This window comes from Ignavibacteriota bacterium, from assembly GCA_016218045.1.
GTDB lineage: Bacteria > Bacteroidota > Ignavibacteria > SZUA-365 > SZUA-365 > JACRFB01.
The window spans coordinates 1-40,976 of the sequence record JACRFB010000037.1; the positions used below are offsets into that span (position 1 = coordinate 1).

Genomic DNA, 40,976 nt, shown 5'->3' on the forward strand with positions numbered 1-40,976 from the left:
GGCGTGTACGTCTGGCAGCCGTCGCTCTAGCCCATTTGCACCAACCCGCCGCGTTTGCTACATTGCGTCTTCGCCATTCGCGATTCGACACCCGGAGGGGTGGGTGAGTGGCTGAAACCAACGGTTTGCTAAACCGTCGTAGGGTGTTAAGCTCTACCGAGGGTTCGAATCCCTCCCCCTCCGCTCCAAGGTCAAACCTCGTTTGACCTTTTTTATTGTGGCTGAAACCAATCTGCCTTTGGCGGACTAAACCGTCGTAGGGTGTTAAGCTCTACCGAGGGTTCTCCGCCGACGGCGGACTCCCCCTCCGCTCCAAAGGTCAAACATCGTTTGACCTTTTTTATTGTGGCTGAAACCAATCTGCCTCTGGCGGACTAAACCGTCGTAGGGTGTTAAGCTCTACCGAGGGTTCTCCGCCAAAGGCGGATTCCTCCACCGCACTCAACGCCAGATCGCAAGGTCTGGCGTTGCTGTTTGCAGCATCGGAGGAGAAACTCTACGTTGGGGAATAATTCTCGCCTCCATGTGCCTGGGTCACAACTGACAGAGGACGCCATGTGTAATACAACGCCACGTTTCAGCATGATGATGCTCGTCGTGCTGATCTGCACTTGCCATGCCCAGCAGATGCTGCCTGGATCAGCCGAGGTACTGCTGTCGGATACTCCCGCCATGCGGTTCACCCGTCCGTGGATTTCCGTGAATGGCCGCGGCGAGGCGCTTGTGCTGTGGGATGGCGGGCGCGCATGGGTCGATGCGAATCTGGACAGGCGGCAACGCGCACTTCCTGGTCCCGAAATCCAAGCACTCTTCGGACTCCAGGACACCATGTGGTTCGGGATGATCTCGCGCACCACCGTGTACGACGGCGGGTGGCTGGGGAACGAATCCGATTATCGTCTCGTTCGCGGCGCAGGGTCGTCCATTCTGGATTCGACGATCATTGTGCTCACTTCGGCTGGTCTGTTATCTCGGGCGGAGCCTGGAGAATTCCGCAGCGAACGAATCTCGGTGCTCGACGGCTTTCTGCATGATTCCAAAGTGTTCCTTACCTCGCATGTGCGGCTCGCTTCCTCTTCCACAGGCCTAAGCTTCAATGGGACTCAGCACAAAGTGCGGCAGTGGGATCCGGTCCTCCACAGGATACGTGACGTGCACACCTACACGTTTCCCAATTGGTCAGACCTGGGCTGGGTGACGGGCGATACGCTCCCTACGCTCGCGCACGTGTCCCGCCCGGCGAACAATGCACTCACCTTGTACTGGCGAACTCGCGCCGAATCGTTCAGGCAAGGCATCAACTACTACCATCGTTTCCTCTGCATTCTCGATCTTCCGTCTGTCACACAGCAGCCACAGTTTCTGATCGATTCCGTGCGCAGCGACTCACTCGACCTGTCGGATCAGGCGCTGGCACCGGAGGGTGCAACGGTTGATATCGTCCGGCGGGACACGAAGTCGTCCCAGCTCTTTGTAGATCGATTCAACATGGTCGACAGCTCGCTGCAACGCTCCACCCTCACGGGAGCCGTCCGTGCGCATGACGTCATGTACGCGGGAAACGAACTTCCGCCCGCTCAGCCTGCACACTACAATGCACAGGCGGATTACGTCGTCCGCCGACTTGACGACGGCAGGCGGCTGCTCGTCTGGTCCTCTCCCGATCCTGACGGGGAGCATGACATCCTCGCCTGTGTCTACGACAAGGACTGGCGGGTGCTGGGTGCGGTCAAGCGTGTCAACCTCGATACCACAGGTCAGAAGGTGTTTCCGTCGGTCGCCGTCGCCGGTTCCCGGGTGTATGTCACATGGCAGGATACGCGTCGTCGTGTGATCGACACATATGTGCGCAGCTTCGAACTGGATCAGTTGACATCGACAGATCCTATGCCGGCTCCTTCTGTCCTGCGTCTCGACGGACCCTGGCCGCAGCCTGCTTCGTCGTTGCTCCGGTTCAACGTTCATGCGCCCGTCGGGGCTGCCTCGATGCATATCGGGCTGTACGACGTCCTTGGTCGCATTGTCGTTTCAGAACAACAGGATCTTAAGAATATCTACCACCATTCCCTTGATCTTCGACACCTGCGCACCGGGCACTACACGCTCGTGCTCACAGCGGGAACGTCACGCCTCTCCCGTTCGATTCTTGTCGCCCGTTGAGAGTGTGATGCAACTGTAAGATGGAGATGGCAAGACCGTCGTACTGCGCAAGCTGTACCGAGGGTTCTCCGCCGACGGCGGACTCCCCCTACGCTCCAAAGGTCAAACATTGTTTGACCTTTTTCTTGTGGCTGAAACCAATCCGCCTTTGGCGGACTAAACCGTCGTAGGGTGTTAAGCTCTACCGAGGGTTCTCCGCCGAGGGCGGACTCCCCCTCCGCACTGATTGCCCTTGTTGCCATTTGTCGATATGGCTCCAGGGGCAATCGTCGTTTGTGACCCTCCTTTGCCAGTAACCGATTCATCCTTTAGTTTCCGCTAAATGGCAACTTGGTGGCAACCCGACCTGCCATTACCACTGCGTTCCGCAGTCCGATCAACGCTAGTTCAGGTCGTTGCCATATGTCGTTGCCGTGAGTCATCTGAACTCAATCTAACAACCGGACGGATGCTGGTAAATAGAGGACAAGACCATCTGGAATGATGATCACGGGCGGAGCGATGGATTCCATCGGACGGATTGACCGGACGGTGCCAGAGGGCATCGCTGGGTCTCCGAGAGGCTTGTCTGTGACAGGACTACTATTGATAGCGATGAAATGTGGTGACCGAAATCTTCCGGATGGCCCGACAATAAACTTGTCTATGCCCAACTTTATCCACCATCATGCGCGTGATGATCGAGCCCAGCTAGTAGGTACGATTGTTCATCTTCACGTTGAAGAGCGGCATCCTCCGGCTCGTCGGCGAGGAAATTTCTCATTCCATGATCAGGCGATGAGTGACCTGACGTGTCCTGACAATCATCTCATCTAGCGGTACCGCTTTAACACAGACGACATGAAAGCACGCATGCTTGAAAAGTGGTGGCAACGTGTGGCGAGTTTCGGATTTGTGTATTCGGTATTGGGGATCAGCTCGGCAATTATCTCCAATGATCTAGAGACCGCGCTGGTCCAGGCATCCATCAGAGTTGGATTCTTCCTGCTTGCCATTGCGGTCTTTTATTACCATTTCCGTGTCGAACTCCACCGATCTACGGAGAGGTTGCTGGCATCCGCCTGTATCACGTCCGGGGCTGTAGCATTTGGAAGCTTCCTGCTCGCCGCCTATGCCGTCGGCATAGCATTACTGGAGACCTCACATGTGCCAGCGTCCTTGCTCTCGGCGCTGCTTGTCTGGCCGGCGGCGACGGGCCTTCCCGCGCTCGTCGCGGCGCTGGTACTGGGAAAGTCGATCATTTTGTTCCTTAGACGGACGAAAGACCAGTGACCAACATCGACCCGCCCTGATATTAGCGGGCAATGGACTTCACTTTTAACCAATTACGTCAGAAGTACGAAGAAACTCGGATGTAAGCACGTACACTTGGTTCGGACGGTGTCAACCGGTGATTCGAGGTAACGGACAGGTAATGGACTACGCTCCGTCAACCTCCACACGACCCGATAAACAAAACTTGTCCGTGCCCTGCCCGATCCTCAAATTGCCATTACCTGATATGGTCGAATGCAGGACAAGCCGGTCCGGTACGCTCAAGGAGAGATGGGTGAGTGGCTGAAACCAATCCGCCTTTGGTGGACTAAACCGTCGTAGGGTGTTACGCCCTACCGAGGGTTCTCCGCCGACGGCGGACTCCCCCTCCGCCCAACGAAGCACGCCTTCAACCGACTTCGTCGCTTGAAGGCGTGCTTCGTTGGGCGGGCCCCTGTCTTTCAACGCGAGCCGTCTGCAACCCACAAATGGGCCTGTCCGACGAAGTCCCGCGCAGGCGAACGCAGTCGGACCTGCCCGACGAAGTCCCGCATTGCGCTCAACCCGGTCTAAATTTTCCCACTTTCCGTATGACAGGTGCGGTGGAAGGGGAGCCGTTGTTCCGTGTGTTTCCCGCGTGTTCAGCGAATATTTTGTTCGCTCTGTGCAGTATAGTCAGGGTCCGTGTGATGCGGGCGGTCCCGGCATTGGAATTCGACCGGCAATAATCGGATATTGCAATCTGGAACAACAACAAGGAGGGTCCCGTGAGTGGCTGTACGATGGACGTCCTTCTCGAGGCGGAAAATGCCGAGTATCTGTGCGGGGACACTGTCCGCGGAATCGTTGCGATCCGCGCGCTCGAGCCCGTGCTGGTGCTCAATATTTCGCTCGACGCGCGGTGGGAGACAAGCGGACAGGGCATTGCGCAGAATGGAGGGACGGAGCAACTGCACCTCGACGAGGAATGCAGGCTCGCCGCGAACGAAGAACGGCAGTGGCCCTTTGAATTGCAGCTTCCTCCATCACCGGCAGGATATGAAGGCGAGCTGTTCTCCGTACGCTGGGAACTTCACGCCGTCGCGGATACATCGCCCGGCAGCGATCCCGAGATCACTATCCCCATCAGAGTTCATGCTCCGCCTGGTGCTGGCGATACGGTCCTCGGACCGGCGTATGATCCCGAGAGTGTCATGGATGAGCAGCCGCTCTCTCCCGCCGCGAATACCTCGCGGCTCATCATTGCGGGATGCCTCGTCGGAGGATTTCTCATCTTTGTGGGATATATGACGGGTGATTGGAGGTACGCGGAACTCAGCAGGCTCATCGGACCGATCGCCTTGATTTCTGTCGGTGTACTCGTGGCCGTGGGATTCACCGCAGGTGCCATAAGCGCGATGAAGCGCGGCCGCCTGGAGGCCGCGATCGAAAATCCCTTCGTGCAACGCGGCGATGCGCTGCATGCGACCGTTCGTTATACGGCAGGCAGAACGCAACACGTCGAAGAACTCGTGCTGCGTGTCGAGGCGCGCGAGTCGGTGACTGTAAGAACAGGCAGTCTCAGCAACCTCTGTCATCATACACTTTTCGAGTTGGAACGGATGAAGAAGCTTCCCGAGATTTTGAGCGCGGGGAGTTCGCAGGAAATGCGGGCATCGATTTCCATACCGAGTGATATCAAGCACACGTACGCAGTTTCGTACAACATCGTGGAATGGCGGCTCGTTGCACGCCTCGTTCCTTCGCGCGGTGCGCCCGTTGAGCGTGTCTATCCCTTCGTTGTCCTGCCATGATTGTGCTCCCTTTGCCGACACCCCTTTCCTTCGTACGTTGCATACACGGAGGTGAGGCATGAAACTGGCAGTTGCTCTCTTGCTCGCTGTGTGTTGCTTGGATGCTGCCGCGTTTGCGCAGGCGCGCTCGCCGTTCCCGTTGCGTTATGGGAATGTGTTCACATACTGGAGAACATCCAGAGCGGGACCCGAACTGTTGCTTGTCATGAACGAGCCGGGAAATCCCGGACGCAATGATGTCCGCGATACGGTTCGTATACAAGAGTGGACAAGATTCAAGTACTGGTATCAACCGCGGGAAGCCAGGATCGTGAAACTCACCGTGAACGCGAAGGGCAATGTCATGAAAATCTCCGCGGACGGTAATCGTGAACTGTTCCCGGCTTCAGCGCCCGCGGTGGACACCTTTCACCTCATGTCGCAGCGGGGACGGGACGACACGCTCCGGCATGTGGTGACACGACGCTTCGATACGACGCTCTTCGACCGCTCCGTTCATGCGTACTCGTTTGTCTCGCCGCCCAGCTCCGAGGAATCCGCCCACACCGAGACCACTGTGGCCGACAGTTTCGGGCTCGTCCGGACTGTGTATATCGGCTACGCCGATACCATATCACTCCGTAGCTGCGTCATCGACGGACGCATGTACAACTGGGAACACACCACGCGGCGGTACATGGAACTGTGCGATGGGAATGTCTACCAGTGGCACGCCTACGGAAGGAACTGGCTTGGTCAGACGTACGATTATCACCAGAAGGTCACGCTGCGTGCCGACACCATCATCGATGGCAGACAGTATTTTTCAGGATCGCTGTTCGGAACTATCCACCAGGGCGACAGCGGGCTGTACCAGCTCCCGCTTGCGTCGGGTGCTGTGCCATTGCTCCTGCCGGGCAATGCGACAATCGGGACACCGACAGGTGCGCTCGGCCCTGATGCCCGCCCTGGCATCGTTGTGGATACCGCAACGCGGTGGTACGAGGGAAGGGAACGTCATTTCCTGAATATATCGCTGTGGCCGACTATGGGGGAAGGGGCCGGGTATACGCAGTTATGGGCGGAAGGGATCGGTCTGGTTTCCCTTACGAACTTCGACAGCCCATGGGGTGGACGGTATGCACTCAACTATGCGAACATCTGCGGAACGAAGCTCGGGACATATGTCGGGCCGACATCGATGGAGTCCGCAACGGCTGAGCCATCGATGCAACAGCTCATTCATCCGAATCCCTTCGCCGCGACAGTGGGCACAAACATCCGCTTCACACTTGATGGCACCGCTCCGCGGCATGTCATTCTTTCATTGCACGATGCACTCGGCCGGCATGTCGCCACGCTGCTGGATCAGGACCTCATGCCCGGCGAGCATCATGTTCCGTTCAAGCCAGTGTCGATCGCTCCCGGCTTCTACCTCTCCACGCTGTGTATAGGAGGCCGCACGGTGACAACAACGCTGGTTGCGGTGAGATAGTCCGATGACCTGTGTTCGCGGTGAGATGCTGACGATCAGGCGCGACGCATTTTTTTCGATGCAGGAACAACACGTCCGTTTGGAGGTCTCATGAAAACATGTTCCCTTTTTTGTTGCGCGGTGTTGTTGTGCATCACATCCGCATTGTTCGCTCAGGGCCGGACGGGCATGGCCCTGCGTTTCGATGGAGTCGATGATTACCTGATCATTCCCGACGCGCTTTCGCTGCACTGCGCGGCGGAGATCACCATCGAGGCACGCGTGAGTGCGGCGACCTTCGCGCGGAAGGATGGCGGTCGCGGAACACCGTTTTACAACAAGTGGAAGACGAGTTATCCGACACAGGGCGCGTGGTCGCTCGCCATCGATACCGGCGGCTGCCCCGCGCTCGTCGTCAGTGCGGACGGGAAGGACGGGGCGTACCGCGCGACATCGGCGACGCAGGTGCCGCGCCGCATGTGGAGTCATGTCGCCGCCACGTACAGTGTGGCGACGAACATCATGGAGGTGTTCGTCGATGGTGAACTTCAGGCGCGCATCTCCGGCCCCGCCGGACTGTTCGGGTCCGACTCCCCGATCCTCGTCGGCGCAGCGATCTACGACCTCCCCTGGACGCGCAGCATGTTCAACGGAGCGGTGGACGAACTGCGCCTGTGGAACGTGGTCCGTACACAGGAACACATCCGCGCGCTCATGGAAGTACCGCTGCCGGCTGCATACTATACAACCACCGACAGCGGCCTCGTCGGCTACTGGCCCTGCGATGTGATAGAGGACCTTGGTGTCTTCAACGATGGAGAGGACGACATCCGCGATCTGTCCGTGTACCGCAATCACGGCGACCTGGTCGGCGGTCCGCGTCTCGTGTCGGCGGACACACCGCTCGCCGCGGATATCCCGCCCGGACCTGCAGTGCTGTCGCTCGCATGTGTCCCGCAGCCGGTGTCCGGACAGGCGGTGATCCACTACGCTCTCGAGAAGCCGGGCACAGTGAGTCTTCGCGTCTTTGATCAGCTCGGGCGCTTTGTACAATCGATCGATGCGCCATCGGCAGCGGCCGGAGCCAACACCGCCGCGTGGGATACACACGCGCTGCCGCAGGGAGTATACAATCTTGTGTTTCACACACGTGAAAGTGCCCGTGCCATACGGGTGATGGTTGTGCGATGAGACACCAGTTCGAGTAGATATTTTCACCGTATCAGGAGGATGGTATGATACACCGTGTGGTGTTGCTTTCAATACCGTTGTTCATCTGCGCCATGAATGGAGCTGCTGCCCAGAGTGTTCAACGCTGGCCACTGCCATTTCCATCTCACCGCGTGGTCTACCTGAACCTCGACGGTGACGACAGGGGTGTTTTGGTGCACGGGGCCGCCGATACGACCTTCGCCACTCCACCTCCACCAGACGATTTCGTATACCGTGGCATCCGTTTCCCGTTCGTGCTGGAAGCAGATGCAGGGGGCATAAAACGAGTGTATCCGCTTCCGGATACAGCCCGCACCACGTGGTTCGATTATGGCCACACGACAGCCGACATGTACACCGCGGCGGTGCGTGACGCTGACGACAGCATCTTCGTGGCGTGGAGTTCGCAGCCGCAACGTCACAATTGCGCGAGCGTCTCCCTGCAGGAGCCTGCGCTCTCAGTCGGGAGGATCGAACACGGGCGCTTCTCACTCTTGATGCACTATCCCGGAGCGTCCGAGCCGAAGGTGTTCCGCGGAGCGGATGGCACCGTGCATCTGCTGTGGACTCATCAAACACCAGTCCCCGTCGGTCGCGGCCCCGAGTACTTCGATTACCTCGGCGAGGTGATATACTCCGCGTGGCGCGCGGGCGCGCAGATCGTCGCACCGCGCCGTATCATTCCCGGTCTCTGCGCCGCTGCGTCGCTCGACGGTGCGGGAAGATTGCATGTCTTCACGATGGAGTACGACAGTCTGCCGCGTCCGCACGGTCGTCTCCTCCATGTGTCGGGTTCGGGTACACGCTGGGATCAGCCGCGTGCGCTTGCGGAAATTCCCACCGAGGCGCTCAATCAATACAAGCCCACGAAGGATGTGTTCCCGACAATAGTAGCATGCGGGGCTGTGACCGACGGCAGCGCGCGTCTCGTCCTGCAGCGGAGCGTTCCCACTCTCTCCGTAGAGGTACTGCGCGCATACAGTTCCGACGGCGGCAGCGTGCTCATCGACTCCGTACCAGGGCGCCGGTACTCCCAGTCTCTCCGTACACTGGCCTCTGCCGTGGACGCGGATGGCCGCATCATATGCGCCTTTGCATTCCGGACACCGCCACTACCGCCCTCGAGAGACACCGTTCTGCTTGTCGAGGTCGACGCGGCAATGACCGTGGCGACTTCGCGTGTCCTTGCATCCAGCCCGAATACTCTGTCAAACATGTGCCTGTTGCAGCCGAAATCCGAAAACACATGCCTGTTTTACTCAGAGAATTTGTCGGCTTCTCTCATCAGTGGGCTGGGATCGGGTACGCAGCACTCGCAACCCATCATCGACTCCTGTTCCAGCATTCTCTTCGGGAACATATCGGCATGTGATTCCACCGGCGCGATGTGGCTGGCCTATCAGCCGAGGGGAACGAGTGCGGGCAACGCGCCGGGCTGGCTCCTGCGATTACCGCCGGGAACCGTGGCAGTCGATGCCACGCAACAAGTGGATCGGATCACGCCGTACTGCGCGCCGAATCCCGCACGGAACACAGCGACGATGTATGTGACACTCGAGACCGAGGAGACCGTGTCGGTGACCGTTCACGACATGCTCGGCAGGGAAGTGTCCGTCGCAGTCCGCGGGCGGCGTGTCCCAGCAGGACCGCATGCCTTTACCCTGCCGCTCGTGGGTCTCCCTGCCGGCATGTATTTCGTACGGCTGAGCACGGAGAGCCGCACGATGACGCGCCCGCTTGTGCTGCGATGACGGCGCATCTAACGTGAGTACATCGTCGATACAATGGAACAAGGAACAGCCCGCGTTATTCCGTTCGATGAGCGGCATATGCCGCAAATTCACGGCAACGCGGCATGCATGGAGAAATGTATGGATGGATCAATGAAGCGCTGCGTGCGCGGAGTGTTGTTGATTTTGGCGCTGCTCTCTCTTGCCGCCGCGGAGGGCCGTTCACAGGAATGGGTAGTCGCGATCAATCCCGGACTCAAGGTGGGATGGGTGCTTGGCGAGGGAGGCGGACCCTTCTACGGCGTGGAAATTTCACTCAGTGCCATGCTGAACTCGTACGATGCGGGAAAGTCCGGTGGATATGGATTCGGACTCGTGTTCAACCGTTACTCGGTAAACGGCCGCCGTGTGACACATGTCGGAGTGGAGGCCATGTACAGGGGACTTGGCCTGCAGGCAGGGCCAACCTTCGTACGCGAACAGGATGGTGGCTCGAACACCGGCATCTCGGTGGAGGGATTCTTCGGGGCCGTCGTGTTTGCGCACGCGGAACGCACCTTCATGTTCGATGGGACAAGCTGGTGGCATGCGGGTTTCTACGGAAAGCTGCCCATACCGATTGCAGGACGGCTGAAGGGACTCGGACCCGGCTGAAACACGTCCACATACCCCGGGCTTCAAACGCGATCATTCGGCAGATAGTCAGAGAGTGTGCGGCACGGCTGCAACCAAAGACGCACGGTCCCGTATTGCAGGGACTGGTCACGGGTTGTGTTCCTGCAGAGAAAGTGCCGCACATGAGAGCGATAGAGTACAAAAAATACGGGCCGCCGGAAGTGCTGCACATGGTGGAGCGCGTGAAGCCCGTGCCCGGTGACAACGACGTTCTGATCCGGGTTCATGCTACAACAGTGACCTCGGGCGATTGCAGATTGAGGAGCTTGAGGGTGCCGCTGGGATTCGGTCTGCTTTCCCGCCTGGCCTTGGGTGTGACAGGACCGCGGAACAGAGTACTCGGAGTTGAATTCGCCGGCGTTGTTGAGGCGCCGGGCAGCGCGGTTGATCTATTCAAGGCCGGAGATGAGGTGTTCGGATTGAGCGGAAGCCGCATGGGCGGGTATGCGGAATACGTCTGTCTTCCACAGGACGCACCGCTCGCTCTCAAGCCGCCGGCGCTGTCGTTTGTGGAAGCCGCGGCGTTGTCCTTCGGCGGCACAACGGCGCTGGATTTTTTTCGCAGGGCAGGGCTGCACAGTGGAGAATCGGTGCTCGTGAATGGAGCGTCCGGAGCCGTGGGCACCGCTGCCGTGCAACTCGCCCGGCACTTCGGCGCGGAGGTCACCGCCGTGTGCAGCGCGGCCAATGCGGAGCTGCTTCACACACTCGGCGCCGCGGAGGTGATCGACTACTCGCGGACAGATTTCAGCTCGAACGGAAAAAAATACGATGTGATTGTTGATGCGGTAGGCAACGCGCCGTTCTCGCGCAGCGCTTCGTCCCTCGCTGAAAACGGCCGTCTGCTCTTGCTCGTTGCCGATTTGCCAGCAATGCTGTCGATACCGGTTGTGTCACTTCTGGGAAGAAAAAAAGTCATTGCCGGATCGGCGCGTGAGAGAGCCGAAGATCTGCGCTTCCTTGCGGAGCTGGCGCAGGCGGGTGTCTTCACACCCGTGCTCGACAGATGTTACTCCCTCGAACAGATTGTGGAAGCGCATCGCTACGTCGACACGGGACGCAAGGCCGGGAATGTGGCAATCACCGTCGCCGTGTAATACCGCATCGTGAAGCCGCCGCGTCATCTCGTGTGGGGTGTTGAATCCAGGAGCCGGCTTTGCGCGTGAATGGGCATTATGATATCATGTGACAGTGTACACCGATCATCACATGCCAGGAAACGCCCACACTCTTGCAGGCCGCGTTGTCGCCGTCACGGGCGCCAGCCGCGGCATCGGGCGCGCGATCGCCGAATTGCTGCACACGTCGGGCGCGACGGTCGTCGCAGGCGCGCGGACTCCTTCGGACGACTTCCCGCGGGGAATCACCATGCTCCGGCTCGACGTGACTGACGAAGACAGCGTCCGTGCCTTTGCGGATGTGGCTATCGCCGCGGGTGTCGACTCGCTCGTAAACAATGCGGGCGTCGGAGTGTTCGGGTCTATCGAGGAGGCCACTGTCGAAGAGTACCACAGGATTTTCGATACGAACGTGTTGGGTATGTTGCTTGTGACAAAGCACTTCATCCCCGCGTTCAAGACGCGCCATGCGCAGGGTCTGACGAGTTCGCTCGTCAACATCACCAGCGATGTGAGCGCGCGCACGTTCGCGGGAGGCGCCATCTATACAGCCAGCAAACACGCGCAGCGGGCGCTGACACAGTCGGCTGCACGCGAAGGGGCCGGGTATGGATTGCGCGTCACGGAGATACGACCCGGCATGACCGACACATATTTCAACGGGGGAGTTCCGGGCAGTGCCGAACATGCCACCTTGCTTCAGGCGAGCGACGTGGCTCGCGCCGTACACTATGCGCTGGCCGCGCCACAACACGTGCGTGTCGACGAGGTGGTTGTGCATCCGGTCGTGCAGTCCGTCGAGTTCTGAGCCCTGTGGTCCTGTACCGCGAGAGAACGATGCGAGGTAATCGGCGGCGAAACCTTCCCTGAGTTGAAAGGGTGCTGTGCTCGCCAGGAACAAATACTCTCCATGTCAGGGGCAAAAATTAATATTGGGAATATCTTGACACGGGTGAAACGAGTCGTGTATATTTAGGACGTTATTTCTCCCAATTCTTACGAAATCAGAAACCCGGATCTCCGGTCGTCCTTGCGGCGTGAGCGGATCTTCTGCCGCTTCACGCACCGATCGCAGTTCCGGGAATCGGACGCGTCATCCCCGTATCGGAAACACCGATACCCCCTTTCAACGCTCCATTCTCACAGTAGAGTAAGTCCATGAAAACCATACATCGTTTCTCTTCCACGGCGCTCACCGTGCTCGGCCTCGCCGCCTTGTTTCTCGTCCTCGTCCCCGGTTCCGCCTTCGCGCAGAAACCCACAAAAGACCGCATGGTGTACGAGGACCATTGGATGATGATGAATCCCTGCAATAACGAGATGATTCACATAACTGATCGCTACCAGGTGATCACCGCCTACCATCCCGACAAGGACGGTTGTGACCGTTACAAATTCCACGTGAACGACATGGGAACGAAGGGTGTCAGCGAGTCGGGCGCGAAGTACCAGTTCCCCTATGCATACATGTCACATGCGTCTACGTCCTGCGATGGATGTATATACTCCGAAACGTATACAGTGGCATGGCAGCTCGTCGGCCAGGGTAAGGCACCGAATTTCAAGGTCCATGCCACGGTCCGCCTCACGTACAATGCCTGCACCGACGAATTGACCATCGTGCGCGAGAATGTGTCCATCACCTGCGATGGCGAACCGTTGAACTGACGCTGAGCTGCACCCCGCATTGAGTAGTCCGCCCGCGTGGCGGACTTTTTTTTACCTCGAAACATCTCCTGTCGCTGTTCCACCTGCGTACGCGTCACCCCTCCCGCAGCGACTCTGGATACTGCGGCACCGATCGCACTGCCGCGAGTCTCCGCGATGTGTCCAATTCCGAAATGACGTGGTGATGGAAGGCCGAATTGGTGCCGTGGAATATCGTCATGAGGGTGAGCGCGGTTCCGATTCAGCGCGGCAGGTTCAGCCCAGACGTCCCCTTGCGCTGAAGGTCGCGACGAGGGCATCGGCCTCGTGGCGTCGCGACACAGGGATGGGCACCACCGCTTCGTACGATGCCACGCCGGGCGTGCGGCCGCCGCGAGGGAGCGTGTACGAAAATGTGAGCAGCGCAATGGGACCTTCGGTGATGAAGATGTTGCCGAGGCCGCCGCTGGATGCGCGCCACATGCGTAATAATCCTGAGAAATAGATTCCGCCGGCCGTGATGCGCGCGTCACAGCGCGGGAATCGTTTCCGATGCGCCTTGGAAGTGAAACCGCGCGCCTGCAGGTACAACTCCCATTCCTTATCGGTGTACGACCAGTGTACAAGCAGAAGAGCGGGATCGAAAAACTCCGCCAGATCGCGCGCGCGTCCAATGCTGCTCCATGCCGCCAGCAGGCACACGAGGCCAAGCACCAACGCGAGTCCCTGCGCCACGATGTGTATGCCGAGTGATGTTGCCGTGATCTGACCAAGGGCAAAAAACAGAACACCCGCGCAGCCGATCAGAAAGAGCATACGAGCGCGGGTGTGGTAGTGATTCTTGCTGCCGGTCATGGTGGAGGTCCATCGTTTGGGAAATTTTCACAATGTGCGTTGGTGACTGATCGGAAAAAAATTCTTCGCCGGGCATGAAACACACATCCATGCAAAGCATATTTTTGATGATGCCGCACCACATGCTGCTACCATACCACATGATGATGCCGCACAACAGTCGCACGTATCTACACAACGCGCCATCCGCTGCGCCGCGGTGAGCGGACCGACGCCGCGTCGTATCGACCGCATGGAAAACTCATGAACCTGACGAATCTGGGCTTCGATTCCTTCTTCGTGCAAAACATCGACACGCGGCAGTATCCCGACTGCACGCCCGCGCGTGTGAGCCGCGTGGATCGCGACCGCTATCTGGTTTTAAACGAGCACGGGGAAGTGTCGGCCGAGCCCACGGGCAAGCTGCTTTTCGCGGCGGAGTCGCCCGTGGATCTCCCCTGTGTGGGCGACTGGGTGCTGGTGCAGTATCACAACGAGGGCGCGCTCGCGATAGTGCACGCGGTGCTGCCGCGACGCACACGACTGCGCCGCAAGGCCGCGGGGGACAACATCGAGTATCAGATGATCGCGGCGAACATCGATGTGGCCCTGCTCGTGCAGTCCTGCGACACAAACTTCAATCTCCGCCGGCTGGAACGCTACCTCGTTATGACCGCCGAAGGCGGCATGGAGCCGGTGATTCTTCTGAGCAAAAGTGATCTGCTGAGCCCCGAGCAGCAGGCCGCGCATGTTGCGGCCATTCGTGAGGCGCGTGTCGAGGCGCGGGTCGTGATGGTGAGCAGTGTCGCCGAGGAGGGCATCGCCACCCTGCAGCCCCTGCTTGAGGCGGGGAAAACCTATTGTCTGCTCGGCTCCTCCGGAGTGGGGAAAACCACGCTGCTGAACCGCTTGCTTGGTGATGAAGTGTACGCGACGGGACCGATCCGGGAAAAGGACGGGCGCGGGCGTCACACGACCTCGCAGCGGCAATTAACCGTGCTCGCCGACGGAGCGCTCGTCATCGATACGCCCGGCATGCGCGAACTGGGACTGCTGGGCGTGGAGGAAGGTATTGAGACAACATTCTCCGATATCGCGGAACTTATGGAACACTGCCGTTTCGACAACTGCACACACACAGTCGAGGCGGGCTGCGCGCTGCTGGAGGCCGTGGAACGTGATGCATTGAGCCGGGAACGGTATGAAAGTTATATGAAGCTGCTTCGCGAGTCGGCGTATTACGAGGTGTCGTATGTGGAGCGCCGCAAGCGCGACAGGGAGTTCGGACGTTTTCAGAAAAACGCGATGGACGAATTGAGCAAGCGCAAACCGTCGGCCTACTGACAGCACGCTCCCGCTCGCGGCGGAGCGCCAGGGGCCGCCTCCCGCGCCACAGCGCCGCAGGGTGTGTGACCCGCGACCGCTGTTTGTGCTCCCGCTCTGACATCGCGGGCATAGGGGAAAGGGCCACCGGAAGGAAATTCGATATTCGTCCTTGCAGGACTTGATAATCGGATATCAGGGATCTATATTAGGACATCTCAACTCTCATTTCCCTGTACCTCTGACCATCCCGCGTTTTGGATGGCCATGCAGTCACGCGACAACGATCCCTCTCTGCATCGATGGACCGCGATCAGCGTGTGTCCCCGCGGCGTTGTGTCTCCACAACCCCGGCCGTTTCGCTGAACTGGTTCAACTCGCACGGGGATGGGCATTGGCGCGAGCAGCCCTTACTGAACGCGAGGCGAGGTGCGCCCGCGTGTTCAACACTTTTACAAGGGATTTTTTATGAGAAAACATACACTCTCCGTCGCGGCATTCTGCCTTTTCGCCCTCGTTGCAACAGGCGCCATGAGCCAGAACCGCGAACGTCAACGCGACGTGGTCGTAAAAGACCTCGTCTATCCTGAATTCCGCAATACCGGCGATCTCGAGAAGAGTGTGGCCGACCATGAGCGGGCGTTGCGGGACTACGATCAGAAAAAATCGTCGCTCGTCACGATGCCCGACGTGATGGGTAATACCTCCTCAGCGCTTCCGTCGGCCGCTCCGAGCCGCGCAGGCAAAAACACGCAGAACACGATTCAGTCGAATTGTATCATTCCGCGTGACGGCTCGTGGATCGCGGTGCCGCGTAATGACGACGGTTCTCTCGGGCCGATCGGCCTGCCTTTCACCTTCGATCTCTATGGCAGCAGCTACACGAGTGTCTGGATCAACACCAATGGCAACCTGACCTTTACAGGACCTGTCTCGGCATTCACTCCGTCAGGATTCCCGATAGCCACACCCATGGTTGCGCCCTTCTGGGCGGATGTCGACACCCGTAACGTCGCGTGCGGACAGGCGTGGTATAAAATCGAAGCGAGTCGCCTGCTCGTCACCTGGGAAAACGTCGGCTACTATAGCAACGTCTGCGCCCTGCAGAATACCTTTCAGGTCATAATCGGCACATATACCGATCCGGTGATCGGCATAGGCAACAACGTGAAATTCAACTACGGCGACATGCAGTGGACCACCGGACAGGCCTCCGGCAGCGGAAGCGGTTTTGCCGGAACTCCCGCCACCGCCGGCATCAACAAAGGCAACGGCATCGACTTTCTGCAAATCGGTCGATTCAATGTCAACAGTTCGGTGTACGACGGACCCGGCGGAGCCAGCGACGGCATCAGCTTCCTCGATGACCGCTGTTACGGTTTTAATGTCTCGACAGCCGGCAACATCGCTCCGGTCTTTTCGGGTCTTCCCGCGGGGAATACTGTTTCCCTCGAAGTGGGACAGACGGCGCAGTTGAACATCCAGGCCATCCCGCCCGAAGTCACACAAACCAACTCGGTGTCCGTGAATTACGGCCTTCTGTGCGGCGTCTCGGCAACGACCACGAGCGGAGCAATCGCCGATGCGACGATCGACATCACTGCCTCGCTGTGCAATCTCGGTTCGAACGTTATCACGCTGTCGGCCACGGACAATGCCGCGACGCCGCTGACAAGCAGTGTCGACATCACACTCAATGTGACATGTCCCTCGCTTACCTTCACAACGTGTCCGCTGGACATCGTCACGTCGAACGACCTCGATAATTGCAGCGCGGTTGTGAGCTACGATGCCTTTGCGGCCAGCACGATTCCCGTCACGTACTCGTACGTTTTCGGCGGCGCAACAAGCGGAGGCGGTGCGGGCACAGGAAGCGGCCAGACCTTTGCCAAGGGCGTCACCACTGTGACCGTGTCCGCGACGAACGGCTGCGACACCAGGACGTGCAGCTTTACCGTGACGGTGAACGACACACAGGCGCCTGTGGCAACAGTGAAGCCGGACCAGTACATGTGGCCGCCAAATCACGAGTACCAGACCGTGAGTGCGGCCGAAATGGTCGCTGCGGTCACCGACAACTGTGCGACGATGAGCACGGCTGATGTGCGCATCACATCGGTGAGCAGCGACGAGCCGGAAAATTCGACGGGCGGAGGCGACGGCAACACCTCCGACGACATCGTGATCGCGGGCGATTGCAATTCAGTACAGCTTCGCCGCGAGCGCAAGGGCGGCGGCAACGGCCGCGTGTACACAGTGCACTTCTCGGTCAGTGATCCCGACGGCAACACGTCGTCATACACCTTCAGGGCTTATGTCCCGCACAGTGAGTTGGGCACGTCCGTCGATGATGGCGCAGTGAGCGGATACACCGTCAACTCGCCGTGCTCCGCGTCACCGAAGCCGGGCGACCGCATGGAAATTATCCCCGCCGGGTATGCGCTCGAGCAGAATTTCCCGAATCCGTTTAATCCCTCGACGCGAATCAGCTACAGCATCCCGCAGGACGTAGCAGTGAAGTTGACGGTGTTCGATATGTTCGGTCGCACTGTCGCGGTGCTCGTCGACGGCGAACGTGCCGCGGGCGCGCACTCCGTGTCGTTCGACGCCTCGAACCTCGTCAGCGGCACGTACATGTACACGTTCGAAGCGAACGGCGTGGTGATCAATCGCACGATGAATCTCCTGAAATAATCACTCCGTCCAATCACAGAAAGGCCGTCTGGATTCCGGGCGGCCTTTCTCATTTCGCGATGGTTCGGAAATTGCCTCGCACCAAGGTTGGAATGTGTGCGGGGCTGAGCTATTTTTTCTGCGGATCGTCGCGGATCTGAGAACCGGAATCACCCTGAAATTCAGGAGTGGCACGTGGCATCAACGAACGAAGCGAACGAAGCGCTGGTCATCCGTCAGGCGACTGAAGCACTGATGGCGGAGGGGGAGGAGGTGTTCCGGCTGATCTTCGAGAGCAATTCCGCGGCGCTCGCGATCATCAATCCCGACACCACCATCGCGCTGGTCAATGACGCGTACTGCGCCATGAGTGGCTACAGCAAAGTGGAGGCGATTGGCCTGAGCTGGACCACACAGATCCCACCCGAGGATCTCGGCCGTCTGCAGGAGTACAACCGCCGGCGCCTCGCCAATCCTGCCGACGCTCCCGACTCCTACGAATTTTCCTTCTACCACAAGAACGGGGAGATCCGCCACGGCCTCATGTCGGTTGCAATGATGGCGAATGCCCGGAAAATCATCGCATCGTTCTCCGACATCACCGATAGAAGACGCGCCGAAGCGGAACTCGCTCTTGCGAACCGGCTTGTCTCGGCAATCAATGCCGAGTTGCAGGCCAGTCTCGCCGAAGTGCATGCGCGGAACGAAGGTCTGGAGATCATGAGCCGCGCCATCGTGCACGATCTCCGCAGCATGTTGAACGTGGTGATCGGCTATGCGGATTTTCTTGCCGAACACACAGCCGATGCTGCACCGCCGGAATACCGGCAGGCGACAAAGGGGATCAACACCGCCACGTCTCGGATGATGCAGACGCTCGACGACCTCCTCCTGCTCGCGAAAGTGGACGGAGTGGCGGCGCCGCGTGTACCTCTCGACATGGAACAGCTCGTGCTCCGCGTTCTTCACGATCTCGCACCCACCATCGCCGCTGTCGGAGCGGATGTTACTCTGCCGTCGAGCTGGCCTCGTGTGCTCGGGCATGGACCCTGGGTAGAGGTGATCTGGCGGAACTACCTCGCCAACGCCTGCAAATTCGGCGGGAAAAATCCGCGTATCAGTATAGAGGCGACGCTGCGAAAGGATGCCTCCGAACGCGAGGAGGGATTGTTTACGGTGCGCGATTCAGGTGTGGGAATCGATCCTGCCGAGCAGGATCTAATCTTCCAGCCCTTCTCACGCCTCGAAACCGTGCGAGTGGAAGGGCACGGACTCGGGCTGTCCATCGTCCGCCGTATCGCCGAAAAACTGGGCGGGTCCGTGTGTGTCGAGTCGAGCGGACGCGATGGCGAGGGCAGCGCGTTTTGTTTCACGCTGCCCGTCGTCTCACCCGATACGCCCGTGAGGGACAACAGCTAGCGGAACATGTCCTCCGGCAGTTCCTCGTCCACGAGTCGGTAGATGCCGTGTTTCAGTGTCACACAGAACACACGCACCGGGTAGCCCGGTGCGATGCGCACACGCATGAAGGCCGGCGTGTTCGGCTGTACAGGAAGCCCGTCGGAAATGAGTTTCCACGTCGTGCCACCGTCGGTGCTGCGATACACACCCTTGTACACATGTGAGAAGTAGATCAGCTTGGGATTCCGCGGATGCACGGCGATCTCGGAGATCTGATCTTCGCCGATGAGACGCGACCAGTTTATCCCGAGATTCGTAGTGCGGTATAGTCCGGAGTTGTACCCTGTGACTCCGGCGAGGGCAGTGAGCGGGTCCGACGGATCGAAAGCGATGGCGCGCACGCCTGTTCCACCGTCAGGATGAAAATCTGTGTCCACTGCTGTCCACGTTGCGGCACCATCCCGCGTCAAAGCGAGGCACCCTGTAGATTTCCGTCCTGAAAAACCGGCCAGAAGATTGCGAGGTGAGTTCGGATGGCCGCCGATCGCCTGTACGCCGTTGCCGTTCAGCACCTGCGTCCACGTTGCCCCTTCGTTTGTGGAATACCACACGCCGCTGTACCAACCGAGTCCGCAGTACAGGATGGACGGCGGACCCGTTACGCGGTAGATATGCAGAATGCCGCCGTCCGGCCAGGACGCGGGCGTGACGATCTGCGACCAGCTCTCTCCGCGGTTTGTGCTTTTAAAAAGGTTCTGCTTCTGCTTGCGACCGCCGAACCCCACATACAGGAGATTTCTGTCCACCTTGTCGAGCCACATGGCCGACGTGAGTTCGTTGTCGTAGGCCGACGGAATGCCTGTTCGTTTTACGACCCAGTTGTACCCGCCGTCGGTGCTTTTATACACGTTGCCGTATTCCGTGCCGCAAAACATCACGAGCGAATCGACCGGATCCACCTCGATGGTGTACACGAGCAGATGTTGTAATCCGCGGTTCATCGGTTCCCAGGTGGAGGTCTGCGCGACGCATGGCAAGATGGCGGCCATGGCAAGCGGCAGCGCGAGCGCGAGGGCCCGAAGAGCGGGAGATAAGGGCAGGGATGTGCCGCGTGAAAGTGTGGAGCTTGCTGTGCGATTCATCGTTCACCTCGCCAGTGTCATCGTGATCGTGCGCATCTGTCCGCCACTGCGCAGGACGCAGTAATACACGCCCGACGGGAGCGCCGCGCCGTGCTCGTCGCGGCCGTCCCACAGCACGCGCTGCAAGCCCGGAGTGGCTGCTCCGTCGACAAGTGTTCGGACCAGCCGCCCCCGGGCATCGTACACGCGCAGCGTCATGTGCTGACCGCGTTGCGCGTCCGGAATGAAGTACTCGATGAGTGTTGTCGGATTAAACGGATTCGGGTAGTTCTGCCGCAGCGCAATGCGCTCGGGCGGCACGGTTTCGCCCTTGTCCACATCCTGAGGCGTTTCGATCTTGACGACGATGAAGGCGGTGAACGGCGTGAGTATGTTGAACCGTTCGCTTAATCGGATGATCGACTCCTTTATTTCGGTGGAATCGGTCACGAAGCGCAAATCGTTCAACAGATCGTTGATGCGCTGCGCCGCCCAGTACCGCGCTATCTGGACGGGCTCGAGTGAGTCCGGTGTGAAGGGCACGGGACGTGTGATGTCCTGGTTCACACTGTGCAGAGGTTCCTTGTATCGGAAGCGGACATCACGCACCGCGCTTCCGACTGTGCGGCCTGTCGTGTGTAATTCGTTGACTGTCGACGAGGCGTTGAACGTCCGCGGGTATGTGTGATATGCCTCTGTGGGAAGCGTGAGGAGTACGTCGCTAAAGGAAGGACTCGAAAAATCAAAGGTGAGGTCGCGCAGCACCGTCGCAATTGTATCGGCCTGTTCGATCGAGACTAGACGCCCCGCGTTGCGCCTTGCGGCCTCGCTCAAGATGTTCACATTCTCCGTGTACATGGTGAGCGGGTAAAAACGCGCCAGGGAACCGCCGCCGGGAGCCAGCACGCTGTCGAGTCCCGCCGCGGTCTTGGGACCTCGGTTGGGAAGGCCGTCGGTGACGAACAGCAGCCGTCGTTCGGCGGCGGATCGGAACGCGCTTTCGAGAGCCGCCCTGATTCCGGTGCCGTAGTCGGTGATGCCCCGCGGGGTATATGCGGAACGAAGGAATGTGATCGCGCTTGTCACGTTTGCCGTCGTGGCGAAGAGCATCGCTGTGTCGGCCGGATACGATGTTGTTGCACCCGAGAACAGGACGATGCGGAAACGATCCGATGGCAGAAGCATGCCCAGAAGCTGCTCCACAGTCTCGCGGACGACATTGATGCGCAGTCCCGTCATGCTGCCTGATGCGTCCAGGGCAAAGACAAAATCCGCCTTTGCTCCCATGTCGGCAAACGCTTCGGTCGGCGGCGTCCACAGGATAAAAAATCCGTCGGCGACCGTGTCGGGCATACTGTAATTCAGGACTGGAAAGGTGTTCTGCCAATCGCGCTGTGCGAAGGTGAGAGTGAAGTCTCGCGTGTACTGCAGCGACTCCACGCCGAAATCCACGGTCGCGTGTGAGGTGTCGGCATAGGTGACGGACACCGCGGTGAGGAGGGAGTCGTGATTTGTCTTGATGGTTTCGAGTGCGAAGTCCGATGCCAGTGAGATGCGGAGGGCGGTGAACCGCACGGGCGTCGTCTGATAATCTGCTATTGCCATGGGGTACGTGAAGAGCGCGCGGCCCTGTGCGTTGAGCGGAAGCAGTTGAAAGTATTGTATCTCGATGCGACGCGTCGAGTTGGCCTTGATGGGATAGATGCGCAACTGGAAACGATTGGAGCCAAGTGATTGCAGCAGTGCAGGATCGCCGTAACCGTGCTGCACAAGACTGTCATACTGCTGCTGCGCCGTCTCCTTTCTGCGCACGCCGAATGTGTAGCGTTTTCCGTCCACCCACATCCAGAGCCCGTCGACGATTGCGCCTTCAGGCAGTTGGAACACGTAGAAGCCCTCGAGGTCGATGGGCTCGGGATTGTAGAAGGTCTCGTCCACATGTGTCGTGGCGAGCAGATTGCGGATGGTCACGGTTGACCGTACGGAATCGAGTCGAAGATTATACAGCGGCGACGCCGTCATCGGCTTGCGCGCGTACAGCCGTCCCGCGTCCGCACTTGCTGCGCATCCCAGCAGCAGCAACATCACACAGACAACGCTCCGTCGATTCATTGGAATCCCTCCAGGTGTGCCGCGATTCAGGTTATGTAAAACTATGCGCGGACGGGGTCAATATCAATGGAAAAAGACGTGAAAATACACTTTTGACCTGCTCAACGAAGCTGCAGCACATGCCACGACGGGGTGTGTCCGCGAGAGAAGGTCACCGCTGGCATAGGGACGTGGAAATGGTTCACGATGCGTTGTGCGAGATGCAGCTCGCGCTGCGACACGGGCCATGCCCCGAGATCGAGATCGAGGCCCACAACAAATTCACCCGTGCCCGGCGCGTGGTTCCACGCCGTGTAGTGGTCGCGGACGCTCCAGCCGACCGCAAGCTGCAGCGCATCGGGCCACCACCGATCGAGCGATTCCGGAAGAAAGTCGTTGACCCGCACAGCCAACCAGTAGGTGTGCGCGTCGTAATGCTCGGTAAATCGGGGCGGAAACACGTATCCTTCTGCGGGCACATAACTCCACTTCACCCGGAAGGTATTCAACACGGGGTATTGGCGCTGCAGCATCCCGTACACAAGCCCGGCGGTATTGTAGACAAGATCCTGATAATCGAAACCGAGCGTTGTCGTGCCGTCGCCCACTTCCACCAGGACGGCGAAACCGAACGTGACCGCCGCCGATCCCCAGAGGGATGCGTTGTGATCGAAGCCGCCCCAGCGCAGCGCATCGTACATGGTGTGAAAATAAAAGTGTGACGTGAAGAGATGCCCGAGCTTGTCGACGCCGGTGTTTTTCTCGCCGAACCAGCCGTCTTCATGGAAGAGGAAGGAGCTCTCGCGCTTCTGCCACCAGGCGTAGTACGAGTCGATCATCGAACCCGCGAATAAACCGCTCACAAAGCCCCCGGCGACAATTTTCCGCAGAGTCCATCCCGTGTCCACCGTAAACGGCGACACGTACCCTGCGGGATTTTCGACGAACGGCTGTGCCATGTCCTGATCCAATGCCTGCGCCCGGCATGGTCTCGCGACACAGATCATGCAGGCCAGGAGCAATACACGCCACACGACCGCAGTGACAAGGTGGACGTGTGGACGCGACTCAAGATGCTCGAGTGCGGTCACGGAAATCCTTGGTAGAATTCTGAAGAAGAGAGTGAGCAAGGTACATAAAACACGCATGGTTTGCATGTGTACGCACATGTCCGTGCCTTGTGAATTCGCCGGCGTTCACACACATTGTCGTGGTCGCAGCGCCTGATATCGGTCTCGATCGCCGGACGGACGCGGCAGAGCTACCACAGAACGGGAATAGACCATGCCGGACCTTTCGCGTTTGTATTCCGATCCCACTCTCCAATCACTTCGTGCGGAATGCGCCGCAGTGACCACCGGGACTGCAGTGTCCGATGTGGTTGAATATCGCGACGGCCGCACGCTTCAATACGTGGATCTTGTGATGGAAGGCGGCGGCATGCTGGGCATCGCGCTACTGGGCTATGTGCACGCGCTCGAATCCGCCGGGATCCGCTTCCTGTCGGTCGGAGGCGCATCGGCGGGATCCATCCTGTCGCTGCTGCTTGCCGCCTGCGCCGATCGCGGCGAGGAGAAAACGCCTGGGCTTGTCGATGCGGTGTTCGGCATGAACCTCGCCTCGTTTGTTGACGGCGACGACGATGCGCGCGATGTGAGTCTGCTCCTCGCGCGGGCGGACGTGGGCCGCCTCGAGGCCGTGTGGAAGGGTCTGCAAGTCATCGACAACATCACGGGGGATATCGGGTTGAATCCGGGCGACGCCTTTTGTGACTGGCTCGACAGGTTGCTGCGCGGATACGGGACCCCGACACTCGCGGATCTTGAAACGCGGCTGCAGCGGAATCCGGCGAACCTCTCGCTGCGCGGCACCGGTGAATCACTCGCGGGCATCCGGAGCGAACTGGGCATTGTGGCGGCGGATCTGAGCACCGAGACCAAGGCCGTGTTCCCTGCCATGGCGCCATTGTACTGGGCCGATCCGCAGCGTGTCTCCCCGGCGTTGTTTGTGCGTGCCTCGATGTCGATCCCTTTTTTCTTTCTCCCGTTCCGCGTGCACGGTGTCTCGAAGATTCCCGACGTAGCCGCCCGCTGGTCGCATATCGCCTCGTATGAAGGTGAGATTCCCGATACAACCGTGTTCGCCGACGGCGGACTCATGTCCAACTTCCCGATCTCCCTCTTCCATGCGCCCGGTGTGCCAGTCGCGCCGACGTTCGGTGTGAAACTCGGCGCCCGCGGTCGCCGTGTGCATGAGAGCATCTCGCCGCTCTCCTACGGCGCGAACCTGTTTAACGCCATGCGCCACTACGCCGATTTCGATTTCATCGCGCGCAATCCGGACTACAAACACCTCCTCGGATACATCGACACCCGCGGTCACAACTGGCTCAATTTTTTTATGGGCGAGGAAGAAAAGTGGACGCTGTTCCGGAAGGGCATGACCGCCGGACTTTCCTTCCTGCGTTCGTTCAAATGGGAGGAGTACAAACAGGTCCGCGCAGACCTCGAAGCCCGCAAGTCGGAGGGCAGGGAATCGTGAGTCTAAAAGCCCCTGTTCCACGTGATGGAAAAGCGAGAACCTCCGACGCGAAGCCGTTGCTTCGCCTGCCGCGTGTTGTGGGCATACTCCTCGCGGTTGCGACGCTCGTGCGCGTCGCTGCGTTGTTTACTCCGCCAACATGGCCTCTCTGGGGTTTCGATTATGTGGCATTTCTGCCGTCCCGCGGCATCGCTGTCGTCCTCGTCTTGTTCCCGCTCGTACTGCTCATCCCACGTGTCAATCACTTCGTGACAGGACTGCTCGACGCATCATCACGCGGGCGGCGGAGCGACGGCGCATATTTTTTTCTCGTCATCGCCGCGCTCGCGCTCGGAAGCTCCTTGTCACTGCCCGTGGCGTACCCATTCCTCGGTGATGGGGCGTTGTATATCACGGAAGTGTTCCGATCATCAATCAGTGAGGCCGGACAGAGCAGCCTTGTCAAACCGAGCGCCTGGTTGAGCGGGCATGTTGTCATGCTTGTTTCACATATGCTCGATCCGGAACAGCTTTCCCTTCCGTATCGGGTCGTGTCCGCGTCGGCTCTGATTCTGACCATCGGCGCGTTGTGGTATTTTCTTCGAGCCGAGCCGCGTCGAACAATGCTCCTGTATACCACGGCCGCGCTCGCGACACCGGCGACGCTCGTATTCTTTGGCTATGTCGAACTGTACGCGATACCCTACGCCCTGACCGTCACGTATTTGCTTTCCCTCCGGGCGCTGTTTCTGGGACGAGTGCATGCGCTTGTCCCCGCGGTGATCCTCGCGCTGGGTATCATGACGGGAGCGTCGCTGGTGGTATTTATTCCGGCGTACATCATGGTCCTTTTGGAACGGTCCCGGTTTCTCTCGGACAGTCGTCGGCGCAAACACGCGGCCGTCGCGGTAGAGTCTCTTCTCCTCGCCGCCGCGGTGATTCTCGTCCTGCTGACGCCACGAACGCCGCAGCTCCAGCCATATGTGCTCGCACTGTCGTCCTCGCTCCCGGCGGCTGTTGCCACGGGAGGGGTCCATCCATCATATGCGATCGCAGATTGGAGTCACTTGCTCGACGTGACAAACGTGTTGTTCTTTCTACTCGGTCCGGCAGTGCTTCTGGGACTCGGTCGCTTTCTCATCGCTCGAAAGACGGATGCGGCCACAACACAGTCGACGTATTATCAGCGTGTGCTGGTGACCGGCACGTATCTTTTTATTCTCTGCGCGAATGCCGTCTTCGGGTGGGCGCGCGATTGGGATATGGCTGTCATTCCCGTAACGGGAGTAATATTTGTATGGGCCGGAAGTTTGGAGCAGGCATTTGCGCGCGACTCAAAACAGCTCACGATGTTCTCCGTCGTCTTCGCGGCGCTCGCACTGTCGATGACCCTTCCGTGGATTATGCTGAATGCCGATGCGCAGGCGTCCGCAGCGCGCTTCGAGCGCATCGTGGAAAATAACAGCAGGCTCGTGACTCCGCATGCGACGTTCAACGGTCTCGAAAATCTCCGGAAATATTACACGCGTGAGCGGGATGGAGCGCGGACCCTTGGCGCGGTGAAAAAAATGATTGAGAATGGATGGGAGCGAAGCATCGCGTACCGTCACGTCTTCCCCCTCCTCGATGCCATGCCCTCGGGTGCGGAAAAGTGTGCGGCATTCGAATGGATGTTTTCGCGATTGGCGGGTGAACGGTCGTCACCCTTCTCGCGGCACGCGGGTGAGTTCGGCGAAAGGGAGTACAGGGAAATCGCGACACGGATGTTGCTGTTGGCTGTCGGAGAGGGCGAAGCGGAGCGCGCGGCGAAGTGGGCGGCGCGATTGCGGAGCATCATTCCCGCCTGGAAGGAGGAAGGATTCTACCGCGTGTTCACGGACGCGAATTCACCGCCGGCTGAACGTGCCGCAGTTGTGCGATCGAGCATGGATGCGCGCACCGCGGATCCGGTCTTGCTCGACCTCGCCGGGCAGGTGTTCGAAATGAACAACGAACCGCGGTTCGCCGCCGGGATATACGCGCAGGCACTGCGGGCCGATCCGGTCTCGATCCCCGCTCTGTACCTCAGTCTGGCTCGCGTATACGACACGCAACTGTCTCGTCCTGTGAGTGCCGACTCCGTTCTTGCGCTCTGTGTTTCGCGCTGTGTAAACACGCGCGAGGCCGCCGAGGCGCGGCGCTTACTCGGGCGTTGACGACTGGCCGCGTCCTCAGCTTTTCGCGATCCAATCTGTGACCGGCCGCATGAGAAAATCGTTCACCGGAATACCATCCGCTCCAACAAGCAACACTGCGTCCGTCCGGAATTGTTGACGGAAACGTGCGAGACCCGGAAGGACCTCGCGCGGGCGGCCACTTTTTACTTCTATGCCGATGAGCCGTCGGCGTGCATGGACGATGAAGTCCACCTCATGTATTCCGTCACGCCAGTAGTACAATTCGATCACTCCCGATGCGGCTGCATTCAGCAGATGTGCACCCACGGACGATTCGACCATACGGCCCCACAACGCGGGTTCCTTCCGTACATCCTGCAGCCGATACCCCGCGAGCGCCGTGGAGAGTGCGGTGTTGTAGACTTGAAGTTTCGGACTCGACGCGCGTCGGCGCACGGTTTCACCCGCCCACTTCTGCAGACCGCACACCATTCCCGATGCCGAGAGCAGCTCGAGATAGTGCGCGAGAGTTGTGGTGTTGCCCGCATCCTGCAATTGCCCGAGCATTTTTGTAAACGACAGTATCTGGCCCGAGTACATACATCCGAGCTCGAACACGCGGCGTAGCAACGCCGGTTTGTCGATGCGTGCGAGTTGGAATACGTCCCGCGAAATCGTGGTTTCGACCAGCGCGTTGCGAATGTAATCGCCCCATCTGTCCGGATCGTCGATGAGAGACGCAGCTCCGGGATAACCACCGTAACAAATGTATGTGTCCACATCCCACCCGAATGCGTCGCGCATTTCTCTTGCCGACCAGTGGGGGAGGTGCAGGATCTCGAACCTTCCAGCGAGACTCTCCGTCATTCCCTTTCGCAAGAGCAGCGGCGCCGATCCGAGCAGCACGACCCGCAGGGCTCGCCGTGCGTGCGTATCCTCATCCCACAGTCGTTTCACCGTCTCCGACCAGCCGTCGATTTTCTGCACCTCATCCAATACGAAGACACCGCCTCGCTTTCCCATCATGTGCCGTGCGATTTCCCATTGCTGGGCGATCCATACCCTGTTTTTCAGCTGCGGTTCGTCGGCGCTTGCGATATGAACGGGCATGGAAAGGCGCTCCGAAATCTGTCGCACCAGCGTGGTCTTTCCTACCTGCCGGGCGCCAGCCAGCACGAGCAGGAATCTGCGTGGCTCCAGAAGACGCGCCTTTAGCGTCTCCGCGTAAGGCCGGGTGTACTCCGCACTCATGTGTCAGGGTCCTCTCATTGGTGGGGCCGTTCGTCGCCGCGCCACCGACGCGGTACTGACGCCCGGCAAGAGGGTCGATTTTTACTCACAGCGTTGAGTATTTTTACTCAATGCTGTGAGTAAAAATACGCAGCGGTTACTCTCATGTCAAGTCCGGCGACAAGCCCGGTGTGCCCGCGATTGCGTCGGTCCGCGCTGTGTGATACTTTCGCGGGACAGGATTTCACCGCGCCACCATCCCCCCACGCACGTCCACACCGCGAGAACCTCCATGAATGCCATTCCCATCGACCGCGCGCTCGTGCAGCGCCAGCTTTCCGAAAACGGCCTCACCAACGTCGGGCGCGCCTCCATACGCGAGATCCGTACGCTGATCAACGGCATAGAACGCGATTCGGGTGTACACTTCGTACGCATGGAAATGGGCATTCCCGGACTTCCCGCGTCGCGCATCGGCATCGATGCCGAAAAAAAGGCGCTCGATGAAGGATGCGCGTCGTTTTATCCGAGCATCGAGGGTATCCCCGAATTGAAGCTCGAGATATCCCGCTTCGTGAAGCAGTTCATCGACATCGATGTTGATCCCGCCGGATGTATTCCGTGCACCGGATCCACGTCGGGAAGTTTTGTCACCTTCCTCGTGGCGGCGCGCATGGATCCCGCGAAAGACACCACGCTCTTTCTCGATCCGGGTTTCCCCGTGCACAAATCGCAATTGAAGGTGCTCGGTCTGAAGCAGATGAGTCTCGACGTGTACGAACATCGCGGGGCCAAACTGCGTGAGGCACTCGAGAACATCCTCTCGGCCGGGAACATCTCCTCGATCCTCTATTCGAATCCGAACAATCCCACGTGGATCTGTTTCACCGACGAGGAATTGCGCATCATCGGCGAACTCGCCACCAGGTACAAGGTGGTCGTGATGGAGGATCTCGCCTACTTCACCATGGACTTCCGCAAGGACTACTCCATACCCGGCCAGCCGCCTTTCCAGCCCTCGGTCGCAAAATACACCGACCGGTACGTGCTGCTCATCTCGAGTTCCAAGGCGTTCAGCTACGCGGGTCAGCGCGTGGGCATGATCGCCGTGTCGGATGCGCTTTTCCGCGAGGAGGCCGACGGCCTTCTGCGCTATTACACACGCGCGAGTTTCGGTCATTCGCTCGTGTACGGCGCGGCCTACGCAGTGTCGGCGGGTGTCACACATTCGAGCCAGTACGGACTCGCCGCAATGCTGCACGCGGTGAACACCGGCGCATACCGTTTTATCGACGATGTGAAGATTTACGGCGAACGCGCGCGCGTCATGAAAAAAATGTTTCTCGACAACGGCTTCCGCATCGTGTACGATACCGATGTCGATCAACCGATCGCCGACGGATTCTATTTCACCGTCGCGTACGGCGACCTGAGCGGTGAGGATCTGATCTTCGAATTCCTGCATTACGGCATCAGCGCCATCTCGCTCTCGAACACGGGCAGCGAACGCAGGGAGGGCATACGCGCCTGTGTCTCGCTGGTCGCCGACACGCAGCTCCCCGAACTCGAGGCCCGACTCCGTGCCTTCCATGCCGATCATCCCTGACGGACGCATACACGACTGAATCCGCAGCACACCGGCCACCTCCGGTGTGTTGTGTTTTTAGGAGAGCCGATTCGGTTCGTCCGTCCCGCGGGTCAGGATCACCGTGTCGAATTGAGCGGTGGATGCGGTTTTTTTGTATTTTATCACGATATGCGCGGAATTGTTTCAATATCTGCCGCACGCGTCGTGCCGTTCGCGGCGGCGCTCTGGGCCCTCCTTGCGCAGCCGCTCGCTGCGCAGACGCGCGCCGCTGTGCCACCACTGCGGGAGGTCCGGCATGTCGTGGACGGCGACACGATTCTTGTCGTCACCGCGCTGCCCGACACACAATCACCGCGACCGCTCGTCGTGGTGCTGCCCGACCGCTTCGGCATGCAGCCCGCCGTAGGCCGCATCGTGCAGGTGTTCGCCTCACAGGGCTTCCGCGCCTGCGCCATTCCGCTGCGCAGCGCTCCGACCCGCCCGGTCGCGGGACTGCCTGCGTGTGCACCCGACAGACGTGACATCCGAAGAATCTCCTCCGTTGTTGCCGATATGCTCGGCGATCCCGGGTGCAACGGCAAGGCGGCGCTGTGCGCCTTCGATGCCGGCGCGGGCCTGGGCGCTCTTGCCGCGGCGTCGCTGCCGCTGTTCCGCAGTTGCGCGTTTTTTTACCCCACGCCCGATTCGATGACCACGCGCGTCATCCCCGCGCTGCGCATGCCGGTCGTGCTGACCGTGTGTGAAGGTGACGCGGGAATGGCGGAGGTTGACCGTATCCGCGAATCGGCTCCCGAGCGCGACAGTAAACTCCGCATCACGGTGCTGCGCAACACGCGGCCCTTTTTCTTCAACAGCGCGCATCCCGCGTACGACAAAAAAACCATGAACCGCGCCTGGATCGAGACCATCGCGTTTTTCCACGGCACGCTCAAATAACAGCCCTGCGATTTCAGGACACTCCATGATTTTTTCCGCTGAACGATTAGAAGACATCTTCGCGCCGATGCGGCGCAAATTCATCGCCATCGTGGGCGACGTCATGCTCGACCGCTACATCTGGGGGCAGGTCTCGCGTATTTCACCCGAGGCGCCCGTGCCGGTGGTCGATGTGTTGCGCGAGAACAGCAATCTCGGCGGCGCCGCGAATGTCGCGCTCAACATCAAGAGTCTCGGCGCGATACCCGTGCTGATAGGCGCCATCGGCGACGACAACAACGGCCGCGAGCTGCAGCGCATCCTCCGCGAGGAGACCATCATCACCGACTTCCTCGTCACCGACACGGCGCGTCCCACCACGGTGAAGACACGTGTCATCGCGGGGCATCAGCACGTCGTGCGCATCGACCAGGAGGAGCGCACTCCCGTCAGCGATTCGGCGACACTGCGCATGCTCGACAAACTCGAGGAGCATCTCGGCTCGCTCGAGGGCATCATCCTGCAGGATTACAACAAGGGCGTCATCGGCGCCGACGTCATCGAGGGTGTTGTGCGCATCGCGGCGGGCCGCGGCATACCCGTGTTTGTGGATCCGAAATACCACAACTTCTTCAGCTACCGCGGTGTCGCCGTGTTCAAACCGAACAGGAAGGAAACCGAGGACGCTCTCGGTCTGCGGCTCCGCGACGAGGACGCCTTCCTCCAGGCCGCGCGCACGCTGCGCGAACGGCTCGGCTGCGAACATGTGCTGCTCACGCTGGGAGAACTCGGCATGCTGCTGCTGCAGAGCGACGGCTCAGTGACCCGCGTGCCGACGCGCGCCCGCAAAGTGGCCGACGTGTCGGGAGCCGGCGACACCGTCATCGCCACACTCGCCACGACCATGGCCTGCGGCGCCACCGTGTCCGAGGCCGCGCATCTCGCCAATCTCGCGGGCGGACTCGTCTGCGAAGAAGTCGGCATCGTGCCCGTCAATCTCGAGTCGCTGCTCGATGCCGCGACCGGCAAACTCGGGATCACCGACTGATGGGACGTCTCGTCGATCTCGACACCATGCGCGCCATACGCGACGGCCTTCGTCGCGAGAACCGCGCGCTCGTTTTTACGAACGGCGTCTTCGATATCATTCATCGCGGACATTGCGAGTACCTCGCCAAGGCCCGCGGGTGTGGCGACGCTCTCTGCGTCGGACTCAACACCGACGCCTCCGTGCGACGGTTGAAGGGCGAGAAAAAACCCATCGTGCCCGAGGACGACCGCGCCTACGTGCTCTCGCAGCTCGCGTGCGTCGACTACGTCACATTCTTCGACGAGGACACGCCGCGGGCGCTTATTCAGGCCCTGCTGCCGGACGTGCTCGTCAAGGGCGCGGACTATACGCTCGACGCCATCGTCGGCCGCGACGAGGTCGAGGCCGCGGGCGGCCGCGTGCTCACCATTGAACTCACGCCGGGACGGTCTTCGACGAACATCGTGCAGACCATCATTGACCGATTCTGTCCATAAAACGACCCGTGCGCCGAAGGCGAAGAAACGGCGATCCGTGCCTGTCAGGATCGTGCGCTTCTTCGCGATGAGCGGCATCGTGCTGGTCCTTCTCTTCGCCGGCCTCGTCGGTTTCACCGAGACACAGATGTTCCGCTCGCTCGCGCGCGATTTTATCGTCGAGAGCGTGGACTCGTCACTGTATGCCACGCTCGAGATCGGCGAGATCGAGGGCAACATTTTTTCCGGTTGGAAAATCTCGGATGTGCGTCTGAACGGCGCGACGGGACCCATCGTGTTTGTCCCGAGTCTCACCGTCCGCTACAACATTTTCACCATCCCGTGGAAACGCATCGAGATCAGCGAGGTGACGCTGTACGCGCCGCGAATCTCCGTCACCAGGGGCTTTTCCGGAAAATGGAATATCGAAGGGCTCGTCCGCGACACGAGCAGCACGCCTTCCGAGGGCGGTGCATTCGACTGGCGCATTATCCTGCGCAATCTCTCGATCGTTTCCGCGCAGGTGGTTGTGTGGGATTCGACCACATCGTTCGCCGCGACCGAATCCGTCTTCGACACGCGGCACATGTTCATCGGCAACATGGATATCGACATGGAGGCCGATATCGCACCGGCGTTGAAACGACTGTCCATCGACAACATCAGCTTCCGGAATTTCACCAACGGTGTATCGCTGCAATCCCTCTCGGGCGACATCGAGGTGGGCAGGACCGGCGCGGCCGTCAGCGGACTCGCAGTGCGCACCGACCGTTCGAACTTTCTGCTCACCGCGCATTTCACGGGGGCGGATCCGCTGTCCGACACCGCGTTCACCAACCTCGCGCAGCGCGAATTCGGCGTCGACCTGACTGCACCTGCGGTGGATACGCGCGACATCCAGTACTTCCTTCCCTCCTTGTCCTTCCTCGGTGACGCGCCCGCGCTGCGGCTCTCCGCCTCGGGATCGCTGCGGCATCTCACCATCCCCGTGCTCGAGATACGCGCGCGCGAAACAGCCCTGACCATGCGCGGCGAGCTGCGCGATATCGATCGCGGCGCGGACCTGCGGCTCGATGTAATGCTCGACGGCTCCGTGGTACAGGGACGAGATATCAACACACTCGTGCCGGGTTTTGGACTGCCGGACTATTCCGGGATCGGCACGGCCACCTTCCGCACCTTGCGCTATAACGGCACGCCGCTCGCATTTCATGCGGAGCTGGATCTCGAATCGGACGCGGGCGCCGTGTCGGGCACGGCCGACATGGACATCAACAAACCCGAAATCGAATACGCCTACGATATCACGACCCGCGGCCTCGACCTCGCGCGGCTGCTGCAGATGCCCCTGCTGTCGTCGTCGCTCACGTTGCGGGCCGCGTTGCGAGGTCGTGGCTTCACACCAGGACGCATGTTCGCCGATGCGGTGGTGACCGCCGACACGTCGCGCTACCAGCGGTATCGTACCGATTCACTTGCCGCGACACTGACCGTGAGGCCCGACACCCTGCGTTTCGACGCGCGCACGGCTCTCGGCCGCAGCACGCTCGCCGTCGGCGCGGCGCTCCGTTTCACGGGCGACAGCGTCATGGCCTTTCATCTCGACCTCGACGCGCGCGCGCTCGATTTGGCCATGGCTCTCGACGACGACAAACTCGCGAGCAATCTGACGTTCCATCTCAATGCCGACGGCAACGGCCTCGATCCCTCGAGCGCGTCCGCCCGCGCGAAACTCTCCATGGCGGCGTCGACCTTCGCCGGCACCGCATATGACGCCGATACAATGCGTGTCGAGCTGGATCAGCGCGATCCCGCGCACCGGTTGCTTCATGTTGGAACACGCTACGCCGATTTTGACGCGCGCGGCCGATTCGATCTGCCACGCTTTATCAGCGACGTGTCCGTCCGTTCGGATTCGATCGTCTCGGGATTGCGCGAGTACCGCCTCGGTGTCGACAGCACCGCGATTGCCGCGGCGCTCCCCGCCCCGCCGACAACCCGCGCGCGCCGTGCCGCCGGCCGTGCGCGGCTCCCCGTCGTGGTGCCCGATACCGCGTCGTACATGGATGCAAAACTCACTCTCCGCCTAAAGGAGACGGATCCCATAGCGCGACATCTGGGAGCCGAATTGCTGATGGTGCACGGCAGCTATGAGGGCACTGTGCGCGGCGGAGCGAACCGCTTCGATCTCGACGGCTCACTGAAAATCTCAGATCTGTACTATGTGGATACGAGTCTCGATGCAATGGCCGCGGGCATACGCGTCGATTTCGGACTCAACGACCTGCGCCGTGCGGAACCCCTGCGCACTGTGAAGATGGACCTGCGCGCCGCCGCGCAGGAGATTTCGATCGGCGGCTTTCTCGCCAGCTCCGTCGGCCTGCGCGTGCAGATGTCCGAGGGCATCCCGCGCTTCCAGATGCGCGGTCGTATGGATACGACGTTGAGTGTGCTCCTCGAAGGTTCGGCGCGCAAGGGTGACAATGCGTACGACATCACCGTGCCGTCGCTGCAGCTCGTGTGGATGCAACGCGAGTGGCGCAACGCGGCGCCGATCCGGCTGCTGATCGATTCGGGCTCCATCGGCGTGCAGTCGTTCGAGATGGATCGGCTCGGCACGCGGATCTCGCTCGCGGGCACCCGCAGTTTTACAGGCGCGAACAATCTGGCCTTGCATGTCGACGGCCTGCGGCTCTCGGATGTGGACTCGCTGCTCCTGTCGGCAGGAGGGGATTTTGAGCGCGGACAATTCTCCGGTGATGCAGTTGTTGATGTGCGCGTGCTCGGCACCGACGACGCGCCCGAACTCGCCGCGGAATTTTTTGTCCGCAACCTGGCGTACGACAACATGACCTTCGAAACCTTCCGCGCCGAGGCGACCTATACGCCGTCCGTGCTGGAGGTGTTTTCGGAACTGAACGCGGCGCCGCGTCAGGGGCCCCGCCGTCCCGTCTTTTCCGCTTCCGGATCGTTGCCCATACACCTGTCCTTCGGCGATACGCGCGACGTCGACGTCCTGGGCGCGGCCAATCTGCATGTGAGCATGCGCGAGTTTCCGCTCGCGCTCACCGAGAAGTTCATCGGGCTCTTCTCTCCCCTCGAAGGCACCGCGAACGCCGAAATCGACATCGTGGGAAATGCCGACACGCTTGCATACGACGGGGTGCTGACGGTGAACGACGCGCGCGGGCGGCTTGTGATGAACAACATGTACTATGGCTTGTCGCTGAAGGTGGAACCGCGCGGCAATACCCTTCATGTGCGCGAACTCACGCTGCGCAACGATCCCGACGACTGGAACCGCGGCTCGATGACGGCGGCCGGTACCATCACGATGGACGGCTTCCGCCTCGCGGGCATCGCGATGAACGTCGACGGGCGGCTCAAGGTGCTACGCCGCGAATCGCGAAGCGCGCTCAAGGCCGTGTACGGCGATCTCTATGTGACCACCGGCACAAAACCGCTGCGATATGTGGCCGACGAGAACCGCGCGCGCATCGAAGGCAACCTCGACGTACTCGAAGGCAACCTCACGTATGCCAGCGACAATGGCGACCGGCGCGACGGGAACAACCTCAACATCCGCTACGTCGATGTCGACGATGTCGCCAAGCAGAAGGAGGCCTCGCTCTCGCAGTCGCGAAAGAGCGGGGGAGGAAGTCTGTTCGGACGCAGCTTGGAGCAAAGACGGAGCGATTCGCTCGCGGCGGCACGGCGCGCGCTCTCGACCGATCTCGCGTACGACATCTCCGTCTCCACGGCGGGCGTGCTCCGCATACTCATGCCCTTCAGCGCGAATCTGCAGATGGAACTGAACGCGGCGCTCAATATCGAACAGTTGCGGCTGACGAGTGCGCTGGGAGCGGGCAAATTCAACGGCACGGTGTCGCTCGGACCCGACTCGTACTACAAGATGTTCGGAACGCAGTTCAGCGCAAGCGGCTCTTTGGTGTTCATCGGCGATCCGCAGAATCCCGACCTGAATCTGCGCGCTCTCTACACCGATTATCATGTCGACAGGGTCACCGGCGAGCGCCGCAGGGTGTACGTCATCATCACCATCACCGGCAACCGCGTGCAGCCGAACATCGCGTGGGATATGCGCTGGGATTCGCCCGAGAGCCAGCAGCGTCCGCGTGCCGGCGACGTGCAGTCCGACGCCTTCTCGTTTATACTGCTCGGCCTGTTCACCGACGAACTCACGACCGCCGACCGCGGACGCATCATCGACCAGGCCGATAAAATTGCAAACGCCGTGGCATCGTCCGTCGCATCAAGCGCCGCGTCCGAGTTTTTACGCAAGGCGGGCCTCCAGAGCGTGCTCCAGCGTGTCGAGATAAGCGGCCTCGGGACGCAGGATGCGCGCGTCAAGGCCACGAGCGGCATCGGCCGCGTGCTGCTGACCTACGACGGCAAGATCAACAATCTGGGCAGCGGCGACATCTCCTTCGAAATTCCGATGGGCACGTTCTTCCCCGATCTCGGCATCGGGAACATGATCATACAGGCCTCGAGAAAAACCTCGACCACGGGCGTCGAAACGACAAGCACCGGGCAGGAATCCGCCGTCTACGAGCTGAAATTGCTGTACAGGTTTTCCTTTTAATCCCAGGGCGGAGCGTTCTCCCATGAAATCGCACGATCTCTCACGGCGCGTCGCCGAATTTCTTGAGCGCAATCCGCGTCGCTCGTACAAGACCAAGGAACTCGCCCGCGCGCTCCATCTTCCCAAACAGGGTGAACAGTACCAGGCCCTCAAGGCGGTGTTACGCGCGCTGCTGGAGGAAGGCCGTGTCGTTCGTGCGGAGGGCCGCGCGTGGATGGTCCGCGCGGACGAGGGTACCGCGCCGGCCGAAGCCGATGCTCCGCGCGAAGTCGTCGGCACGGTGCGTCTCCATCGAAACCGTTACATCGTGCAGCCCGATGGGAAACGGCAGCAGGGCGAAGTGCTTGTCGCCAAGCGCGACCTCGGCGGCGCCGTCGAGGGCGACAAGGTGGTTGTGACTCTGACGGATGATTCGCGCTTCGAACCCGAGGGCGTCGTGTCGGAAGTGCTCGGTCGCCGCGGCCAGCCCCGCACCGAGATGGCCGCCCTCGCGCGACGCTTTGGATTGACGCTTCATTTTCCCACCTCGGTCGAGAGCGAGACGCGCGCGATACCCGACACGATTCCCGACGAGGAAATCGCGCGACGGGTCGATCTGCGCGACCGTGTTGTGTTTACCATCGATCCTGAGGACGCGAAGGATTTCGACGACGCCGTGTCCATCGAAACCGATGCGCAGGGAAACACTGTCCTTGGCGTACATATCGCCGATGTGAGCCACTATGTGACGCAGGATTCCGCCCTCGATCACGAAGCCCTCAAACGCGGCACCAGCGTGTATCTCGTCGATGGTGTCATCCCGATGCTGCCCGAGCGGCTCTCGAATCAACTGTGCAGCCTGCAGCAGGACAGGGACCGCCTCGCGTATTCGGTGTTCATGACCCTCACGCCGAAGGGTGTTGTGACGGCTCAGGAGATACACAAGACCGTGATCCGCTCGCGCAGGCGCTTCACGTACGAGGACGCCCAGCGTGTCATCGACACGGGCAAGGGCGACTGCGCCGCCGAGCTTGCGCAGCTCGACGCGCTGACGCGCATGCTTACGCGCAAGCGTTTGCGCGAAGGCTCGATCGACTTCAACATGCCCGAGGTGAAATTCGTCTTTGGACCCGGCGGCGAGGTGCTCGACATCGTCGCAAAACCGCGCCTGCAGAGCATGCGCCTGATAGAGGAGTGTATGCTGCTCGCGAACCGCACAGTTGCGGGCGCCCTGCGGTCGATGGGCGTGCGCGGCTCGCAACTGCCGTTTCTATACCGCGTGCACGACCTGCCGGATCCCGAGAAGGTGCGCGAACTCGTCGAGTTTATCCGGCATCTTGGCCTCGAGGTCAAGCTCGATTCCACCTCCTCGAAATCCTTTCAGCGGATGATCGAGGCGGTGGCGGGGAAGGACGAGGAGGCGGTAGTACAGGACGTGACCATCCGCTCCATGGCCAAGGCCGTGTACAGCGAGAAAAACATCGGGCACTTCGGACTCGGCTTCGCGCTCTACACACATTTCACCTCGCCGATACGGCGGTATCCGGATCTGATCGTGCACCGTCTGCTCCATGAATATCAGAGTGGCGCGGCGGAGCAGGCGCGCCGCGGCTACGAGAAACGCATCGCGGATATCGCGCGTCATTCATCCGAGCGCGAACGCCTCGCGGTGGAGGCCGAACGCGAGTCGGTGAAAATCAAGCAGGTCGAATACATGCGGCGGCACGTGGGCGATTCCTTCGACGCCATCGTGAGCGGCGTGACATCCTACGGGCTGTATGTGGAGATCATTTCGACACTCGTGGAGGGTCTTGTGCATATCCGCGCGATGGATGACGACTATTACGAGTTTGATGCCAGGAAAAAATCTCTCATCGGCAGGAGGCGGGGACGCCGGTACCGTCTCGGCGATCATGTGCGCGTGCAGGTTGTGCGCGTCGATCCGGTCGACCGCCAGATCGACTTCATACTCGAGGAGGAAAAGGAGTGAGCACGCGGCGCATCGTTGTGGTCGCGGGGAATACCCGCACGCGTGTGGCGCTTTTGCAGGGCTTGGACGTGGAAATGGAATGCGGCCCGATTCCGACACGGCTCCTGACGGAAACGTCGCTCCAGGAGTCCCTGAACGCCATTCGCGGGCACGGTGCGCGGGACGTTGTGCTCTGCTCGGTGGTTCCGGCGGCGGACGAGCACATCAAGGCGTATTGTGCGCATCAGGGATTCTCCTGCACGAAGGTCCGTTCCTCCGATGTCCGCGGGATGGTCATACGGTATGAGCCGCCGGATGGTCTGGGTGCGGATCGTTTGTGTGGTCTGCTAGGACTGCGTGTCCGCTACGGCTCGCCCTCGATGTTTATCGATTGCGGAACCGCAACGACGGTGAACATTCTCGACGCGCGCGGTGATTTCGGCGGCGGATGCATTTTTCCCGGAGTGGCGGCGAGCCTGCGCGCGCTGCATACGGATACGGCGCTGTTGCCGGCGTTGGAGCCGGAGGCAGGCACGCCGGAGTTCCCCGCGTTCAGCACGCGCGACTCGCTGCGTGCGGGCGCGTACTGGAGCGCCGCGTGGGCGCTCGAGGGAATGATCAGGCATGCGCGGGAGCGGCATGGAGAGGCCGTGCGTGTCGTGTTGACAGGGGGCGGAGCGTCCGCGCTGCGTCCGGCATTGCGTGCCGCGATAATAGAGGACCAGCAGCTCCTTTTTATTGGCGCGGCGGTTTTTTGCGGCGCGTGAACGCGCGCGCGCGGGCGGAGCGGGGAGCGGCTCCCGAAGAATTTTCTCACGCGGTCCTTGCAAAACGGAAAAAAAGGGCTATATTGCTGGTCCCTCTCAAGCGGGCGTAAAAACAGCGACACGAAAAAAGTTTTCACAAACGCTTGACTTCGGGAAAAAGAAGTGTTACCTTTGTAATCCCTTTACGAAAGGGCGCTGCAAAAAGAAGCAGCAAGTTCTTTGAAAAGTGTTTGTGTATAGCCAACGTCATGTTGAGTTTTTACTTGAACTCAAAGTTGTGAACTAAAATTTTACAACGGAGAGTTTGATCCTGGCTCAGGACGAACGCTGGCGGCGTGCTTAACACATGCAAGTCGACGACGTTTGCGTAGCAATATGCAAGCGGAGTGGCGCACGGGTGCGTAACACGTATGTAACCTGCCTTTTGCTCGGGAATAACACCTCCAACGAGGTGCTAATACCCGATGATGCAGCGGCACCGCATGGTGACAGTTGTTAAAGTTTCGACGGCAAAAGATGGACATGCGTCTGATTAGCTTGTTGGCGGGGTAACGGCCCACCAAGGCAATGATCAGTAGCTGGTCTGAGAGGATGATCAGCCACACTGGGACTGAGACACGGCCCAGACTCCTACGGGAGGCAGCAGTGAGGAATATTGCGCAATGGACGAAAGTCTGACGCAGCAACGCCGCGTGCGGGATGAAGGCCCTTTGGGTCGTAAACCGCTGTAGCAGGGGAAAAATATCCGCCTCGGGCGGATTGATGGTACCCTGAAAGTAAGCCTCGGCTAACTACGTGCCAGCAGCCGCGGTAATACGTAGGAGGCAAGCGTTGTCCGGATTTACTGGGTGTAAAGGGTCCGCAGGCGGGCATCTAAGTCGGTGGTGAAATCCTTCAGCTTAACTGAAGAGCTGCCTCCGATACTGGATGTCTTGAATACGGTAGAGGGTGACGGAATTCCAGGTGTAGCGGTGAAATGCTTAGATATCTGGAAGAACACCAGTTGCGAAGGCTGTTGCCTGGACCGTTATTGACTCTCATGGACGAAAGCGTGGGGATCAAACAGGATTAGATACCCTGGTAGTCCACGCTGTAAACGATGTATACTCGGTGTTGGCCCGCAAGGGTCGGTGCCTAAGCTAACGCAGTAAGTATCCCACCTGGGAAGTACGATCGCAAGGTTGAAACTCAAAGGAATTGACGGGGGCCCGCACAAGCAGTGGAGCATGTGGTTTAATTCGATGCAACGCGAAGA

27 protein-coding genes, 1 tRNA gene and 1 rRNA gene are annotated in these 40,976 nt (G+C 60.0%); 24 read left to right on the forward strand and 5 right to left on the reverse strand.

Annotated elements, in window-relative coordinates; genetic code table 11:
- The first annotated feature begins 93 nt into the window (after positions 1-93).
- From HY962_09230 to HY962_09280, 11 genes are all read left to right on the forward strand, one after another.
- Positions 94-183 (forward strand) — tRNA-Ser (locus HY962_09230).
- A gap of 372 nt (positions 184-555) precedes the next feature.
- Positions 556-2,160 (forward strand): T9SS type A sorting domain-containing protein, encoded by a 1,605-nt coding sequence (locus HY962_09235; GenBank protein ID MBI5647107.1) that lies wholly within the window; start codon positions 556-558, stop codon positions 2,158-2,160.
- A gap of 840 nt (positions 2,161-3,000) precedes the next feature.
- A complete protein-coding gene (locus HY962_09240; GenBank protein MBI5647108.1) occupies positions 3,001-3,432 on the forward strand; it encodes a hypothetical protein in 432 nt (143 codons plus the stop codon).
- Between the two features lie 749 nt (positions 3,433-4,181).
- Positions 4,182-5,207 (forward strand): hypothetical protein, encoded by a 1,026-nt coding sequence (locus tag HY962_09245; protein ID MBI5647109.1) that lies wholly within the window; start codon positions 4,182-4,184, stop codon positions 5,205-5,207.
- Positions 5,208-5,517: 310 nt separating this feature from the next.
- A complete protein-coding gene (locus HY962_09250) occupies positions 5,518-6,681 on the forward strand; it encodes a hypothetical protein (protein ID MBI5647110.1) in 1,164 nt (387 codons plus the stop codon).
- 90 nt (positions 6,682-6,771) lie between these two features.
- Positions 6,772-7,851, forward strand: coding sequence for a LamG domain-containing protein (locus HY962_09255; protein MBI5647111.1), 1,080 nt, complete (start codon positions 6,772-6,774; stop codon positions 7,849-7,851).
- Between the two features lie 44 nt (positions 7,852-7,895).
- Complete coding sequence (locus tag HY962_09260; protein MBI5647112.1) at positions 7,896-9,623, forward strand: T9SS type A sorting domain-containing protein; 1,728 nt, start codon at positions 7,896-7,898, stop codon at positions 9,621-9,623.
- Between the two features lie 120 nt (positions 9,624-9,743).
- The gene (locus HY962_09265; protein ID MBI5647113.1) at positions 9,744-10,256 is read left to right on the forward strand and encodes a hypothetical protein; all 513 of its coding nucleotides are present in this window, start codon (positions 9,744-9,746) and stop codon (positions 10,254-10,256) included.
- 143 nt (positions 10,257-10,399) lie between these two features.
- Positions 10,400-11,374, forward strand: coding sequence for an NAD(P)-dependent alcohol dehydrogenase (locus HY962_09270; protein ID MBI5647114.1), 975 nt, complete (start codon positions 10,400-10,402; stop codon positions 11,372-11,374).
- A gap of 112 nt (positions 11,375-11,486) precedes the next feature.
- Entirely contained in the window at positions 11,487-12,203 is a 717-nt protein-coding gene (locus HY962_09275; GenBank protein MBI5647115.1) for an SDR family NAD(P)-dependent oxidoreductase, read from the forward strand.
- Between the two features lie 350 nt (positions 12,204-12,553).
- Positions 12,554-13,063, forward strand: a complete 510-nt coding sequence (locus HY962_09280) for a hypothetical protein (protein ID MBI5647116.1) — start codon at positions 12,554-12,556, stop codon at positions 13,061-13,063.
- 255 nt (positions 13,064-13,318) lie between these two features.
- Here the strand turns inward: HY962_09280 and HY962_09285 are convergent, their stop codons facing one another.
- Positions 13,319-13,897, reverse strand: a complete 579-nt coding sequence (locus tag HY962_09285) for a hypothetical protein (GenBank protein ID MBI5647117.1) — start codon at positions 13,895-13,897, stop codon at positions 13,319-13,321.
- Positions 13,898-14,140: 243 nt separating this feature from the next.
- On the opposite strand from HY962_09285, the gene rsgA reads away from it, so the two are divergent.
- From rsgA to HY962_09300, 3 genes are all read left to right on the forward strand, one after another.
- Positions 14,141-15,220 (forward strand): ribosome small subunit-dependent GTPase A, encoded by a 1,080-nt coding sequence (gene rsgA, locus HY962_09290; protein MBI5647118.1) that lies wholly within the window; start codon positions 14,141-14,143, stop codon positions 15,218-15,220.
- Between the two features lie 447 nt (positions 15,221-15,667).
- On the forward strand, positions 15,668-17,893 hold the full coding sequence (locus HY962_09295; protein MBI5647119.1) for a T9SS type A sorting domain-containing protein: 2,226 nt from the start codon (positions 15,668-15,670) through the stop codon (positions 17,891-17,893).
- A gap of 174 nt (positions 17,894-18,067) precedes the next feature.
- The gene (locus HY962_09300; protein MBI5647120.1) at positions 18,068-19,291 is read left to right on the forward strand and encodes a PAS domain S-box protein; all 1,224 of its coding nucleotides are present in this window, start codon (positions 18,068-18,070) and stop codon (positions 19,289-19,291) included.
- On the opposite strand, the gene HY962_09305 is transcribed toward HY962_09300, so the two are convergent.
- From HY962_09305 to HY962_09315, 3 genes are all read right to left on the reverse strand, one after another.
- A complete protein-coding gene (locus HY962_09305; GenBank protein ID MBI5647121.1) occupies positions 19,288-20,415 on the reverse strand; it encodes a hypothetical protein in 1,128 nt (375 codons plus the stop codon). The two genes, HY962_09300 and HY962_09305, sit on opposite strands and share 4 nt — an antisense overlap.
- Positions 20,416-20,418: 3 nt before the next feature.
- Positions 20,419-22,506 (reverse strand): VWA domain-containing protein, encoded by a 2,088-nt coding sequence (locus HY962_09310; GenBank protein ID MBI5647122.1) that lies wholly within the window; start codon positions 22,504-22,506, stop codon positions 20,419-20,421.
- Between the two features lie 101 nt (positions 22,507-22,607).
- On the reverse strand, positions 22,608-23,444 hold the full coding sequence (locus tag HY962_09315) for a DUF2279 domain-containing protein (GenBank protein MBI5647123.1): 837 nt from the start codon (positions 23,442-23,444) through the stop codon (positions 22,608-22,610).
- A 325-nt stretch (positions 23,445-23,769) separates the two neighbouring features.
- On the opposite strand from HY962_09315, the gene HY962_09320 reads away from it, so the two are divergent.
- Positions 23,770-25,026 (forward strand): patatin-like phospholipase family protein, encoded by a 1,257-nt coding sequence (locus tag HY962_09320; GenBank protein ID MBI5647124.1) that lies wholly within the window; start codon positions 23,770-23,772, stop codon positions 25,024-25,026.
- Positions 25,023-27,200, forward strand: coding sequence for a hypothetical protein (locus HY962_09325; protein ID MBI5647125.1), 2,178 nt, complete (start codon positions 25,023-25,025; stop codon positions 27,198-27,200). Before HY962_09320 ends, HY962_09325 begins: the two co-directional genes overlap by 4 nt.
- A gap of 15 nt (positions 27,201-27,215) precedes the next feature.
- Here the strand turns inward: HY962_09325 and HY962_09330 are convergent, their stop codons facing one another.
- Positions 27,216-28,412 carry an ATP-binding protein gene (locus HY962_09330; GenBank protein ID MBI5647126.1) on the reverse strand — a complete coding sequence of 399 codons (1,197 nt, stop codon included), beginning with the start codon at positions 28,410-28,412 and terminating at the stop codon, positions 27,216-27,218.
- A 271-nt stretch (positions 28,413-28,683) separates the two neighbouring features.
- Between HY962_09330 and HY962_09335 the strand changes: the two genes are divergently transcribed.
- From HY962_09335 to HY962_09370, 8 genes are all read left to right on the forward strand, one after another.
- Positions 28,684-29,997 carry a pyridoxal phosphate-dependent aminotransferase gene (locus HY962_09335; GenBank protein MBI5647127.1) on the forward strand — a complete coding sequence of 438 codons (1,314 nt, stop codon included), beginning with the start codon at positions 28,684-28,686 and terminating at the stop codon, positions 29,995-29,997.
- 186 nt (positions 29,998-30,183) lie between these two features.
- The gene (locus HY962_09340; GenBank protein MBI5647128.1) at positions 30,184-30,915 is read left to right on the forward strand and encodes a dienelactone hydrolase family protein; all 732 of its coding nucleotides are present in this window, start codon (positions 30,184-30,186) and stop codon (positions 30,913-30,915) included.
- A 25-nt stretch (positions 30,916-30,940) separates the two neighbouring features.
- Positions 30,941-31,942, forward strand: a complete 1,002-nt coding sequence (gene rfaE1, locus HY962_09345) for a D-glycero-beta-D-manno-heptose-7-phosphate kinase (protein ID MBI5647129.1) — start codon at positions 30,941-30,943, stop codon at positions 31,940-31,942.
- Complete coding sequence (gene rfaE2 / locus HY962_09350) at positions 31,942-32,421, forward strand: D-glycero-beta-D-manno-heptose 1-phosphate adenylyltransferase (protein MBI5647130.1); 480 nt, start codon at positions 31,942-31,944, stop codon at positions 32,419-32,421. The genes rfaE1 and rfaE2 overlap by 1 nt, the downstream gene beginning before the upstream one ends.
- Before the next feature lie 37 nt (positions 32,422-32,458).
- A complete protein-coding gene (locus HY962_09355; GenBank protein MBI5647131.1) occupies positions 32,459-37,006 on the forward strand; it encodes a translocation/assembly module TamB domain-containing protein in 4,548 nt (1,515 codons plus the stop codon).
- Positions 37,007-37,028: 22 nt separating this feature from the next.
- Complete coding sequence (gene rnr / locus HY962_09360) at positions 37,029-38,975, forward strand: ribonuclease R (protein ID MBI5647132.1); 1,947 nt, start codon at positions 37,029-37,031, stop codon at positions 38,973-38,975.
- Positions 38,972-39,721, forward strand: a complete 750-nt coding sequence (locus HY962_09365) for a type III pantothenate kinase (GenBank protein ID MBI5647133.1) — start codon at positions 38,972-38,974, stop codon at positions 39,719-39,721. Before rnr ends, HY962_09365 begins: the two co-directional genes overlap by 4 nt.
- Positions 39,722-40,010: 289 nt before the next feature.
- A 16S ribosomal RNA gene (locus tag HY962_09370) occupies positions 40,011-40,976 on the forward strand; the annotation flags it as partial.

Excerpts from the sequence above, each read along its gene's own strand:
- HY962_09280 (MBI5647116.1), top strand. The coding sequence starts at position 12,554 with ATGAAAACCATACATCGTTTCTCTTCCACGGCGCTCACCGTGCTCGGC.
- HY962_09235 (MBI5647107.1), top strand. The coding sequence starts at position 556 with ATGTGTAATACAACGCCACGTTTCAGCATGATGATGCTCGTCGTGCTG.
- HY962_09255 (MBI5647111.1), top strand. The coding sequence starts at position 6,772 with ATGAAAACATGTTCCCTTTTTTGTTGCGCGGTGTTGTTGTGCATCACA.
- HY962_09305 (MBI5647121.1), bottom strand. The coding sequence starts at position 20,415 with ATGAATCGCACAGCAAGCTCCACACTTTCACGCGGCACATCCCTGCCC.
- HY962_09330 (MBI5647126.1), bottom strand. The coding sequence starts at position 28,412 with ATGAGTGCGGAGTACACCCGGCCTTACGCGGAGACGCTAAAGGCGCGT.
- HY962_09270 (MBI5647114.1), top strand. The coding sequence starts at position 10,400 with ATGAGAGCGATAGAGTACAAAAAATACGGGCCGCCGGAAGTGCTGCAC.
- HY962_09260 (MBI5647112.1), top strand. The coding sequence starts at position 7,896 with ATGATACACCGTGTGGTGTTGCTTTCAATACCGTTGTTCATCTGCGCC.
- rfaE2 (MBI5647130.1), top strand. The coding sequence starts at position 31,942 with ATGGGACGTCTCGTCGATCTCGACACCATGCGCGCCATACGCGACGGC.
- HY962_09285 (MBI5647117.1), bottom strand. The coding sequence starts at position 13,897 with ATGACCGGCAGCAAGAATCACTACCACACCCGCGCTCGTATGCTCTTT.
- HY962_09310 (MBI5647122.1), bottom strand. The coding sequence starts at position 22,506 with ATGAATCGACGGAGCGTTGTCTGTGTGATGTTGCTGCTGCTGGGATGC.
- rnr (MBI5647132.1), top strand. The coding sequence starts at position 37,029 with ATGAAATCGCACGATCTCTCACGGCGCGTCGCCGAATTTCTTGAGCGC.
- HY962_09315 (MBI5647123.1), bottom strand. The coding sequence starts at position 23,444 with ATGGCACAGCCGTTCGTCGAAAATCCCGCAGGGTACGTGTCGCCGTTT.
- rsgA (MBI5647118.1), top strand. The coding sequence starts at position 14,141 with ATGAACCTGACGAATCTGGGCTTCGATTCCTTCTTCGTGCAAAACATC.
- HY962_09320 (MBI5647124.1), top strand. The coding sequence starts at position 23,770 with ATGCCGGACCTTTCGCGTTTGTATTCCGATCCCACTCTCCAATCACTT.
- HY962_09275 (MBI5647115.1), top strand. The coding sequence starts at position 11,487 with ATGCCAGGAAACGCCCACACTCTTGCAGGCCGCGTTGTCGCCGTCACG.
- HY962_09265 (MBI5647113.1), top strand. The coding sequence starts at position 9,744 with ATGGATGGATCAATGAAGCGCTGCGTGCGCGGAGTGTTGTTGATTTTG.
- rfaE1 (MBI5647129.1), top strand. The coding sequence starts at position 30,941 with ATGATTTTTTCCGCTGAACGATTAGAAGACATCTTCGCGCCGATGCGG.
- HY962_09295 (MBI5647119.1), top strand. The coding sequence starts at position 15,668 with ATGAGAAAACATACACTCTCCGTCGCGGCATTCTGCCTTTTCGCCCTC.
- HY962_09335 (MBI5647127.1), top strand. The coding sequence starts at position 28,684 with ATGAATGCCATTCCCATCGACCGCGCGCTCGTGCAGCGCCAGCTTTCC.
- HY962_09240 (MBI5647108.1), top strand. The coding sequence starts at position 3,001 with ATGAAAGCACGCATGCTTGAAAAGTGGTGGCAACGTGTGGCGAGTTTC.